Raw genomic sequence first — 57,671 nt, 5'->3', positions numbered from 1 at the left:
ACGCTCTTCTCCACGGCCGGAGCAAGATCGTCGCTGGTCAGTTCCTGTACGCCGCTCTCCTCCACCAGCACCTCTTCGGCGAGAAGATCCACCACTTCCTCTTCCGGCGTCCCGCGCGCTGTGTCCGCCGCAGGGACGGCCACGGCGTTCTCTTCCGGCTCCGCGCCGTCCGCAGCGTCTTTTGCGCGCTCCTGCGTCTCCGCAGGGCGGGTATGGGAATGGAACAGCGAGGAAAGCCACGTTCCGCCCTTTCTTTCCCGGGACCCCTCTCCCTGCAGCGAAAGCGCGCCCTGCTCCGCCGCGGCAGCAGCGGCGGCTTCCTCCGGCTTTGCTGCGGCGTTCTGCGGCTCCGCCGCCATTTCGGGAGAGGAAGCGGGCTTCGGCGCAGGTTCCGCCTTGCGCACGGCTTTGCGCTGCATACGCGCATTGCCGGAATGGGCTCCGGCCAGAACGGCTGCCAGAGTAATGCGGTCCGCGCTCAGTACGGGTCTCTCCGGCGTCGGGGAAATGAGCCATCTCGCCATGGCGCGCAGATCCCTGCGCACCACGGGCAGAATAAGGGCCTCGTCGCAGCCGGCCTTGGCGATGCGTTCCGCCTGCATGTCATCGCGGGCAAGAAGCAGGAAGGGCGCGGCGGAGAGGGCCTGCTCTCCCTCGAACATGCGTATGGCCGCAAGAGCCTGCACCATGTCCTCTTCGCCGAGATTGCCGTCGAACACCACCAGCGCGGCGGGAGCCGAGGCGTACAGCGACGCCGCCTCCTCCGCATCGCGCGCTTCCCACAGGCAGAAGCCCATGTCCTCCAGATAATGGGCATACATCTGACGGCTCAGCCCGTCGGGAGAAGCAAGAATGACGAGCGGAGCCTCCGGCCGGGGCGCTTCCGCGCCTTCCGCGGAAGGTACGGATTTTTCCGTCACTCCGTCGGCCTCCATGGCCGCGCATTCCATGCTGAAGGTAAGCTCCATGCCCTGCGGAGTGCTGTCGATGAACAGATCTCCCCCGTGGGCGGCGGCAAGTTCCCATGCGCGGGAAATAAGCATACTCTGCCTGCCCCGCGGAGGAAGTCCCTCTCCGTTGTCGGACACCGTGAACTGCAGATGCCCCGGATGGGTACTCGCGCCGGAGCGGCGCACATGCAGACTCACCGCTCCCCTGAAGGCGGCACGCACGGAATCGGCGAGCAGCAGGGAAAGCAGCGCGGTGAGGCGGGCGGCATCGCCCCGGAACTTCTGCCCCAGCTGGGGAGCCACATACCAGGCAAGGCCGAGCCCCTTCTTTTCCGCCTCGTCCGCCACCGAAGCAAAGGCCTTCCGTATGACCTGACGCAGCTCGAACACCTGCATGGAGGCTTCGGGCAGCATGGCTGCGGCGGGCAGGTCGAGCGCACTTTCGGAAAGTCTGCGCGCGGCGGCCACCATGCCGTCGGCATGGGTCATGATGTCCACCTTCTCTCTGTCCACTCCGGCCCTGGTAAGCGCCTGATCCAGACGGCAGGCCTCGTCGAAGAGCTCCTCCACCGTTCCGCGGAAGGCACGACGCAGCGCCGCAAGGCTGTTGTCCCTATAGGTATTGGCCCTGACTTCCGGCAGTCGACGTTCCGCAATGTCGAGTTCCGAAGACGACGCGCCGGCAAGGGCTTCCTTATGCGGCGCGGCGGACGAAAGAAAGAGCAGTCCGATGACCTGCCCGGCCAGCACGCTCACGCCCCACCACGGACTTTCCAGCCCGTGCGCCACGCCCCACAGGGAAACGGCGGCTCCGCCGCCCATGAAGAGGCAGGAGAAAAGGAAGGGCACGCCTCCCTGCACGCCGCGCAGAGCAAGCAGCAGCGCAGGCACGAAGTAAAGAAGCGCGGCCAGCGGCCACAGGGAAAGCAGCCTTGCCGTCCATGCCATGCCGGGCAGAAGCGGCACGATGGCGGCGCAGGCTCCGGGCAGGGCGAAGACAAGATACAGTACATCCACGAAAGGCGAGGCAAGGCGCGTGCGCATGAGCACTCTGCCCGCATGGGGCATCATGAAGAGCGCCACTCCCGCTGCGAACATGCCCGCAAAGGAAGTTGCGCCCATGGTTCCCGCAGAAGCGGAAGGAATGCCCCAGAGGCCCTGTACCAGAGCCGCAAAGGCGAGAACCGCCGTCCAGAATCTGCCTTCTCCGCGCTCGGTGAGGCTGAGCAGCAGGCAGAGCGCGCCGAGAAGTCCCAGCGATGCCAGGGAAACGACATGCGCCAGCCTTTCGGGAGAGTGCATGACCACCGGCAGCGAACAGAGCGCGGGGCGGAACCACAGGCCCGGCAGACCGTCCATGCGTATGAGCACCTGCCCCCGCCTTCCGGCAGAAGTCAGTTCATACACACCCGTCGTTTCTGCCCGGGCGCCGTTCCAGTTTCTGCCGTCGGAGGAAAGCCATACCGATACGCCGGAAGGCGCCTGCGTACCGAGATCCAGCCACAGCGTATGCGGCGCTTCGTCCCGCACGTCGGCAAGATCGAGATGCAGCCAGAGCGTACCCGTTTCGCGCGACAGAGGACCGACATGATAAGGCGTGAATTCCTGGATTCTGTCGGAAGCCTCCTCCACGCTCAGAGCACCCTTTCCGTCCGGCAGCATGGAAAGGAGGGAAAGCACGGGCAGACGCGAGGCCGTGGAGCGCTTCTCCTGCGGGGGAGGCGGCGCAGGCTGTACATCCGCCCGGATGAGCACTTCTTCGGGAAGGGCCACGGCGGGAGCGGGCTCGGCCACAAGCACCGCCGCCTCTTCCGGCCCGGCATGAAGGGGCGCAGGCATCCAGAGAAGCGCCAGAAGCACCGCCGTCATGCGAAACAGGGAAAAAGAAAACGGAAACATGACAATCCCGTATGATTACTTCTTGATGCGGTCGCGGACAGGCCTGCCCGCAGGGTCGGTGGCGTCGGGATGAAGCTCCAGTACGCGCTTCCACAGAGGCAGGGCCTCGGAAGCGCGGCCCATGTTCTCCAGCAGCCACGCGCGGTGTACGAGCGCGGGAGCGAAGGAGGCGTCGAGTTTCAGAGCCTCGGCATAGGCGCGCAGCGCCGTTTCCTTCCGGTCATGCGCTTCAAGCTGAAGCCCGGCATCCACCGCAAGCGCGGGCATGACCTTTTTCAGAGGTTCGCCGCTGGACAGGGTGAAGTCGGGATTTTCCGCAAGTACGGCATTCCAGAAGGCCACGGCCTCTTCCGGCTTTTCCAGGTCGAGCAGCAGCGTCACGCCCTTGTTGAACACGGCGTTCTTATGCCCGGGCATGTCGCGCAGAGCCTGTTCGTAGCTTTCCACGGCGCGCAGAGGTTCGCCCTTCAAGCGGTACATGGAACCCATATCCGTGCGCACGTCGGCATTGCCGGGTTCCAGCCGCAGGGAGGCCTGATAGGCTTCTATGGCGCCTTCGGCATCGCCCGCATCAAAGCAGGCGTTGCCGAGCTTCGTCCAGCGTCCGGCATCGCCGGGTTCCGCCATGGCCTCTTCCCGAAGGTGCCGTATATGTTCGTCCCCCGCCGCGTCGGCTGCCGGAGCGACTGCGGGAGAAGCGACGACGGGAACCTGCACGCCCCGCCCCGCATCCTTGTATTCCGCCGTCAGATTTCCGCATACGAAACCGGCGGCAAAGGCGGCAAGGCCCAGTATCACGGCGGAACTGGTCAGCATGACGCCGCGGGTCTTTTCATTCTTCATGACGTACTCCCGGCACCGGTCTACAGAATCCGCGTTTTCGTCCAGCCCTCGGCGTCCGCCACGGCCTCGGCATCACTGCCGCCCAGCACGCAGGGCACGGCCTTTTCCAGCGCGGAAGCAAGATAGGGCGCGAAATCATGGAAATCGGCAAGACGCGTGGCGAGAATTTCCTCGCGGATGCGCTGACGTTCCTCTTCGGATTCTCCCGCCATCCAGCGGGAAAACGCCGCGGAACCCTTCGCGCCGGGAAGCATGTAGGAATCCACATCGCCTATGGCGCCCACCACCGCACGGGTGATGTCCGCCTCGGAAAGGGAAAGGTTGCCGAGGTAGTCCGCCGTTTCCCGGTACACCCTGAGGGTATTCGCCACATTGGGGTCACGGTAGGAAGCGAAGGTGAAGGCCCCGGTGGAGCGGCCGTACCGGGCAAAGCACCCGTAGGCCCCGCCCTGCACACGCACGCGGTCCCACAAATACCCCATGCGCAGATGACGCAGAATCACCGCCTGCGAACCGCTGTAACGGTACCCCGTCCCCTTCAGGGAAAGGCCGAGGCCCACATAGTTCACCTGCGCCGGGATGCTCAGAAGTTCGGCTCCGGGAAGTTCCGCAAGCTCCACCGCGCAGCGCTCCGCGGGGCGGGAAGGCAGATTCCGCGCCAGCTTCTCCAGCACGCCGCGCGCACCGGCAAGCAGCGCCCCGTCCGCCGTCATGTCGAGCTTCACGCCCTCACGGCGCACGATGCGCCCGTGCAGCTCCGCAAGATCGGCACGCACGCTCTCCCAGTCTTCTTCCAGCCTGCGGATGAGGTCGCGCACATAAAAGAACGCGTTCACGCCGTTCATTTCCTCGGAAATGCGGCCCACGGTCGAAAGGCGGCCGTTCAGACGGGTGTTCACCAGAACATGCCCGGAGGGCACGGCGGCCTGCTCCATGCGGGCCTTTTCCTCAAGGGCCATCTGCGTGAAGCGTTCGCGGTTGTCGAAATCAGGCTCGGAAAGAATTTCCTCCATGAGAGCGGCCATGCGCTCCACCTTGTCCGCCGTGCATTTGCCGGATACGGAAAGGAAGGAGACCACGGAGGCGTCGGCGGCGCGCGGAAGCACCACGGCTCCGGCCCCCAGACTGCCGGTATGGGCGGAAATTTCAAAGCCGAGATCCACATAGTCGCGGCGCTTCGTGCCGAGTTCCGTCAGCGCGCGGGCGTACAGCGGCACCAGAGGCAGAAGGCGCGAGGGCACGGCGGCAAGATCGAAGGCGAGCCGCGCATAAAGAATGCCCGTGGTGTGGAGCGCATGGGTCACCACGTCAAGCGTGCCGCAGCTCTCCACCTCGCAGGGAATGACGGCGTTGTTCTTCGGCAGATCCTCCTTGCCGAGGCTCGGCACCGTGTTCAGCGCCTCCTCGGAATCGGGCGTCTGCTGCGCGGCGCGAAGCGCCTGCGCAATATCCGCCACCTTCGCACGTTCCTCTTCGCTCATGCCCCTGCGCAGCTCTTCCAGCTTCGCGTCTTCCGCAGCCTGACGGGCTGCGGCAAGGGAAACGTCCGGGGTGAGCAGCACGGTGACGCGGTGCGTATTGTCGAGGAACCAGCGGCGTATGGCGTTCTCAAACACGGGCTCGCTCCCGGCAAGACGCTTCTTGATGGAGGCAAGAGGCTTTTCCCAGGCAAGGGGCGCAAAGGCGTCGCCGTCGTACAGCCAGTCGGACAGACTGCGGAACATGGCCGCAAGTCCGCGGGGGAAGGAACCGGTATTGTTTTCACGCAGCATGAATTCCAGAGAATTGAGGGCCGCTTCCACAGCCGGAGCGGGGACGCCGTTCTCCGCAAGGTCCGCCAGAGTTTCCATCATGATGCGTTCCACCTCGGGGGCGTCCTTCGCATCAATGGAGCGCAGCCCCATGGAGAAGTAGGCCTGACGCAGGTCGCCCTCAAGGCCGCAGCCGGAAATGTCCTCGCCGAGGCCGGAATCCATGAGCGCCTTGCGCAGGGGGGAACCGGGAAGCGCGGAAATGATGTGCTCCAGCATGTTCAGCACGAACATTTCCTCGGTGTCCTTCGATTCGCACAGCAGCCAGTTCACGGCCACATGAGCCCTGTCGGCCTCCTCTCCTTCCGAAGCGGCATAGGGAATCTCCAGCAGGCGCGGCGTGGAAAGACGCGCCTGCAGCGGCACTTCGGAAGACACCTCGCGCCGTTCATAGGGAGCGAGCACACCGGCGATGCGGGCAAGGCGTTCCTCTTCCGCATCGTCCCCCCAGAAGAAGAAGCGCGCGTTGGAAGGATGGTAGTAGGCGGCGTGAAATTCCCGGAAGGCCTCGAAGGTGAGGGTGGGAATCACGGCAGGATCGCCGCCGGAATCCAGACTGTAGAGCATGTCGGGGAAAACGGCGTGCTGGCATTCTTCCATGAGCACGGAATCGGGCGAGGAATACACGCCCTTCATTTCATTGAACACCACGCCCTTGAACTGCCAGACACCGTCGGGAGAATCGGTCTCGATGTGCCAGCCTTCCTGGCGGAGCACGTTTTCATCGATGCGGGGATGAAAGACGGCGTCGAGATACACGTCGATCAGGTTGTAGAAATCCTGAAGGTTGCAGCTCGCCACGGGGTAGCAGGTCTTGTCGGGGAAGGTAAGCGCGTTCAGGAAGGTCTGAAGGGAGCTTTTCAGCAGTTCCACAAAGGGTTCCTTCACCGGATACCTGTCGGAGCCGCAGAGCACGGAATGCTCAAGGATGTGGGCTACGCCCGTGGAATCCCTGGGGGGCGTGCGGAAGCTTACGCCGAAGGACTTGTTTTCGTCGTCGTTGCAGACGGAAAGCAGCTCGGCCCCGGTGACCTCGTGCTTCCAGAGGCGGACGACGCCGCCCACTTCGTGCATCTTCTCTTCTCTGACAAGGAGGAATCCATGGCTGTTCATGTTGTTTCCTTATATATCTTTTCTCAAGTTCAAAATGAAAACGGCGGCCCGTCGCAAGGTCGCCGCAAGGCCCCTGCGGGCAGACGCAGACATCCGTCAGCAGTTGGCGGCGCGAAGAATTTCTTCCGCCTGTTCCAGAGCCGGGCCGTCTTCCGTTCCGCAGAGCGTACGCACGGCAAGAAGCAGAAGATCGAGAGGCAGTTCCATGGAGTAGCGCCCGTTATAGATCACGCAGCGCTCGCCATGCACCGCCATGCGGTAGGCCCTGCAGAGATTCCGGTCCCCGCCGCCCTTCTGGATGACGTAGACCTGTTCGTTCTGATCCGTGACGTAAAGCTTCTGATGGGTCAGCTCGCCGCTGTATTCATCGTACCACACGGCCTCGGAAAACAGACGGCCATGAAACATGAGGCTGGCCCCATTCTCCAGATGCAGGGTGACTTTTTCCAGTTCATTCATTGCGGCGACCATGACATCTCCATTTCCGACAACATAAAACGGGCAGAGGCCCTTTTTGTCCTCCATAGCATTGCCTGCCGGAAAGTGTCAATGTTGATATTGGTAACTTATGGAAATATATTATGTTTAATTTTATGTACGCGCATATTGCCCCCAAAGGCGCCTTTTTTCGCCGTCAGAGAAAAAAGCGTTCCCAGGCTGCGCCTTCTTGCCTTAGTCCGGGCGCAACCGTATATAAAAACCACGTTCCCTCACCTCAAGGCAAGGATTTCCCATGCAATACTGGCTTTTTAAAACAGAACCCGGCTGTTTTTCCCTGGATGATCTCATCTTCTCGCAGGATGCCGTCACCTCGTGGGACGGCGTGCGCAACTATCAGGCCCGCAATCTCATGCGTTCCATGAAAAAGGGCGATCTCGGCTTCTTCTATCACAGCGGCAAGAAGCCGGAAATCGTGGCCGTGGTGGAAGTGGTGCGTGAAGCCTACCCCGACCATACCGCGCAGGACCCGAAGAACCGTCACTTTGATGAAAAGGCCACGCCCGAAGACCCCCGCTGGTACATGGTGGACGTCAAGCTGGTCCGCCGCCTGAAAAAACCGCTTCCCCTTGAAGAGCTGCGGCGCGAGGATGCGCTGGAAGGCATGGAACTTCTGCGGCGCGGCAGCCGTCTCTCGGTGCAGCCCGTGGAAGAGAGGCACTTCAGGCATATTCTCGACATGGCGGGAGAAAGCCTCAACTGACCCCTCCTTCCGCCCTCCCCTGCCTGCATGAGGCAGGCCCGGCATCATCCCGGAAACCGTATGACAAAGCCCGCCGCCCCGGCCTGCCCGGCAGACGGCCGGGCTTTTTCCGTACGCCGTATCCCCTTTTCCGGGCGGCTCACGACAGAACACCATGAAGCCGGAGCATGTTCCCTTGCCTGCGGACGGGACGGGCGGGGCCCCCTGCCGGAAGAAGCAGGATTATTCCCGCGGCGTGCCTGCCGGGCAGGCCGGAGAGAAAAGCATGACTCCCCGCCCGGGACATGACGAAAAACGCGGCGCTTCCCCTGCCGGGAAACGCCGCGTTTCATCTTCAGACGGTCTGGAGCCTATTCGTTGCCCTTGGCGGCCTGATGAGCAGCCACGACCTTGTCGACCACGGGCTGGGGAGCTTCCTCATAGTGGTCGAATTCCATGGTGAACACGCCCTGGCCGCCGGTCATGCTGCGCAGATCGGGGGCGTAGCGGAGCACTTCGCTCATGGGCACGTTGACCTTGAGTTCCGTAATGCCGCCCTGGGAGTCGGAACCGAGCACCTTGCCGCGGCGGGAAGACAGATCGCCGATGACGTCGCCCATGTATTCATCGGGAATGGTCACGGTCATCTGCACGATGGGTTCGAGCAGCACCACCTTGAGCTGGGCCATGGCGGCCTTGAAGGCGATGGAACCGGCCATCTTGAAGGCCATTTCGGAGGAGTCCACGGTATGGTAGGAACCGTCGTACACGCGCACGCGGAAGTCCACCACCGGGCAGCCGGCGAGGTAGCCGCGGGCCGCGCTTTCCTGAATGCCCTTGTCGATGGCGGGAATGTACTGGCGGGGAATCACGCCGCCCACGATGCCGTCTTCAAAGCTGTAGCCGGAACCCCGGGGCGCGCCTTCCATTTCAATCCAGCAGTCGCCGAACTGGCCGCGGCCGCCGGACTGCTTCTTGTGACGGCCCTGCACCTGCACCTTGCCGCGCACGGTTTCGCGATAAGGCACGCGGGGCGTCTTGAGTTCGATGTCGACCTTGGAACGGCGGCGGGCCTTTTCCACGGAAATTTCGATATGCAGCTGGCCCATACCGGCGAGCAGGATGTCGGAGCTTTCCTCGTCGCGGCTGAGCTTCAGGGTCACATCTTCGTCGAGGAGCTTCTGCACGGCGGCGAAGACCTTGTCTTCATCACCCTTCTGCTTGGGAGCGAGGGCGAAGGTGATGAGCTGGGGCGGCAGCTTGGGAAGTTCCACTTCAAAGGGAGCCTTTTCGTCGCACAGGGTGTCGCCGGTGCGGGTGCCCTTGAGCTTGGTCACGCCCACGATGGAGCCGGGGCCGAGGGTGTCCTTGCAGGCGGTCTGCGTCTTGCCGTTGACGTAGAACAGGGAACCCAGGCGTTCCATTTCGCCGGTGCGCATGTTCTTCAGCGTGGAATCGGAAGAAATGGTGCCGGAAAGGACGCGGATCATGTTCACCTGGCCGGAGAAGGCGTCGTTCAGAGAGCGGAAGACCAGGCAGGTCGCCGGGCCTTCGGGATCGGCGGCGCGCTCGGAGGCGTCGGTACCGAGCACGGCGGGACGGTCCAGCGGAGAAGCCAGCAGGTTGTTGATCTGGTTGAGCAGACGGCGGCCGCCTCTGTTCTGCATGGCGGAAGAGGGAAGCACGGCCACGATTTCGCCGGAAAGCACACCCTTGCGCAGGCCGAGGGTGATGTCTTCGTCGGAAAGGGAGCCTTCTTCCAGATAGCGGTTCATGAGGTCTTCATCGGAAGAGGCGATATTCTCCACGGAGGTGTCGCGCAGCAGAATGGCTTCGTCTTCCAGTTCCGCAGGAATGGCGATTTCTTCCGTTTCGCCGTTTTCAAGGAAGCGGTACGCCTTGCTGGCGAACACGTCCACGAGCCCCACGAATTCGCCCTTTTCCAGAATCGGAATATAGAACACCACGGGACGCACGCCCAGATGCGTGGTCAGGCTGTTCAGGGCAGCGTCGAAATCGGCGCGTTCGCGGTCCATCTTGGTGACCACGGCGATGGTGGGAAGACCGGCGGCCTTCACGCTCTTCCACATACGGCGCATCTGCGGGCGCACGCCGTCCACGGCGTCCACCACGATGACGGCGCTGTCCACGGCGGAAAGCAGCCATTCCATGTCGGCGGAGAAGTTGGAATCGCCGGGAATATCCACAAGGTTATGACGGAATCCCTTCCAGTCGAAGGTGGCGAAACCGGGCTGAATGGAGCCGCGGCGCTTGATTTCTTCCGGTTCGTAGTCCAGAGCCGTGGTACCCTCTTCTATGGCGCCAAGACGATTGATGATACCGGCCTGAAAAAGAAGCATTTCTGCAAGCGAAGTCTTACCGCTGCCGCCCGTGCCGACAAGAGCATAGGTGCGTTGGTTCTCCAAAGCTATGGACATACGAATCTCCACTGGGGTTTGAATTTCTCATGGATACGGAAGCATACTCCCGCATCGGCTCAATGTTTCAATCCACAGAGGCCCCGTCCCGGATTTTTCCGCCGGCGGACGGGTGCCGCACTCCCTCCCCGGAGAGAGGGAATTACAAAAAAAGATCCATCGCGTCCGCTCAACGGCAGGCCTTTTCCTACCGGGAGGGTGTTTCGATGAATTCTTTCTATAAGGTCATAAAAAGTGCCGCTATGCCCTGTCAAGCGCATACCGCTATTTTTCTGGTAAAAAGCGGACTTTTCCGGCGTACGCATAAAAGAGTGACTTCCCGCGCGTCTTCCAGTAAGGTTGTGCCGCGCCGAAGCGCACCATTCAACGGCGATATCGCCCTTGCCTTCACGGAGTCACCATGGATATGTCAACGCCCGCTTTCGTCATCATAGGCGGCGGCCTCGCGGGGTGCGAATGCGCCTTCGCTCTTGCCCGCGCCCATCTCCCCTGCACGCTCTATGAACAGAAGCCGGAAGCCTTCTCCCCCGCCCACACCAGCCCGCTGCTCGGAGAACTCGTCTGTTCCAATTCCTTCCGCTCCAACGACGCTCAGGGGTCCGGCGTGGGCCTGCTCAAGGAGGAAATGCGCGATCTGTCCAGCGTGACCATGGATATCGCGAAAACCTGTTCCGTTCCTGCGGGCAAGGCTCTTGCCGTGGACAGGGAGCTGTTCAGCCGGGAACTCACCCGCCGCGTGGAGGAAGAACCCCTCATCACCCTCGTGCGGCGGCAGATACCGGACCTCGACGCGCCGGAACTGGAAGGGAAAACCGTCATCGTGGCCGCAGGGCCGCTCATTTCGGAAAATCTCGCCGCTTCGCTCTCTGCCGTCATCTCTCCCGAAGACGGCCCGGGCCGTCTGTACTTCTACGACGCCATCGCCCCCATCGTACGGGCCGACTCCGTGGATATGAGCATAGCGTTCCGCGGCTCCCGCTACGGCAACGACGCCCCGCCCCCCTACTCCGACGACGCGCCCTTTCTGGAAAAGCCCATGGAAACCATGGTCGATCCCCAGGCCGAGGAAAACGGCGACTACCTGAACTGCCCCATGACGCGCAGCGAATATACGGCCTTCTACGAAGCCCTGCGCGAGGCCGAGCGCGTGCCCGCCCACGACTTTGAAAAGGAAATACACTTCGAAGGCTGCATGCCCATCGAGGCGCTGGCCGACCGCGGCGACCGCACCCTTACCTTCGGGCCGCTCAAGCCCGTGGGCTTCACGGACCCGCGCACGGGCCGCCGCCCCTATGCCCTGCTCCAGCTCAGGGCCGAAAACGCCGAACGTACGTCCTTCAACCTTGTGGGCTGTCAGACGAAAATGACCTACGGCGCGCAGGACAGGGTGTTCCGCCTCGTCCCCGGCCTTGCTCATGCGGAATTTCTGCGTTTCGGCAGCGTGCACCGCAACACCTACGTCAACGCCCCCGAATGCCTGAACGACGACCTTTCGCTGAAGGCGCGTCCCCATGTGCACCTTGCCGGGCAGATAACCGGGGTGGAAGGCTATGTGGAATCCGCAGCCTGCGGCCTGTGGCTGGGCATGCTGCTTGCCGCCCGGGCCACGGGCAGGGAACTCGCCCTTCCCCCGCAGACCACGGCCCTCGGCGCGCTCATGAATCACCTTCGTACGCCCTCCCGGCAGTTCACCCCTTCCAACATTCATTTCGGCCTCATGCCGGAGCTGGCCGAACGCACGAAGAAGAAGGCCCGCAAGGCGGAAATGGCCGACCGTGCCCGTATCGACTTTGCGGCATGGCGTGAACGCGAAGGCATCTGAGGCTTCCCGCTCCGCCCCTTCGAAGCGCCGTCGGCACGGCGGCAGGCCCCGTGCCGACAGCTAAAGCAATCCTGGCCGGGCAGAAGCCATTTCTGCCCGGCGACTTTCCCTGCACGTCCCTTGCCTTCCGGCAAAAGCCCTGTCTGAAAACAGGCCCCCGTCATGGAACTTCAGGACAGTCCGGCCATGAACATCAAACGCAACATCCTGCAGTTCATTCTGGACAACGGAAAAGTCATGTCACTCCTTAATCGTCGACTTTCGGATTTTCTCCATATCCACAGCATCGTCTGCCGTGAGGATATGAGCCTCATGGTCAATTTTTCCATCAACGGCATGAAGCAGGACATTACGGTGACCGTGCGCGATGACTCCATCACCGACGACGGAAGCCGGATATGCCTGAGGAAGGCGGGCTCTTCCGTGCCCGGTATCGACAACGCCCTTGCCGAATTCGTACAGGGAAGGCGCATTCCCATACCGGAAAAATATGCCTCAACCCTCGTCAGGATAAAAAGGTTTCTGTTGTAGATCCGACGCGCTTCCGCCTTCGGCGGAGCGGGAAGGCAAGGCCCGAAAAAGCCTGCTCCGCTCCTTTCTCACCCTCAGCTTCTTTTCCCTGTGCGACTTTCGTGCTAGCCTTGCCCCATGGACATACGACACTCCTATCTGAACATATCCGACGGCGTATGGCTTGACCACAAAACGGAGGAGACGGCCGTTGCCTGGCATGATATCCGCCTGAAGGAGGAATCGGAACAGGAACGCGAGGCCCTCGCCGACGTCCTTCGCGGCATGGGAGTGGAGGAGGAAGCCGTTACCGCCTGCACCATTCCCGTCCGCTTTCCTTCCGTGGATGTCAGCCGCAGCTGCCTTTTTCTCCGCTTTCCCCAACGTTCCCGCTGGAACGGCGAAGAGGCCTTCTACGTCATGCTTCTGTGCGTGAAGAACGCCGTGTTCAGCATCGGGCCCGATCAGTCCCCGCTGTTCGACAGGGCGCGCCAGAGGCTGGAAAACGGCAACCAGCCTGCGGAGTTTTCCAGTCAGGCTCTTCTGCTGTTCATTCTGGACGTCTGCACGGACATCAGCACCCTCCAGTACATGGCCGCCCGTTCGGCAGTGGAAAATCTGGCCGACCGTATCGACGACGAGCCGGACAACATACGACAGGAGGAACTCATCGCCCTCCGCCGCCGTGTGGCGCGCCTGTATTCGCAGTTCGAAGATCAGCATTACTGCATGGCTGCCCTGCAGAGCATACAGGCGCAGAATCTTCCCCTCCAGCACCTGAAGACGGAACTGCGCGACATCATGGAAAGCCAGAATCATGTGGTACGCAGCCAGGATCAGCTGGAAATACGGCTGCGCGATCTGCACAACGACTGCCTGCTCCACGCTCAGAGAAAAACGGATTACAGGCTGCGCGTACTCACGGTGCTCACCTCGCTCTGCATGCCGCTCAGCGTCATTGCGGGCATTTACGGCATGAATTTTCACTTCATGCCGGAACTGGACTGGGAATACGGCTACTTTGCAGTGCTCGGAATCATGTTTTTCATCACCGTGTCGCTGCTGCTGTTCTTCTTCAAAAAAGGCTGGTTCAAGTAGCCGGTAAAAAGCAGGCTTTCCGCCTCAGCCGGAAAAGCGGGGCTGAAAGATTCCCGCCCCGGTTCCGGCCGAACGCACGGCACGGCCCTTTCCCTTTGCTGCATAACGGAAAATCATTGCCTTCCGCCATGGTTCCGCCGCATCATGGCTTTTTTTCGCGTGCTTGACAGAGGGACGCTTCCGAAGCATCCTGAAAAAAATTCCCCTGACGGGGCTTTTTTTCGCCGCCGCCCTGCCCCTCTTTCTCAGACGTTCCGTTTTCTGCGGCACGCAAAGGAGCCCTCATGTTCCCACGTTCCCGCACTTTCTCTCTCTTTCTCTGCGCCGGAGCGGCGTCTCTTTGTCTGTGCGCCTGCCAGCCCAAAAAGGGCGGAGAAATTCTTCCCGCTCCTCAGACACAGCCCGCATCCTCCGCTTCCACGGAAGGAATACTGCCCGGCCCCCATTCCCCGGTCGTGTACCGTACCAATCTCTGCCCTACCGTCATGAGTCTCGGGGAAGACGTGGCCGACATTGCCCGGCAACATATCGGCATTCGCTACCGGTCCGGCGGAGCCTCCCCCAAGTCCGGTTTCGACTGTTCCGGCTTCGTGTACTGGGTGTTCTCCAAATACGGTGTTACTGTGCCGCGCGATTCGGTGCGGCAGTCCCGTGCCGGGCATGCGGTAGACAGAGAGGACCTTCTGCCCGGCGACATCATCATCTTCCGCATCGCCAATACGCCCAACGGCAGGCATTCCGCCATCTACCTCGGCGACGGGCGCTTCATCCACAGTCCTTCCGCCGGTTCCTCCGTCCGCATCGAAAAGCTGAACGCCTCCTACTGGAACCGTCACTATCTTACGGCCCGCCGCGTGCTTGAAGCCCCGCCCTGCGACCTCGACCTTTCCCTCATTCCCGATGTCGCCGACGCCGTCATCGCGGACATGCCCTCCTGACGGAGGGCGGAACCGCCTTCCTTCAAGCCACGGTTCTGCCGTGGCTTTTTTCTTCTCTACCGCCGCTTTTGCGACCGCCGCCCCGCGCGGAAGAACGCTCTGCGAGTCCTTCCCGTTCTCGAGAACGCCGCCTCTTGTTTCAAAAATCCGCCCTTCCGGGAAAACGCCCCGGTCCTGAAAAAACATGAGCTCCGCCTTCCGGCACTTCATGGAAGGCGGACATGCGGCATAACGCGCCCCGAGCCTATCCCCCCAACGGGGCGTCACCGGTCGCGCCGCGTTTCTCCGTTCCGTCCGTTCATGTTCCGCTCTTCCCGGAGCTTCCGCGTTTCCCGCAGGCAATATGCCGGACCGGAGTCTTTCCTCTTCCGGTCTCCCCGCTTTTGCCGGAACATGGCGGGCGGAGCCGGCCCCCGGCCGGAGGAAAGGCGTTCCCCGGCCGAAGACGCGAAAAGGCCCCTTCCTGGGAAGGGGCCTTTTTTCAAAAGGATGTCAGACTACATTTCCGGGGGCAGCTCGTTGAGCTGAGCCTGCGAGAACACGGGACCGTCCAGGCAGACGAACTTGCCGCCCAGATTGCAGCGCCCGCAGATGCCGATACCGCACTTCATGCGGCGCTCAAGGGTGGTGATGATGTTCTCATCCTTGAAGCCCAGTTCGCGGAACGCCGCCAGCGTGAACTTGATCATGATGGGCGGGCCGCAGAGCACGGCGATGGTGTTGTCCGGGCTGGGGGCGAGTTCCTTGAGCACGTTGGGAATCATGCCCACGCGGTGAGGCCAGTTGGGCGCTTCGCGGTCGATGGTGAGCGTGGTGTGCAGAACGTCGCTCTCCAGCCAACCGGGCAGGTCGCCCTTGAAGGCCATGTCTTCGGGAGAACGCGCGCCGTACAGCAGGCTGAGCTTGCCGTACTCGGAAGCGTGCTCCATGACGTGCAGCATGATGGTGCGGATGGGCGCCATGCCGATGCCGCCGCCCACGAACACGATGTTCTTGCCCTTCCACTGCTCATAGGGGAAATAGTTCCCCAGAGGAGCACGCACGCCCACCTTGTCGCCGGGCTGCAGCTTGTGGATGGCGGTGGTCACCTCGCCTGCGCGCATGACGGAAAACTGAAGGTAATCCCTGCATGAAGGCGGAGTGTTGATGACGAACGTGGATTCGCCCACGCCGAACACGGAAAGCTGCCCCACCTGACCGGGCTGGTAGGTGAAGCTGTTCCAGGCTTCCTCATTGTCGAAGCGCACGCGGAACGACTTGATGGTGGGCGATTCCGTGATGACTTCCAGAACCGTGGCGACTTCAGGCAGGTAAGGATTCTTGCTGCAGCCGCAGTTATGTTCGCTCATAGTCTCTCCTTACCTCTTCTTGGCCTTGCTTTTGGAAGAACGGGAAGTCTTCGGCGCGGCTTTCGGCGCGGATGCCTTGACCTGAGCCTTGGGGGCTTCGACGACTTCCGCAGCCGGAGCTTCGGCAGGCGCTTCCGCCACGGCGACTTCTTCCGCCGCAGCTTCGGGAGCGGCTTCCGCAGGGGCGGGAGCTTCCACCGGGGTGGGCGCAGCGGCCTTTTCCGCAGCCGCAGCTTCCACGGGGACTTCCACCGCGGCAGCTTCGGGCGCAGGGGCTTCCGCAGGAGCGGGAGCCGCTTCTTCCTTGATTTCGATGGTCGCGCCTTCCACGGCGGCCTTCACCATGTGCCGGATATCCAGCGACACGGGGCAGCTCACCACGCAGCGGCCGCAGCCCACGCAGGAGAAGAAGCCGTCGTAGCGTTCAGGGTAGAAGCTGAACTTGTGGCTGACGCGGTTGCGCATACGGTCGGCCTTGCTCGGACGGGGATTGTGCCCGCTCGTCTCCAGCGTAAAGAGCGGAGACATGCAGGAATCCCAGCTGCGCAGGCGGCGGCCGTCCAGCTGCGAGCCTTCATCGGTAATGGTGAAGCACTGGCAGGTGGGGCACAGGTAGGTGCACGCGCCGCAGGAAAGGCACTTGACCGTTTCCTTTTCCCAGAAGGCCGTATCGGTGAAGCGGGAAGCCACCTTTTCGGCCACATGGGTCAGCGTGGAGGGCGCAGGCAGGGAGGCTGCTGCGGCGACATGAGCAGCTTCCACATCGGCGACCCTGTCGGCAGCGTCGGCAAAGCCCGCGCCTTCCAGCAGGGAGGCGCCCTTTTCCGTCACCGCTTCCAGCACGAAGCCGCCTTCCACGGCGGTGAAGAAGACGTCGGAACCTTCCTTATCGGAAGGATGGCTCCCCACCCAGTTGCAGAAACAGGAAGAGAAGGCCGTGGGACAGGCCTGCGTCACGATGACGGTGGCCTTGCGGCGGGCGCCGTAGTACGGGTCCTTGAACTTTCCTTCCAGGTAGGGGCGGTCGAGCACCACGAAGCCGCGCGCGTCGCAGGGGCGGCAGCCGAAAAGTACCGTGGGTTCGGCCTGACAGGGATTTTCCAGCGTGGTGGTCAGCTTCGAGGGGTCTTCCTCGTTCTTCACGGACTTGAAGGTCACCAGCGTTTCACACTGGGGCAGCATGGCCTGCTTGGGAGAAGCCGTGGCGCGGCGAAGCAGCGCATCCACATCGGCGGAGGCGAGTTCTTCCGCCGTATGCGGGCGATAGACCACGCTGGGGCCTTCCTTGCGGGGAGCCAGCACGCGATAGCCTGAGGCCAGGTGGGAAAGCCAGCCCGTCAGCTCTTTCGGTGTTGCGAAAAGGAGACTGCTCATGCCAGATCACGCTCCTTGATAGTCGGTTCTTCCACCTGATAGGTGAGCAGCGGAGGCGTGGCGTTCACATCAAGGCCCGCGCCGTAGCTGAAGATCTTCTTAATCATGCGGCCAAACTGCTGCTTGAGCGCGAACACGGGAATGTCCATGGGGCAGGCGCGTTCGCATTCGGTGCAGCCCGTGCAGCGCCCGGCGAGATGCTGGGCGTGGATGAGCTGGAAGAACAGCTTCTGCTGCACGGTGTCTTCCTGCGTGACCCACGCGGGATCGCGCGAATCGGACACGCAGTGGTCGCGGCATACGCACATGGGGCAGGCGCCGCGGCAGGCATGGCAGGCGATGCAGCGTTCCATCTGGCCCTTCCAGTAGCCCATGCGTTCCTCAAGGCTCAGGGAGTCGAGGAAGCGCAGCGCGGGGCTGCGGCCGTCGGCAGGTTCCTCGGGCTCGATGGTGGGTCTGCCCACAAACACGTCGGAAAGCACGGCGTTGGGCCTGGTGCAGGTGCGGCACTTGTCCTGCGCCACTTCAGCCATGGTCATTTCGTATTCCTGACCATCGGCGGTGACGATGAGCCTGTTGCCCTTGCCCGTGAAGGATTCCACCTTCGCTCCTTCGGGGAGCTTCGCCAGCACGCGGGACACGTTCACCGTGCCGTTGCAGCCCATGCCGAAGATCTTCACATCCTCGCGGGAAATGAGCTCTTCGGCCAGAAGTTCCACAACGCCCTTGCTGTCGCAGCCCTTGACCACCACGCCTATCTTGCGGCCCTTGTACTGGGGCAGATATACGGCGAGGTTGTGCACGTTGAAGGGGCCCCAGATGAGGGAATCCACTTCTTCGGGCGTGGTCATGAACACAGGTTCCGCATGTACGGCGTCGAAGCCCTGCTTCCAGCCGAGCACGCCTTCCAGGCCGCCCGCCAGGGCGTCCTTGATGGCCTGTTTGAGTTCGGGCAGGGAGGGATGTTCGCCGCAGCCCAGAGGACGGATGGACTCCACGAGTTCCTCGGGTCTGTCGTACCGGGCGGGCACGTCTTCCCAGCGGGGGGCCGGGCCGAGGGCATGGATGCGGTTCGTGAAGTTGGTCACCACGTCCTTCCAGCGCTGACCTTCGGAGGCGGAAACCCAGGTGTACTCGAAGCGGTCGGGGTTGATGCCGATGACGGGCAGAAACTGCTTGAGCATTTCCAGACGGCGACGGGCGTAGTAGTTGCCCGCGGAGTAATGGCAGTCGCGCGGATGGCAGCCCGACACCAGAACGCCGTCGGCCCCGTTGATGAGGGCCTTGAGCACGAAGAGAGGATTCACGCGGCCCGAGCAGGGAACGCGGATGATGCGAAGGTCGGTAGGCTGAACGGCACGGGCGGTACCGGCCGTGTCGGCGCCGCCGTAAGAGCACCAGTTACACAGAAAACCTACGATACGGAGCTCCTTGCCGGCTAAGACAGACATAGGGCGTTCACCTCCGCGAGAAGCTGATTGTCAGTGAAATGGGCGACCTGAATGGCGCCCTGCGGGCAGGTGGCCGTGCAGACGCCGCAGCCCTGGCAGACCGTTTCGATCACATGGGCCTTCTTCTGACCGCGGATCTCCACTTCCTCGATGGCCTGATAGGGGCAGACCTTGATGCACTTGCCGCAGGCCACGCAGCGCTTGATGTCCACCACGGAGACCTGGGGGTCGTTCTCAAGCTTGGGCTTGGAGAACAGAGCCATGACCTTGGCGGCCGCGGCGCTGCCCTGTGCGACGGAGGCGGGAATATCCTTGGGGCCCTGGCACACGCCGGCGAGGTACACGCCTGCGGTATTGGTTTCCACGGGGCGCAGCTTCACATGGCTTTCCATGAAGAAGCCGAAATGGTCGTAGGAAATGCGGAGCTTTTCCGCAAGATTGCCCGCGCCCCTGGAGCCTTCCACGCCCACGGCGAGAACCACCATGTCCGCATCGACCTCCACGGATTCGCCGAGCAGCGTATCCGCGCCGCGCACGATGTAGCCGACCTTGCCGTCGGGACGCACCGTGGGCTGTATGGCCGAAACACGGCCGCGGATGTACTGCACGCCGTACTCTTCCTGAGCGCGGCGGGTGAATTCGTCATACATCTTGCCCGGGGCGCGGATGTCCATATAGAACACGAAGGCTTCCGCATCCGGCAGATGGTCCTTGGTCATGATGGCCTGCTTGGCCGTGTACATGCAGCAGAAGCCCGAGCAGTAGGGGCGGCCGATGGAGCAGTCGCGGGACCCCACGCACTGGATGAACACGATGTTCTTCGGTTCCATACCGTCGGAGGGACGGTGGATATGGCCGCCGGTGGGGCCGGAAGCGGACATCATGCGTTCGTACTGGAGGCTGGTGATGACGTCGGGATAGGCGCCAGCACCGTATTCCTTGTACACGGTCCAGTCCACCAGGTCGTAACCGGTGGCCGCGATGATGGCGCCCACCTTTTCTTCCACGATCTCATCCACCATATCGTACACGATGGCTCCGGTGGGGCACACCTTGGAACACACGCCGCACTTGCCTTCCTTGATCTTGCGGCAGTAGTCGGGGTTGATGGTGGCCTTCTTGGGAATGGCCTGGGGGAAGGGAATGTTGATGGCGCGGCAGTTGCTGATGCCTTCGTTGAAGGCGTCGGGCACGTTCTTGCTGGGGCACTTCTCGGTGCAGGTTCCGCAGCCGGTGCACTTGTCCCAGTCCACATAGGTGGCGCGCTTTCTGATCTTCACGGTAAAGTTGCCGACGAAGCCGGAAATGCTCTCCACCTCGGAATGGGCGTACAGCGTGATGTTGGGGTTCTGGGCCACGTCCACCATCTTGGGGGCGAGCACGCAGCTCGAGCAGTCGATGGTGGGGAAGGTCTTGTCGAGTTTGGCCATCTTGCCGCCGATGGTGCTTTCGCGTTCCACCATGACCACGCCTATGCCGGATTCGGCAGCGTCGAGAGCGGCCTGGATGCCCGCCACGCCGCCGCCGATGACGAGAACGCGCTTGGTCACGTCGAACTGCTTGGCGTAAAGGGGCGTGTTGCGGCGCAGCTTTTCCACGGCAAGACGCACCAGCTCGGCGGCCTTGTTGGTATTGGCTTCGCGGTCGCGGCCGATCCACGAAACGTGTTCGCGGATGTTGGCCATTTCAAACATGTAGCGGTTGAGACCAGCGCGTTCCACGGTGCGGCGGAACGTGGGTTCGTGCATACGCGGAGAGCAGGAAGCCACCACCACGCCGTCGAGGCCGTGCTTCTTGATGGCCTGGACGATGTTTTCCTGCCCGGGTTCGGAACAGGTGTACATGGTGTCTTCGGAGAACACGACATCGGGGTAGGTCAGCGCGATCTTGGCAACCGTGGCGGTATCCACCGTCGCTTCGATGTTGCTGCCGCAGTGACAGACGAATACGCCGATTTTCATGATGCGGCTCCTGCGGCCTTCATGGCTTCAAGCTCGGCGGAAACGCGCGCCTTGCGGCGCTCGGCGATCTTGTCCAGAAGGGGATAGGGATTGACGGCCAGCTTGTCCAGACGCATGGCGTTTCTGGGCAGGCCGAAGGCGAGCGCGATCAGCTGGGTGTAGTAGAACACCGGCAGACCGAAAAAGCTCTTCTTCGAAATCCTGGCGGCCTGACGCTGGCGCAGGTCGAGATTCATGTGGCACAGGGGGCAGGCGGTAACCACGGCTTCCGCGCCCACGGCCTTGGCCGTGTCGAGAATGCGGCCGCTCAGGGATCCGGGAACATTCACGTCCGGGATGCCCATGGCCGCGCCGCAGCACTCCGTCTTCAGCGCGAAGGGCAGAACTTCCGCGCCGAGAGCCTTCATGATGTTGTCGAGGGAAACGGGGTTCTCCGGGTCGTCGAACTTCGCCACATGGGCGGGACGGCTCAGGAGACAGCCGTAATAGGTGACGACCTTCACGCCTTCCAGAGGATAGGTCACGCGGGAAGCCACGTTCTCAACCCCCACATGCTCCACGATGGCCTGAAGCACGGAGTAGGTTTCCATGAGGTCGGCCCCGCCTTCGGCATTGGCAGGGGTGGGGGCGTCGAGCAGTTCGTCCACACCGGCCTTGAAGGCGGGATTCTGCATACGGTAGCGGGCCATCTTCAGGTTGGAAGAGCAGCTCGGGCACGGAGAAATCACGCAGTCGGCGCCGGTTTTCGCGGCCTGCATCAGGTTGCGCGCCGCAAGGGCGCCGGAAAGCTCGTGACTTACGGAGTGGGCGGGCGTGGAGCCGCAGCAGTTCCAGTCTTCGATTTCCACAAGATCCATGTTCAGCGCGTTGCACACCGCGCGGGTGGAGGCTTCGTACTCCACCGAGGTGCCGTGGCCCGAACAGCCGGGATAGTAGGCGTATTTCATGGCTCAGCTCCTCTTTTCCGCGTAGCGCTTGAATATGCGCGCCACTTCCTCGCGGCCGTGGATGACGGAGGGAATGAAGGGCATCTTGTTCTTCAGAAGCGCCGTGGGGGCTATTTCCAGGTTGCCCCAGCCGCGCAGCGTGCGCCCCATGTAGTCGGCCATGACGCCGAGTTCATAGGAGCGGCCCGTAGCGTGCACGGTATCCAGAAACGCCTTCCAGAAGGATTCGATGGGCCGATCCTGCACCCACCCCTCGCGACGGGCCATCATGCGGAGCGTTTCCATCACCGCGGCGACGTCGATATTATTGGGGCAGCGGGCGCTGCAGGTCGAACACGACAGACACAGCCACAGCGAACGGTTCTTCAGGGCCTCTTCCTTGAGGCCCATCTGCACGGCGCGCATGATCTGGCTGACCTGACGGTCATAGAACTGGGCGCCGGGGCAGCCCGCCGTGCACTTGCCGCATTGGTAGCAGGCCGACAGGTTCTGACCGCTCTCTTCTTCGACCTGACGCTTGAACTTCAGGTCCCTGGCTTTATCAAGCCTAGTGATGTTCATAGAGACTCCCCTTGAAGACTTCTCAAACCGGTCGAAACTCACGATGCTTTCTGCCCGGCACAGAAAAAGCCTTTCAGTGTCTGACAAAAAAAGGACAGCAGTATCCCTTTTAACAACATGCAGTAGAACACACTTCCGACGTCAAGTCCAGAGCCGCCGTGGAATGCGTTTTGAAAGAATGTCCCGTTTTTCCGCCCCTTCCGGCCGTACTCCTTGCCTTGCGGCAACGGGAAAAACGCTCCCTCCGCGGGGGCGGAGACGGCTTCGCCTTTTCTCCCTTCACGACCGCGCGGAAGCTGAGACGAGCGGAGGCAGACCGGCCCTGTACATGAGGAGCGCGCACTCCTCTTCCGCTTCCTTCAGCGTTCTTCCCTCATCCAGCGTGAGAAAGACGCCGTCGCGGTAGAGAAAGGTTCCGTCCACCATGGTGTGCACCACGTTTTCGTGCGTGGCCTGATAGGCTATGCGCTGCACGATGTCGCGGCCGAAGGAAGGAAGCGAATGGGGCTTGTCCATGTTAAGCACCACGAGGTCGGCCTTTTTGCCCGGTTCCAGGCTGCCGAGATCCTTCTCCCGGCCCATGGCCGCAGCGCCGCCCAGCGTGGCCATTTCCAGCGCCTGCATGGCGGGAAGAGCCTTCGGATCATGGGTAAGCGCCTTCTGAAGGATCGAGGCCCGGCGCAGTTCCTCCAGTCCGTCCATATGATTGTGCGCGCCGTCGAGCCCTATGCCCACGCTCACACCGAGAGCGGCAAGCTCCGCCACGGGCGCGATGCCGGAGGCAAGCTTGAGGTTGGAGGAGGGGCAGTGGGCCACATGGGTTCCCGTTTCGGCAAGAAGGCGCTTTTCATCGTCATCAAGCCAGATGCAGTGGGCAAGTACCACGTCTTCGCCGGTATAGCCCATGCGGTGCAGGAAAAGCACGTTGCGCTCATGGCACACAGATTCCACCAGCGCAATTTCTCCGAGATTCTCCGAAGCATGGGTATGCAGACGAAGGCCGTTCTGCCGCGCCATGTCCCGTGCGGAGGCAAGAAGGCGCTGTGAACAGGAAGGCACGAAACGCGGAGCCACGGCATAGCGCAGGCGGCCGTTTTCCGCCATGTGCCAGCGGCGTATGAGCCGCTCCGTCTCCTTCAGGCAGGCCCCGGCATCCTCCTTCATCCCTGAAGGCACGCCCTCCCCTTCATCCATCATGCATTTGCCGAAAAGCCCGCGCAGGCCCGTTTCGGCCATGACCTCGAAAATGGCGTCCTGGTGCAGGGTGGTGCCCATGTCGATGAGCGAGGTCGTTCCGCTCCGGATAAGCTCCATGGCGGCAAAGCGTGCAGAGGCGGCGTTGCTCCTTGCCGTATGCGCCGCCTCCAGCGGCCAGGTGCGCTCGCGCAGCCAGTCCATGAGGGCGAGATCGTCGCAAAGGCCACGGAAAAACGCCTGCGTCACATGCATGTGCGCCTGCACAAGGCCCGGAATCACCGCCATGCCGCCAAGTTCCACAACCTCCACCCCTTCTTCCGGCCGGAAACTTTCCTCATGGGGTGCAACGGATGCGATGCGGTCGTCCTCCACCAGAATATCGGCGCGCAGCACACGGCGTTCCGCATCCATGGTGACGGCAAGACCGTCTCGAAAAAGCGTTCTCATGCGGCCTTATTCCTCCCGGGAGCACGGAACAGGAGCCACAGCCCCGCCGCAAGGAGCGGCAGGCAGAGTATCTGCCCCATGGTCACCCAGCCGCCGAAAAGATAGCCGAGCTGCGCGTCGGGCACGCGGAAGAATTCCACGGTGATGCGGCTTACGGCATAGAGCACGGCGAAAAGCCCCGCCACCGCGCCGTGCGGCCGGGGCTTCGAGGAATAGGCCCACAGAATGATGAAGGTCAGAATGCCTTCAAGACCGGCCTCATACAGCTGGGAAGGATGCCTCGGCAGAGGCCCGGCGCCGGGGAACACCATGCCGAGGGGGCTTTGCGTCACCTTGCCCCACAGCTCGGCGTTGATGAAGTTGCCGATACGCCCGAAAAACAGCCCCGTGGGCACAAGGGGCGCCACGAAATCGAGAATCTCCACCAGATTCTTCCCGTTTCTACGGCCCCACAGCCAGCTTGCCGTAACCACGCCGAGCAGCCCTCCGTGGAAGGACATGCCGCCGTTCCATACGCGCACGATTTCCATGGGGTCCGCCATGTATGCGGAAAAATCGTAGAACACCACATAGCCGAGTCTCGCACCGAGAATGACGCCGAGCATGGCCCAGGTGATGAAGTCGTCCACCTGCGTCGCCGTCCAGGAACTCCAGGAACGTGACGCCCGGAAGCGCCCAAGAAGCCATCCGGCAAGAAAGGCGAAAACATACATGAGCCCGTACCAGTGAAGCTGCAGCGGCCCGAGAGAGAGGGCCACAGGATCTATGGAAGGATATTGCATCGAGTTCTCCTTGTTCCCGCGCTCCTTACCATAAAAGGAAAGGACAGGCCAGAGAGCCCCCTGCCGCATCCGCGCCGCCCGTTCTGCCGAAGTTCCGCAAAAGCCCGTCGCGCCCTGCCCTGCCCGGAAAATACACGGCAGTTCCCGTGTTCCCACGGAAAGAAAACACGTTCCGACAGGGAATGAAAATCATGTTCCGCCGCCCGGGCACAAACAAAAAACGCTTTACGCGGCAGGGCGACTACGCTACTTCCGAAGAAACGATCATTACGGAGCCGCCATGCTCAAAAGCACTCGTCCCTTCCCTCTCGTTGCGGCCGCAGTCTCTCTTGCGGGCCTTCTCTTCTGCCTCTGGGTCTTCTTCACCGGAGGCGAAGCCCTCTGCCTTACCGACGGATGCACGCTCTTTCAGGATTTCCGGCTGGCAGGCATATCCCTCTGGCAGGCAGGGGCCTTTCTTTTTGCGGTTCTGCTCATCCTTTCCCTGCTGCGCCGTACAAGGGAGGCCTTTCTCTGCGCCTCTCTGGCCCTTGCCGTCGATACCGTTCTGCTCTGCGTCATGATCTTCACCGCGCCGTGCGTGAACTGCCTCATCGTCGGTTCCGCCATCGCCCTTTCCTTCCTTGCTTTCCGAAACGAGGCTCTGCCCCCCAAAAGAGAACGCTCTGCGCTGATCGCCGCCTGGCTTATTCTGCTCATCGTGAACGCGGGCGGCGTCCTGCGCGACCTCGCCGGGCCCTGGTCACCCATGCCTGCACGGGAGGACACTTCCGTTCATATCTACTTCTCCCCGAGCTGCAGCGCATGCCGTACGCTCCTTTCCCAGGCGGAAGAAATGAAGGATACGGCCTGGTATCCCGTACCCGAAGATACGCGCGACATCTGGGTCATTTCCGCCATGCAGGAACAGCTGGAAAAAGGCCTGCCCCTCATGAAGGCCGTGGAAGAAGCGCAGAAGGCCGTACCCGCAGAGCCTGCCTTCGAAGAGGACAAGTCCCTCCGCTTCGGCCTGCTCCGGCCGGACATGCTGCTTCTGCAGCTGCGGCTGTGGCGCAACCACGCCCATGTGCTCGGCGCGGGAAGCAACCGCCTGCCCTTTCTGGAATTTCAGGGTCTGCCCTCCTTCCTGACAGAACCCCGCGCTTCCTCAAGCAGCCCCGCCGCTCCGGAGCCTGAACGCTCCTCCCCCGCTTTTCTTCCTGAAATCGGCGTGGCCGGATTCTGCGACGGCACGGCCGATTCCCCCTGCGAAAACGACGCATCCGAAGGTTCTCCGGGCGGCCTCATCGACACAAGCGGCATGCTGCCCTGACCTTCACAATCTTCCAAATTTTTTCAATCATGCGACATAGCAGGAGAAAACGCGGCAATCGGCAATAATGCCGACTTGTCTACGCGCAAAAGTTAAGCTAACCTCGGCCAAATTATCGGCCATCTTTGGGCCGGTCCTTTTCACCATTACTCACGCAAGGCATACATGGACATCACAGAACTGTGCAGCAGCCGGAGAGATGTGCTGGTAGACCGCTGGGTAAACCGGTTCTTTGCCAGCTATCCTCTCGACAGCAAGGGTTTCATGCGAACCAGCCGCGACCGCTTCGCCAACCCCGTGGGGGAAACGACGCGCATCGCTGCGGGCGTGCTTTTCGACGCCGTCATCGGCATGGACGCCGACCCTGAAACCGTGAAGGGAGCCCTTCACGATCTTATCTGGATACGCGCCGTGCAGGACATGCCCCCATCCAAAGCCGTGGGGACGCTGTACCTGCTCAAAGAACTGCTGCGCGCCGAAGTGCTGCCCGAATGCCTGAAGACGGAACATGCCGACGCCGGGGCACTCACGGAGTACCTCGCCATGGAGTCCAGAATAGACACCCTGGGGCTCATGGCGCTCGACATGTATTCGGATGCGCGGGAGCGCGTGTTCAGGATCAGAGTGGAGGAAGTAAAGCGAAGCCAGTCGCAGGTGATACGGCTGGCCAAGCTTCGGAGGGAGCAGGCGGAACCTGCTTCTGAAACTGAAAATCGAGGGGTAGAGGAATGACCATCGCATTTGCGGCAACTCTGCTTATCCTGTTCATAGGATGGGCGGGGTCAGCACTTGGCCTGCAGTATCTGCTCGGCGTGATCTTACCGCTGACAGCGGGTGCTGTGTTCATCATCGGCTTCATCTGGAAAATCATCCGCTGGGCCAAATCGCCTGTCCCGTTCGCCATTCCCACGGTGGCGGGCCAGCAGCGCTCCCTGGACTGGATCAAGCCCAACCGCCTGGAGTGCCCCTGGACCACGCCCGCCGTCGTCGGCCGCATGATCCTTGAGGTGTTCGCCTTCCGGTCCCTGTTCCGCAACACGAGAGCGGAACGCACCACCATCGACGGCGCGCCTCGCGTCACCTATTTTTCCAACAAGTGGCTGTGGGTGTTCGCCCTGCTGTTCCATTACAGCATGCTGGTGATCATCATCCGCCACGCCCGCTTCTTCCTTGATCCGGTGCCGGTGTGCATCGCCGTCATCGAATTCGTGGACGGCGTGTTCCAGGTGGGCGCTCCCCGCTTCTACCTGACCGACGCCTTCATTCTCGCCGGCCTCGCCTTCCTGCTGCTGCGCCGCGTGTGCACGGAGAAGCTCCGCTACATCTCCCTGCCCGCCGACTACTTCGCGCTGTTTCTGCTCATCGCCATCGCCGGTTCCGGCATCTGCATGCGCTACATCTCCAAGGTGGACATCAACCAGGCCAAGGAAGTGATCATGGGCCTCGCCACGCTGCAGCCCGTCGATCCCTCCGGTCTCGGTTCCATCTTCTTCATCCATGTCACGCTGGTGAGCGCGCTTCTCATCTACTTCCCCTTCTCCAAGCTGATGCACATGGGCGGCGTCTTCATGAGCCCCACCCGCAACATGAAGTGCAACACCCGCGAAGAACGGCATGTGAACCCCTGGAATCCGCCCAAGCATTACCACACTTACGAAGAATATGAAGATGATTTCCGTGAAGCCATGGTTGAGGCCGGCATCCCTGTAGAAAAGCAGCCTGAACCCAAGACGGAAGCCTAAGGAGTTACTGGTCATGGCAAAAATGCCCACACCCGAAGAATTGCTGGCGGCAACGCCTGCTTCCTTCCCCAAAGAGGGATGGATGGACACCAAGCCGGATTTCCATCCCGGCAGCTTCTGCTATCCCGCCAAGACGGAAATACTGAAGGGGCTCGGCTTCGAGAACGCCCATGACTGGGCTCCCGACAGCGAAGACTGGGAACTGCCCGAGAACTGGGAGGAAATCCTCCACAATTCCCTGCAGGACGCCCTGAACAAGCACCGTTCCCTCAAGGTGTTCATGGACTGCTGCGTGCGCTGCGGCGCCTGCGCGGACAAGTGCCACTTCTTCATCGGCACCAACGATCCCAAGAACATGCCCGTGCTGCGCGCCGAACTTCTGCGTTCCGTGTACCGCAAGGACTTCACCACCGCCGGCCGTCTGCTCGGCAAATACGCCGGTGCGCGCAAGCTCGACAAGGACGTCATCAAGGAGTGGTTCATCTACTTCTACCAGTGCACGGAATGCCGCCGATGCTCCCTGTTCTGCCCCTACGGCATCGACACTGCGGAAATCACGGTCATCGTGCGCCAGATGCTGCTCGACCTCGGTCTCGGCATCCACTGGATCATGAACTCGGTCAACGACTGCAACCGTACCGGCAACCACCTCGGCGTCCAGCCCCATTCCATGCGTGAAATCGTGGAATTCCTCTGCGACGACATCGAGACCATCACCGGCATCCGCGTCGATCCGCCGTGGAACGAAAAGGGTCATGAAGTCATCTTCATCACTCCTTCCGGCGACTATTTCGCCGATCCGGGCATCTACACCTTCATGGGCTACCTCATGCTGTTCCATGAAATCGGCCTGGACTACACCCTGTCCACCTACGCTTCCGAAGGCGGCAACTTCGGTTCCTTCGTGTCCTTCGACGTGGCCAAGCGCCTCAACGCGAAGATGTACGCCGAAGCCGAACGCCTGGGCAGCAAGTGGATTCTCGGCGGCGAATGCGGCCACATGTGGCGCGTGGTGAACCAGTACATGGCCACCTACAACGGCCCCACTCCGCCCAAGATGGAAACGCCCGTTTCCCCCATCACCGGCACGGTGTTCAAGAATGCCGCCGCCACCAAGATGGTGCACATCGCCGAATTCACGGCCGACCTCATCAAGCACAACAAGCTCAACCTGCGCCCCGAGCGCAACAACCACATCATCACCACCTGGCACGACTCCTGCAACCCTGCCCGCGCCATGGGTCTTCTGGAAGAACCCCGCTACATTCTCCGGCATGTCTGCAACAACTTCGTGGAAATGCCCGAGCACACCATCCGCGAGGAAACCTTCTGCTGCGGTTCCGGTTCCGGCCTGAACGCCGAGGAAATCATGGATCAGCGCCTGCGCGGCGGCTTCCCCCGCGCCAACGCCCTGCGCTATGTGCACGACACCAAGGGCGTGAACTGGATGGGCTGCGTGTGCGCCCTCGACCGCGCCGCCCTGCCTCCGCTCGTCGATTACTGGGTTCCCGGCGTCACGGTCAGCGGCCTGCATGAACTCGTGGCCAACGCTCTGGTGATGAAGGGCGAAATTCCCCGCACCATGGATCTGCGTCAGGAAGATCTGCCCTTCCCCGATGAAGATCCCGCCGCCTCGGAGGAAGCATAAATGTATAACGCAAAATTCGTCATCCCCGGCATCATTGTCTTTGCCGGGCTGTTCACCGCGCCCTTCTGGATCAATATGCTTTCTTCCAGCCATGAAGAGGTCAAAGTGGTGCTCCCCACGGAACCCGTCACCTTCTTCGGCGAAGAGCGCACCGAGTGCATCGAGCCCAGGGAATGGATGGCCGCCAACCACATGGAACTTCTCATTGAATGGCGCGATCAGGCCCTGCGTGAAGGAAAGCGCATCTACGTCGCTTCCGACGGCAAGAAATGGGAAACCAGTCTGCAGAACACCTGCATGGCCTGCCACAGCAACAAGGCCGACTTCTGCGACAAGTGCCACAACGCCAACAGCGTGAACCCGTACTGCTGGGACTGCCACGTCATCCCCCAGGGGAACAATCATGAATTCGAGTAGACGTTATTTTCTCAAGGTCGCAGGCCTGTCCACCTTCGCCCTGGCCGCAGGAGCGGCCCGCGCGGAAGCGGCCGAGGCCTCCTATGAAGCCTATCCCGAAGGCCTGAAGGCCCATCGCTGGGCCATGGTCATCGATACCCGCCGCATCCAGACGCCCGAAGACATGCGCCCCATCGTGGAAGCCTGCCACAAGGTGCACAACGTGCCCGACATCCCCGCTCCCCGCGAAATCAAGTGGCTCTGGGACGACACGTTCGAACACGCCTTCGCCAACGACCCCGACCCGATGCTTCCTGAAAACATCGAAAACCGCCGCTTCTTCCTGCTGTGCAACCACTGCACCAATCCTTCCTGCGTGCGCGTCTGCCCCGCCGGCGCCACCTACAAGACGGAAGGCGGCCTGGTCGCCATCGACTATCACCGCTGCGTGGGCTGCCGTTTCTGCATGGCCGCCTGCCCCTACGGCTCCAGAAGCTTCAACTTCCAGGATCCGCGCCCCTTCATCAAGGACCTGAACCCCGCCTACCCCACCCGTATGCGCGGCGTGGTGGAAAAGTGCACCTTCTGTGCCGAACGCCTGGAAAAGGGCCTCATGCCCGCCTGCGTGGAGGCCTCCAACGGGGCCATCATGTTCGGCGATCTCAACGACCCGAACTCCATCGTCCGCCGTGTCCTTTCCAAGAACTTCAGCATTCGCCGCAGGCCCGAACTGGGCACCGATCCCGGCGTCTACTACATCATCTAGGAGGGAACCATGGTTGAAAAAGTTCTCAAGGGTTCTCCCAAGTACTACATCTGGCTGCTCTTTCTGCTGGCCATCATAGGCTATGCCTTCATCGTCTATGTGTTCCAGCTCATCTACGGTCTCCAGATGACCGGTCTTACCCGCAACACGTCCTGGGGCTTCTACATCGCCCAGTTCACCTATCTGGTGGGCGTTGCCGCCGCGGCCGTGATGCTGGTGCTGCCCGCCACCTTCCACCACTATCATCCGTATCACCGCGTCATCGTCTTTGCGGAATTTCTCGCCATCGGCGCGGTCATCATGTGCATGCTCTTCATCGTGGTGGATATGGGCCAGCCTCAGCGCGTGCTGAACATCATCCTGCACCCCACGCCGAACTCCGTCATGTTCTGGGACGCCACCGTGCTCTGCGGCTACCTCCTGCTGAACGCGGTCATCGGCTGGACGTCGCTGGAACATGAAAGCCGCCATGTGCCCGTACCCCGCTGGGTGAAGGTGCTCGTGGTCGTGTCCATCTTCTGGGCCTTCTCCATCCACACCGTCACGGCCTTCCTGTACGCCGGTCTGCCCGGCCGCCATTACTGGCTCTCCGCCATCATGGCCGCCCGCTTCCTGGCTTCCGCCTTCTGTGCCGGTCCTTCCATCCTGCTGCTGGCCCTGCTTCTGCTGAAGCGCCTCAGCGGTTTCGATCCCGGCAAGTCCGTGGTGAAGTCCCTCTCCATCACCATCGCCTACGCCATGGGCCTGAACATGTTCTTCTACGTGCTGGAACTGTTCACCGCCTTCTACAGCGGCGTTCCCGGCCATGCCCACCCCATCGTGTTCATCTTCAACGGACATGAAGGCCTCAATGTGTGGCTGAACGGCTGGATGTGGTTCGCCGTGGTGCTGGCCTTCGCCAGCATCTTCCTCCTGGCCATTCCCAAGTTCCGCAACAACATGAAGATCCTGCCCTGGGCGCTGGTCATGCTCATCATCGCCTCCTGGATCGACAAGGGCCTCGGCCTTCTCATCGGCGGTTTCTCTCCCACTCCCTACGAAACCTATGAAGTCTATACTCCCACCTTCTGGGAAATCTCCATCGGTCTCGGCATCTTCGCCGTGGGTGCGCTGGTCGTCACCCTGCTGTGGAAGATCGCGCTTGAAATGAAGCGTGAAGGCGGGGAACCCTTCGAACTCGCCGAATAAGCCTTACGCCGGAATATCCGGCATGAGCTGATCAAAAAGTCCGGGCTGCAAATGCACCCGGACTTTTTCTTTTCCCCCGGCAAAAGCATGGGGTCTTCGCGCGTCGCCCGGCAGACGACGCCGTTCCGCAAGGCGGAACATCTCCCCTCCTCAAGACGGCTTCTTCCGCATCGGCCCGAAACTCCAGCCCCTGCCGTAAAAAAGAGCAGCGCTCCTGCCGGGCAACGCGCCTGTACCGCACGGCAGTACGGACATCAGGTGTTTGATTGGCTGCCTCTTTTTTCCGTGCGCCCGCACCGCACGGAAAAAAGGAAAGAGCGTACCGCGCAAAGCCCCCCTCTTCCGCCGCGGCAACGGAAAAAACGTCCGTCTCCCGCCGGGAAATCCCCTCTCCCTTCTGAAACCATCCGTCAGACACGGCGGATACGCCCCCCGTTTTCTGCCGGGCCATCCCTCCGTCGGAGCTCCCTTCAGGAAGCATGAAAAAACTCACGAAACGGGGTCGCACCCGCCCCCTCTGCTCCTCCCTCCGGTGAAAAATCCCGCTTTTCCGGCATCATGACGGCATACCTGCAGAATTCCGCGCCTTGACGCAACAGGAAGCCACGGATATAACGGCAGCATAGTCTGTGTACTCTGCGCATCCCGCGTTTCTCTCAAACAAGGATTTTCGCCATGGCTCTTCATATCGTCGACCATCCCCTCATCCGGCACAAGCTCGGTCTGCTCCGCAAGGAAAGCACCTCCACCAGCGAATTCCGTATGCTGGCCAAGGAAGTGGCCCGTCTGCTCACCTACGAAGCCACGAAGAATCTTCCTACGGAAAAAAAGGTGGTCAAAGGCTGGGCCGGTCAGGTGGAAGTGGACTATCTCGCCGGAAAAATGATCACCATCGTGCCCATTCTCCGCGCAGGCCTGGGGCTGATGGAAGGCGTGCTCGACATGGTGCCCGGCGCGAAGATCAGCGTGCTCGGCCTGTACCGCAATGAAGAAACGCTGGAACCTGTGGAATACTACAAGAAGCTGGCCCGCCGCATCGATCAGCGCGTGGCCTTCATTCTTGACCCCATGCTCGCCACGGGCGGTTCCCTCATCGCCGCCATCGACGTGCTCAAGGCCAGCGGCTGCACGCAGATAAGCTCCCTGAACCTCGTGGCCGCCCCCGAAGGGGTGAAGGCCGTGCTCGACAAACACCCCGATGTGGAAATCTACGCCGCAGCCCTCGACACCTGTCTCAATGAAAAGGGCTATATTCTCCCCGGTCTCGGCGATGCCGGCGACCGCATCTTCGGCACGAAGTAGGCCCTCCCTCCGGCAGAACTTTTCCGAACAGGCCCGGACGCCGATGCGCCCGGGCCTGCCTTTTCTTCACATCCGAACCGGAACCGGCAAAAAACGTTCCCCGCTCCCCGGCAACCTGTCCCGGAAGGGATGCTCCGTCCAGAGCGCATCCCCGCGTCGCTCCTCAAGAAAAGACTGGAGTCCCTTCCCTCGGGCATGGAGGAAAGGGATGCCCCTCCGGCGACAAAAACCATGCTCTCCGGCACAGAAAAATGCCTCGGGCGGTGCAGCACCACGGAAAAAGGCTCCAGCTTTCTGCACCGGTTCTCCTCATGACGACACCGGGCCTGCTTTATTCCCGTGAACCGGGCCGCCGAGCATGACCCTGAGAAGTCCCGGAGAAAAAACGGTCTGCGAGAAGGAAAACACAGACTCGTGCCTTCTCTGACGGGTCCCGAAAAAGACGGGAGCCTCGGCCGAAATCCGGCAACCGATGCCGCGCAGCCGCCCCGCGCCGGCAGCCTTTCCCCTTTCCGACAGGCACGGCCATGCCGCAGAGGCTGCGCAGCCCCCCGGCACGTCGACAGGCCCGCAAGAAGCGGTTGACGCGCCCTTGCGGGGAACATACAAAAAAACATGCCCGGTCCTCTCCGAATCCCTGCAACAATACGGCAGGCCCGGACATTCCCGCGATACGCAAGGCACTTTTTCCACAGGCAGGTATCATGGCACGCTACTCTTCCCGGATCAGCAACAGGCACATGGTGGCGGTACGGTTCAGCTCCATGGGCGACGTGGTGCTCACCACGGGTGTTCTTCTCGACTGGTACAAAAAGCACGGCACGAAGTTCACGGTCATTACCAAAGAAGCGTTCGAGCCCCTTTTCGACCATCACCCGGCGGTGCACAACGTCATCGGCTTCGATGAAGACGATCTGCACGGTCAGGCGCAGGCCATGACCTTCCGGGGCATCATGGAAAAATACCGCGACAGCCCCCTGCTCGATCTGCACCGCAATCTTCGTTCCGCCATGCTGGCGCGCATCTGGCGCGACGCCATCATCTGCTACAACAAGATGTCGCTGGCAAGGCGCATCTTCTTATGGAGCAAGGGAAAATTTTTCGGAGAAGAGCTGCGCCGCTACAATGTTCCCCAGCGTTACGCCATCGGCCTGTACGACAAGAAGGACGTTCCCCCGGCCGAAGAGCTGAGGCCGTGCATCTTTCTCTCGGAAGAGGAACAGGCCCGGGCCGAAGATCGGCTTGCGCCTCTTCGGCGGGACGGCGCTCCGCTGGTGGCGCTGCACCCCTTTGCCACCCATGCCGCCAAAAGCTGGCCCATGGGGACATGGCTGGCGTTCGCCCGACTGCTGGAGGAAGCGAATATCGCCTTTTTCTGGGTGGGCATCGGCGACGGACTGCCCGAGGAGGAGCAAAAGCGCAGCTTCATCGGAAAGACGAACCTGCGGGAACTGTGCGCGCTTACGGGAGCCGCCGACGCCCTCGTCACCGGTGATTCCGGTCCCATGCACATCGCCACGGCCGTGGGAACGCCCGTACTTGCCATGTTCGGCCCCACCTGCCGGGAATGGGGCTTCTTCCCCTCGGGAGAAAAGGATCGCGTGGTGCAGCTCGACATGCCCTGCCGCCCCTGTTCCCTACACGGCGCAGGATCCTGCCCGAAGGCGAACGCCTGCATCACGGGCATTGCGCCGCAGCGTATGCTGGATGAGCTGAAAAACATGCTCGCAGGCAAGGCCGCCGCGCAAGACTGACCTCTTCCGAAGAGCACCTCCGGTTCTCTTCGGAAAAAAGCACGGCGCCCCGGGAGGCGCTGCCCCGGAGACGCTCCGCCTCTCGCCGTGCGCTGCGCTTTTTCGCAGGCGCCTTCCGGCAGAGGGAGGGCATCCGCGTACTTTTGTTCCCGCCCAAGAGAATCCGTGCAAAAAAATCTTCGCCGCAAAGAAGTTCTTCCCTTCCCCCCTGCTTCGGAGAGAAGGAAAAAGGCTGTCATCTCCCACACTTGCACGCACCTTGCATGATGTATGGAACCATGTGATTTTTCTATCATTTCTTGAGAAAAAAAGTTCTCTTCGGTTGACCTGCCCCAACTGTGATGGTAGACTTTCATAAACTGATACCAGAAGAAGCTCATGCGCCCGCGCATGACTTTCTGTGTTATGATGTCGGCAAAAGCCGCGACCTTCCCGCCGCCATGGAAGCTTTCGCGGACAAATCCTGTATGTCAGCGCCAGGAGGGCCTTATGCAAATCTCCATCGGTCTGGGGAAAGAAGGCGCGGAAGAACGCCTTGAAAAACGGGGCGTATCGCGCCGCGACTTTCTGAAATTCTGTTCCACTGTGGCTGTCGCCATGGGCATGGGGCCCGCGTTTGCGCCCCGCCTGGCCAAGGCTCTCACGTCCGCCGCACGCCCCGCCGTCATCTACCTGCACGACGCGGAATGCACGGGCTGCACGGAAGCGCTCCTGCGCTCCAGCAAGCCCTATATCGACGAGCTCATTCTCGACACCATTTCCCTCGACTACCAGGAAACCATCATGGCCGCCGCCGGTGAAGCTGCGGAAGATGCCCTGCATCAGGCCATGAAGAATCCCAACGGTTATGTCTGCATCGTGGAAGGCGCCATCCCCACCGCCATGGACGGGCTCTACGGCACCATCGGCGGCAAGACCATGTACGCCATCAACAAGGAAGTGCTGCCCGGGGCCAAGGCCGTCATCTCCTACGGCACCTGCGCCTGCTTCGGCGGCATTCCCTCGGCCGCGCCCAACCCTTCCGGCTGCAAGGGCGTGAACGACTGCTTCGCCGATCTCGGCATCAAGGCCATCAATGTTCCCGGCTGCCCGCCCAACCCCCTCAACCTCGTGGGTACCATTGCCGCCGTGCTTGCCGGCATGAAGCTGGAACTTGACGCTCTGAACCGCCCGAAGATCTTCTTCGGCCACACCGTGCACGAACTGTGCGAACGCCTGCCTCACTTCGAAGCCGGGGAATTCGCCCCCTCCTTCGATTCCGAGGAAGCCAGCAAGGGCTGGTGCCTCTACAAGCTCGGCTGCAAGGGCCCGGTGACGTACAACAACTGCCCCAAGGCCCTGTTCAACGACGTGAACTGGCCCGTGGCCGCCGGACACCCCTGCATCGGCTGTTCCGAACCGAACTTCTGGGACAAGATGACCCCCTTCTTTGAAAACTAGCGAGTAATGCCACCATGAGCGAAGCAAAAACCACTCCTCAGAGTTCCTATACCGGTCCCATCGTGGTGGACCCGCTGACCCGTATCGAGGGCCATCTCCGCATTGAAGTGGAAGTGGAAAACGGACGCGTCAAAGACGCGAGAAGCTGCTCCACCCTGTTCCGCGGGCTGGAAACCATCCTCAAGGGCCGCGATCCGCGCGACGCCCAGTTCTTCACCGCCCGTACCTGCGGCGTATGCACCTACACCCACGCCCTGGCGTCCACCCGCGCGCTGGAAGACGCCATGCAGATCGAAATTCCCCGCAACGCCTCGCTGATCCGCAACCTGGTGCTGGGCATGCAGAATCTGCACGACCATGTGGTGCACTTCTATCACCTGCACGCGCTGGACTTCGTGGACGTGGCTTCCGCCCTTCAGGCCGATCCGGCCAAGGCCGCCAAGCTGAACGCCTCCATTTCCCCGCGTCCCACCAGTGAGGAAGAACTGCGCGCCGTGCAGGCCAAGGTGAAGGCTCTGGTGGAAAGCGGCCAGCTCGGCCCCTTCACCAACGCCTACTTCCTGGGCGGACACCCCTCCTACTATCTGGAACCCGAAGCCAACCTCGTGGCCACGGCCCATTACCTGGAAGCGCTGCGCGTTCAGGTGGAAATCGCCCGTGCCACGGCCGTATTCGGAGCGAAAAACCCGCATCCGCAGTTCCTCATCGCCGGCGGCGTCACCTGCTACAATGCCCTGAGGCCCGACACCATCGCGCTGTTCAAGAGCCTGTACCAGAAGGCCCGCACCTTTGTGGAACAGGTCTACATTCCCGATCTTCTGCTGGTGGCCGGAGCCTACAAGGACTGGGCTTCCATCGGCGGAGGCGTTTCCGACTACATGGACTTCGGCGAATTCCCGGGCAAGGAACGCGACCTCACCACGCGCATGCTCAAGCCCGGTGTCATCTACAACCGCGATCTCTCCAACGTGCTGCCCCTCGATCCCTCGAAGATTTCCGAGCACGTCCGCCACAGCTGGTATGAAGGCGAAGAGGCCCGCACCCCCTACAAGGGCGTGACCGACCCCAAGTTCACCAAGCTCGGCGATACGGACCGCTATTCCTGGATGAAGGCTCCGCGCTACGACGGCCATGCCGTGGAAACCGGCCCTCTGGCCCAGATGCTCATTTCCTACGCCCAGGGCGACAAGCTCGTCACCTCCACCGTGGATACCGTGCTCAAGGCCCTGAACGTCGGCCCTGAAGCGCTCTTCTCCACCCTGGGCCGCACCGCCGCACGCGGTGTGGAAGCCGTGGTGGTGGCCAACGGCATCGGCAACTGGCTCCAAGAACTCGAAGACAACATCGCCAAGGGCGACGAAAAGATCTGCATCAACACGCAGATTCCTCAGAATGCCGAAGGCGTGGGCTTCGTCCATGCGCCGCGCGGCGGTCTGTCGCACTGGCTGGTCATCGAAAAGGGCAAGATCGCCAACTTCCAGCTTGTGGTGCCCTCTACCTGGAACCTCGGCCCACGCTGCGCCGAAGGCAAGCTCTCCGCCGTGGAAGCCGCTCTCGTGGGCACTCCTGTGGCCGATCCCAAGCGCCCGGTGGAAATCCTGCGTACCGTGCACTCCTTCGACCCGTGCATCGCCTGCGGCGTGCACGTCATCGACGGCCGCACCAATCAGGGCTACGACTTCAGGGTTCTGTAACCATGTTCCGGGGAGCTGCGGCTCCCCGGCTTCCCCTTTATGCGACCGAAGAAACGGCTCTTCCGCTTCTTCGGTCTTTTTTTGAAAGGCGGCCCCTTACGAACTACCGGCCTCCTCCCAAGGAAGAAGACGAAAGGCTGTCCCGGCGCTTCCCGGAAGTTTTTCTCTCCGGCATGAAAAAGCCGCGATGCCCTCTCGCTCATAAAGCGCGACATTCCGCCCCGTGCGGCCTTCTTCCGCCCTTTCCACACCCGATACCGTCCTTCTCAGGAAGCGCTATGGAACGCATTCTCATTCTCGGCGTAGGCAATATTTTATTCACCGATGAAGGCATTGGCGTGCGTGCTCTGGAATGGCTGCGCGAGCGCTTCGACTTTCCCGGGCATGTCACGCTTCTCGACGGCGGCACGCTGGGCATAGGACTCATGGATGCGCTTCTGCAGTGCGACCGCGTCTATGTGCTCGACGCTGTGCTCGGAGGCGACAGGCCCGGCACCGTGTACCGCCTCACGGACAACGACCTGCGCAAAAGCATGAGCTTCCGCGATTCCCTGCATCAGACCGACCTCGTGGATACGCTCATTTACTGCGACATGCTGGGCCACAGACCGGAAGGCGTCGTCTACGGCATGGAACCTTATGACTACCATGCCATGGCCGTGGGGCTTTCCCCCGTATGCGAGCAGGCAGTCTCCACGCTGGCGGAACGCCTGCTGGAAGAGCTGCGCGGTCTCGGTGTGGAGATCCGTAAAAAGCAGTAACGCCGTTTTCCCAAAAAGGCGGAAAAGTCTTTTTCCGTGCGGAGTGCATCGGGTATCCGCACGGAAAACCTGCCCGGGCCCGCAGCTTCCAAGCACCGCCTTACCTTCTGTAAAAGCCGTACAGCCCCGTTTTTCACGACGGCAAGCCCCGGAGGGCGACTGTATCCGCAACATGCCCGAAATCGCCTTCCTGCGGTTCCGTATCGCCAGCTTTTCCGAGGGCGTATCCTCCCCCCCCCGCTTCATCCCTGCTTCTGCCCTGCCCCAGAACTTCCGGCACAAAAGCAGCGCCTAAAACAGTTTTCTCTCACGCCACGTCAGGCTGAATGCGCCGAGTTCCGACGTACTGTACAGGGGGATATTCCGCAGCGCCATCTCTTCCCGTACCTTGCATCCGGGAAAGGCGAAACGGTGAAAGGCCGCTGCCGAAGCCAGCGCCATATCCGGACTTACGGCATCGTAAAAATCCGTCTGCAGGCTGGAAGCCGCGCCGTGATGGGGAAGCACCAGCACCTGAGCCTGAAGATTCTGCCCCGTTTCCACCAGGCGGCTCAGGGCGTCGGAGGGCATGTCGCCGCAAAGCATGGCCAGCCCCTCCCCGCCTCTTGCAAGGCGCAGCGCAAGAGATGCCTCGTTGTTGTCCGGATCCTTCGTCCGGTGCAGCGTATACAGGGCCTCCTCATCCGGCCAGACCACTTCAAGGCGGACATCGCCGTAAAGCGTCAGCGCATCTCCCCGGAAAAGCACCCGTTCGGGAATACCTCTTCTGCGTATGATTTCCCGCAGCGCCGCCCCTTCCTCATCGTCGGCTGCGGCGGAAAAAAACGACCAGTAAAGGCAGCCCACCTGAAAATGCTCCAGTATCCAGCGCAGCCCCCGGGCATGATCCGCGTCCGTATGGCTGACGAACACGGCATCGAGTCTCGGCATTCTTCCTGCCGTAAGCACGGGAGCAACAATGCTGCGCCCCACATCGAAAAACGGAGAGCCGCCCCCACCTCCATCCACCAGCACCCGGCCGCCCGGATAAGACAGCAGCACGGCCTGCCCCTGCCCCACATCAAGAACCGTAAGGGTGACCCGCTCTTCATACCGGGCGAGCATATCATCCGCCCATACGGGAATCTGCCCGGCGGGCAGAAGCAGAAGTCCTGCTGCGAGGAGCTTCTTTCCCACGCTTTCCACTTTCCTGCCGCAAAGCGCGGCCTGCGCCGCCAGGGCCAGCCCCACCAGCACGGCTCCATAACCGAGCCCGCTTACAGATGACGGCCTCAGGCACTGGATAAAGGAAAGCTGCCCGGCATGTTCCAGAAATGCCAGAAGATGGAGCATCGCATCCGCCGGAAGGGCTGCTGCGGAGAAAAGCAGAGAGGAAACGGGCTGCGGGCCGAAAACGACAAGCAGCGTCAATCCCAGCGCCGCACACGGCAACGTGATGAAGGTCAGCAGCGGCAGCCAGAGAAGATTCGCCCAAAGGTTGAGGCTGATCACCCCGAAAACGGAAACGACGACGGGCAATACGGCAAGCTGCGCCGCAACGGAAACCAGCAGCATGCTCCCCGACCAGCGGATGGAAGCGTGCACCGCACGGCGCATCAGAGAAAAAGGAGCTTTTCCTCTGCCCCGAGGCTTTGCAGGAAAGCGCCTGAGCAGGGCGGAAACAAGCGGCATGACAAGCAGTATGCCCGCCACGGCCAGTACGGAAAGCTGTGCGGAGAGATCAAACGCCACCAGCGGATGGCAGAGAAAAAGCAGAAACGCGGCGGCGAAAAGCACATCCATGGGAGCGACGGAGCGTCGCAGACATAAAAAGAAGGCGGCAGCCAGCATCATGAACGCGGCACGGATGAGAGAAAACGGCGCTCCGCCGAGAAAAAGATACGCCAGGGCAAAGGGAATCCCGGCAGAAACCACCAGAATACGCCTCGGCCTGACCAGAAAAAGCTCCGGCCACGCCCGGGAAAGCAGAAACATGAAGGCCGCGCCCGCCATGGCCGCCAGAGCAAGATGCTGACCGGACAGCGCCAGGGAATGTACCAGTCCGGCACGGGTGAACAAATCCACGGTTTCCGGGTCAAGATAAGAACGATCCCCGAAAAGCAGCGCCGTCAGCATGGCCTGCCCCTGCGTCATTTCCGGTATCCGCTCTTCCGCAGGAGCGTCCTGATGTAAAGCCCCCTCCTGCGTACCGGCAAGCGCGCGTATCATCATCGTCCGCCAGCGTTCCCGCAAAAGGACGGCCCGGTATGCCCATCCCTCTCCTTCCACAAATTCCAGAAAAACAGGAAAATCCCCGCTCCTGTTCAGGCGGGCTCCGTGCCATATTCCCCTGTCCGCCCAGTATGCGGCAATATCGCTTGTGCCGGGATTGATGCTGCCGCTTACAGGGTACAGGCGCATGAGCGCACGCAGCGTCTGGCCCTGAACCGGACGGCCCGCACAGGCAAGCGCGCCCTTGTCCAGCGTCATGCTTACAAGATCACGCAGGGGAGAAGCGGCATCTTCCACCACCGGGCCGGGGTAATTCCTGCGCCCGGCATAAGGCGCATCTTCCCTCTTCGCCAGAGCAATATTCACAGCTTCGGCCGTTTTCTCCGTCATGAAAGGAAAAACATCTAAAGGGCGAAGCCCTTCCAGAAGCACGCGTACTCTTTCTCCGGGAAGTCCCGTGACGGAAACGACACGACCTTCCGCCAGAATGCTTCTCCCGGGAAAGGAAGCCCAGGACGGGCAGGGGGGTGCCGCGGGACCGGCCAGAAAGGTCGTGCCGAGCCCCATAAGAAAAGCCGCCGCGAGCAGCACGAAACGCGACGGCCTTTCTCCTTTCTTCATCACGAAAAGAAGCAGCAGGAAGAACGTGCCGCCCAGGGCCGCATCACGCAGAAAAACCGATCCGGCCAGAACGGCGAGAAGAAGCTTCTGGCGGAAAAGCAGCGGCGGCAGAACTGGCGGTGTTCTCATACGGCGAAGAAGGCCTTTCCGATACGCGGGCGCACCGGAAAGGCCGGATATCAGTCGGGGTCCTTCACTCGGCGGATATGTGCGCCCACGGCGGAAAGCTTTTCCGCGAGATGCTCATAGCCCCTGTCCACATGATAGATACGCTGTACCCGGGTTTCCCCGTCGGCGGCAAGCGCGGCCAGCACAAGAGCGGCCCCGGCTCGAAGATCCGAAGACATCACGGGCGCACCGGTCAGCCTGCGGCCGCCGCGCACCATGGCCGAGGAGCCGCGCACATGAATATCGGCCCCCATGCGTACCAGTTCCTGCACATGCATGAAGCGGTTTTCGAAAATATTTTCCTCCACAAGGCCGGAACCCTGCGCGCAGCACATGAGCACCATGAACTGCGCCTGCATGTCGGTGGGAAAACCGGGGTGAGGCCGCGTGCTGATATCCACGCCGCGCAACCCTTCCGTTCCCACACGGGCCAGAACGCCTTCCGGCGTTTCTTCTATGATCATGCCGGCCTCGCGCAGCTTGTCCACCACGGCATCCATATCCTCAAGCGGGCAGTTCTTCAGCAGAAGCTCCCCGCCCGTGACACCTGCGGCAATGAGGAAGGTTCCGGCTTCGATGCGGTCGGGCATGATGGCATAGGTGCAGCCGTGCAGCTTCTCCACCCCCTGTACACGAATGACGTTGGTACCCTGCCCTTCGATCTGCGCGCCGCAACGGATGAGGAAACGGGCCAGATCCACGATTTCCGGCTCCCTCGCCACGTTCTCCAGCACGGTTTCTCCCCGGGCAAGGCAGGCCGCCATGAGCACGTTTTCCGTGCCGCCCACGGTGGGAAAATCAAAACGAATATGCGCGCCCTTCAGCCCTTCGGGGCAGCGGCCGTGTATGTAGCCGCCTTCCAGATCGAACACCGCTCCCATCTTCTCCAGCGCGGAAAGGTGCTGATCCACGGGGCGTGCGCCTATGGCGCAACCGCCGGGCAGAGAAACCTTGGCCTCTCCCCTTCGTGCCAGAAGCGGCCCCAGACAAAGCACGGAAGCGCGCATGGTCTTCACAAGCTCATACGGCGCTTCCAGGCCCAGCTCGCCGTTTTTCACCACCACGACGCCGTTTTTCAGTCTGACCCTGCCGTCTTCCAGCGTCGCCACGCCGTTTTCCAGAGCGGCACTGCGCCCCAGCATGTTGAGAAGCTTGATGGTGGTATGAATATCCCGCAGATCGGGCACGTTGGTGTAGGTCACCTCGTCATCCACGGCAATGGAAGCCATGATGATGGGCAATGCGGCGTTTTTCGAGCCGCTGACTTCAATGACGCCTTTGAGCGGCACTCCGCCCTGTATGAGAAAACTGTCCAAATTTCATCCTCCGAAAAGATTGCAAAAAAAACGCTTGACTATTTTCCGGCAATCGAATAATTACTCTTTCTGCACGGCGAATATAGCTCAGTTGGCAGAGCACCTGGTTGTGGCCCAGGGGGTCGCAGGTTCAAACCCTGTTATTCGCCCCATATTTCGCCCCGATTCCATCGGGGCTTTTTTTATACCCTGCGTTCTGCGCTCAGCGTTCATATTCCTTCCTCAACGTCGCCCTTCTCTGAAGGGCGTTTTTCTTACCTGCGGCAACGTACACCGGAGTATTCTTTCCTCTCCGGCGTATCTTTCGGAAAAAGCCGTCCATCAGCGGGAACATTTCCCGCATCCGTACGCAGGCTTTCCGCATGGTCTGCGGAAAACGCGCATCCCCCGCGCCTTCGCGTAAAAAAGGCGGGGGATGCCCGCCGCTCTTTTCCCTGCAGGGCGGCATTGCCGCCCCGGCATCACAGTTCCAGCGCCAGCCCCACGGGGCAGTGATCGGAACCGTACACATCGTTTTCTATCCATGCATCGCGGATATGATTCCGCAATTCGGACGAAACAAAAAAGTAGTCCAGCCGCCACCCTATATTGCGCTCGCGCGCCCGCGTCTTGTACGACCACCAGCTGTAGGCCCCCTCCTCGTCGCCATGCACATGGCGGAAGGTGTCCACATAACCGGCTTCCACAAAACGGTCCATCCAGGCGCGCTCTTCCGGCAGAAAGCCGGTGTTGAACACGTTTTCCTTCGGACGGGCCAGGTCTATTTCCCGGTGGGAGATATTGAAGTCGCCGCATACCACGATGGGCTTGTCCTCACGCAGTTCCTCCGCATAGTCCAGAAAGGCGTTGAAAAAGCCCATCTTGTACGGCACGCGCCTGAACACGCCCTTTTCCAGCTCCTCCCCGCCGTTGGGAAAGTAGATATTGAAAAAGTGCAGTTCGGGAAACTCCAGATGCAGCACTCGCCCTTCCCCGTGATAATCCGGGTCGGGCAGCTCATGTTCCACACGCATGGGCTCCCTGCGGCTGAACACGGCCACGCCGGAATATCCCTTCTTCACCGTGGAGGCCGACCACCACGAGCTCCAGCCCTCCGGCTCGCGCTGAGATGCGGGAATCTGTTCCGGGGAGGCCTTGGTTTCCTGCAGGGAGACCACATCGGCCTTCGTGCGGGAAAACCATTCCCAGTCGGGCTTTTTGCTGACGGCGCGGAACCCGTTGACGTTCCACGACACAAAACGCATGAGTGACATAATTCCTTCCTTTTTTCCGTTCGGCTGAACTTACGCGACAATGCCCGCAAGCTCAAGAAAAAAGCTCCTCTGGCAGAATCCATGAAAAAAAGGCAGGTTGCAAAACCTGCCTTTTTTCGCGCATCACGCGCGGGGAAATATCCCGCCATGCCTCCGCGCAGGCGACAAACGCCCTTCACGCGTTTTTTCCGGCCCTTGAAGCCGCACGCGCCTGCTGCGAAAACGAGCCGCCCAGACTCTCCAAGCGGCCCCGAGGCCGACGAAACGCCTAGTCGTTATTGAGGTATTCCTTGAGTTCCTTACCGGCACGGAAGAAGGGAAGACGCTTGGGGCTCACTTCCACACGGTCGCCCGTACGGGGGTTGCGCCCAGCATAGGAACCGTATTCTTTAACCTTGAAGCTGCCGAAACCGCGGATCTCCACGCGATCGCCGGCCAGGAGAGCCTCCTTCATGCAGTCAACAAAGGTATTGACCACAAGGGTAGCTTCATCCAGCGACACATTGGACTGTTCGGCGAGATTCTTGATCAGTTCGCTTTTATTCATGACATCTCCGTCATACGGTATTAACCTGCCGAGGCGTGCCGGCAGGGAGAAGGATTATGATGCTGGGGATGCCCCCGGTGAACTCCATTATGGCAAGCCAGTTTTCTATAACCCTAAATCCGTTGCCTTGCAAGGAAAAACGCCTATTGACGGCTGTGTTCGTGCTGGTAGAGAAGGTAATCGCGCAGGAATGTATCGATGCGTCCGTTCAGCACGGCATCCACATCGCCGCATTCGCAGCCCGTACGGTGATCCTTCACCAGCCTGTAGGGCTGAAGGGTATAGGTGCGTATCTGGCTGCCGAAGGCTATGGCGTCCTTGCCTGCATAGTCGGCCTGACGCGCGGCGTCGCGCTTGCTCTGTTCATAGGCGTAGAGTCGCGCCTTGAGCACGCGCATGGCGCTTTCGCGGTTGCTCTGCTGGGAACGCTCGTTCTGGCACTGCGCCACGATGCCCGTGGGAATATGCGTGATGCGCACGGCCGATTCCGTTTTGTTCACATGCTGGCCGCCCGCGCCGGAAGCACGGTACACGTCGATGCGCAGATCGCATTCCCTGATTTCGATGTTGGAAATCTCCCCGGCATCGGGAATGAGGTCCACGGAAGCAAAGGACGTATGCCGCCTGCCGGAAGCATCGTAGGGGGAAATGCGGATGAGCCGGTGAATGCCCTTCTCTCCCTTGAGCAGGCCGTAGGCGTTCTCGCCCTGCATCCGTATGGTAACCGCCTTGATGCCCGCTTCTTCCCCGGGCAGAAAATCCACGATTTCGGCCTTGATCTGATGGCTTTCGGCCCAGCGCAGATACATGCGTTCCAGCATTTCCGCCCAGTCCTGAGCCTCGGTACCGCCCGCTCCGGGATGAATATCCAAAAGAGCGTCCATGTGATCGGCCTCGCCGCTGAGCAGCACGGTCATTTCCGTTTCCGTCAGCAGCTTTTCCAGAATGTCGGCCTGTTCGTTCAAGGTTTCCAGGGCTTCTTCCTCGCCCTCGGAAACAAAGCCGAGCCACTCCTCCATTTCCTCATAGCTGGAGCGAAGTTCACGGAAACGGGCGACTTCCGCTTCCACACGGCTCTTTTCCCTGAGTATGGGGGTCATTTTTTCCTGATCGGCCCAGGCATCGGGCCGGGAAATGATCTGTTCTATTTCCTGAAGGCGCGCCTCCCGCGTGGGCAGGTCAAAGACGCCCCCAGAGGGAATTGAACTGTTCGGCAAGGGCATGACAGCGGGAACGCAGTTCGGCCAACTGAAGCATAACGGTATCCTTTTGTATGGTATGTTTTAATCGATGAGCTCTCATCAACGTCCGCGGCTCTTTTTCCCTCTTCCTGCGCAAAGCACGGGCAGAGAAAGGCCGGCAAGAAGCGCGAGAGCAAGAGCGGGCAGCCACGGATGAAGATAAAAATACGGCGTATGTCCCTGCAAGGCAAGCGCCGTGCCCGTAAGGCTCCCGGAAAGAAAAAGCGCGTAGCCGTCCGATGCCGAGCCCATGGCATGCACTCCTCCCAGAGGATCGAGCACGGCCGTGATGCCGCTGTTGGTGGCTCGCAGCACATAACGTCCCTGCTCCACAGCCCTCATGAGGGAAAGCTGGAGGTGCTGCATGGGCGCGGAGGTATAGTCGTACCAGGCGTCGTTGCTGATGTTCAGCAGAAGCTGCGCGCCGCCGGCCACGCGCTTGCGGGAAAGTTCGGGAAAGATCGCCTCATAGCAGATGAGCATCCCCATGTCCACCCTGCCCCGCCCCTTCAGCTCCAGAGGAAAGAGCCTGTCTCCCCCGCCCGCCGTGAAGCCCCCGAGCCCCTGCAGCAGGGACTCGAATATCTTCCAGTCGAGAACGGGAGGCAGATATTCCCCGAAGGGAACAAGATGCTCCTTGTCGTAATGCACGGCATTGCCCTCCGGCGAAAGCATGAACGCACGGTTGAACAGCGCCGTTGCGCCTCCGATGCGCCGTTCCACGCCCGGCGCGCCGAACAAAAGGGGAATGCCGAGCCCGTCGGCAAAGGCGTTCAGTTCCCGGGAAAGAGGAGAGGCGGGATAGGCGAAGGGCATGGCCGTTTCCGGCCAGAGAATGAAATCGGGCAGTGCGGGCGCAAGCGCCGCGTCGGGCCTGCTCCCCAGCGGCTGGCCCAGGGATGAGGCAATCTCCTCCCGGCCCGGGCCTCTGCCCGTTCCGGCAAGTCCGTTCATCGCGGCGCGCACGCCATCCACGCTGAGACGGATGTAATGCTCCAGGGTCTGCCGCTGATATTCGGGCGACCACTTCACATCCTGCCGCACGCTTCCCTGTACCATGGTGCAGGCAACGGGCACGCCTTCCGCGGCCAGCTTCTCCGGCAGAACCTGCATCCGCCACGCTCCGAAAACGGCCACGGCTGCGGCAATGCACGCGCCTGAAGCCAGAAGCCGCACGCCGTCACGCCTGTTTTCCCTGCGGCAAAGCACCCCTTCGCACAAAAGGAATGTCACCGCCGCCAGCAGACCGGAATACCCGTATTCGCCAAGAACGCTCAAAGGCTGCATAAGCACGGGCCAGGCCGCAAGGCCCGAAGAGAGCGTCAGCCAGGAAAATCCGGTGCAGAACCAGCCGCGCGTCCATTCCAGCAGAAACCACAAAAGCCCCAGCGCCAGGCTCCGCTTCCACGCAGGCAGGCCGAGGAGCCTTGACGCACAGAAGCAGAACAGTCCTCCCCACAAGGCCACATACATGCCGAGAAGTATGGAACAGGGGGCAGCCAGAAGCCACGGAAAGCCGCCGTACATATGCGCGGCCACGGCTATCCAGTACAGGGCCCCCGCCGCTCCGGGAATGCCGACGCACCAGCCCAGCCGGAAGGGATGCCGCCCCCGCGAGGCCAGAAGAAGGCACGCAGGGTACACGAGTACGGCGCCGGGCACATGGAAAAAGGGATTGGCCGTGCCCAGAAAAAGCCCGAGAGAACCGCAGACCACCAGGGCTGCGCAGAAAAACCGGGAAAAAATCATATCTGCCCTCTGTCCAGCACCCGGCAGCTGATGGCCTCGGCAAGGTGCGCAAGCGCGATGTCCTTCGCGCCGTCAAGATCGGCGATGGTTCTTGCCACCCGCAGGATACGGGTATAGGCCCGGGCCGAAAGCGCCAGAGTCTCCACGGCCCGGCCGAGAAATTCCTGCTCCGCATTGCCGAGGCGGCAATGCTCCTCAAGCATACCGCCCGACAGATCGGCGTTGGTACGGCAGTTCGTGCCCCTGTAGCGGGCCGTCTGCACCTCTCTTGCGCGTATGACCCGTTCCCGCACTTCTGCCGAGGAAGGCCCGGATCGCTCCGCGCGGATTTCCGCATAGGATACGGCAGGAACCTCCACATGCAGATCAATGCGGTCCAGAAGCGGGCCGGAAAGTTTCGCCCGGTAGCGGGCTATGGCCTGCGCCGTACAGGTACATTCATGGCGCGGATCGGTACTGTAGCCGCAGGGACAGGGATTCATGGCCGCAAGCAGCATGAAGTCGGCGGGATAGGATACGGCGTAGGCGGCACGGGAAATGAATACCGTTCCCTGTTCCAGAGGCTGCCGGAGCACCTCCAGCGCCTGGCGCTGGAATTCGGGCAGTTCGTCCAGAAAAAGCACGCCCCTGTGGGCAAGGCTCACCTCACCGGGATGGGGAGGCATGCCTCCGCCGATGATGGACACGCTGGAATCGCTGTGATGCGGCGTACGGAACGGGCGGGTGGTGACAAGACCGCGCCCCTCCAGCATACGGGCCACGCTGTAGATCTTGGTCACTTCCAGAGCTTCTTCCAGCGAAAGCGGGGGCAATATGCCGCTCATGCGCCGGGCAAGCATGGTCTTCCCGCTGCCCGGAGGCCCGATGAACAGAAGATTGTGCGCGCCGGCGGCGGCCACTTCCATGGCACGCTTGGCCCTTTCCTGCCCCTTCACCTCGGCCAGATCGAAAAATCGTTCCGTTCCCTCCGCCATGGGCGCAGGTTCCACGGGAGAAAGGGAAAGCCTGCCCGTCAGAAAATCGACGGCCTCCCCCAGCGTGCGCGGTGCGAAAACGTCGATCCCCTCGGCTATGGCCGCCTCCGCGCCGTTGTCGGGAGAAACCATGACGCCGCGCGCCTTTTCCTCCCTTGCCCGTATGGCAAGGGGAAGCACCCCGGGAACGGGCTTGAGTCTTCCGTCCAGGGAAAGTTCCGCGGCAAAAAACCAGCCCCGCAGCATCTCGGCCGGGAGTATGCCCGCCGCAGCCAGAAGCCCGAGCGCCAGAGGCAGATCGTAGGCAGACCCTTCCTTTCGCCTGTCCGCCGGGGCGAGATTCACCGTGATGCGGCCGGGAGGCAGGCGGAAGTTGGAATTCTGCAACGCCTTCATCACACGCTCGCGCGATTCCCGCACCGCGCCTTCGGCAAGCCCCACCATCACGAAGGAGGGCATGCCCTGACGGCTGAAGTCCACCTCCAGATCAACGCGGAACGCGTCCACTCCCTGAATCGCGCCGCAGGCGAGCTGTACCACCATGGCGACCTCAGAAGTTCAGACCGGGAAGCTCAAGGATGAGGCGGTAGGAATTATCCCTGGCCTTGCTCTGTATGGAACCGAGAATATGGAAGCACTGATGGTAATAGCCGATGACGAAGCGGCGTTCGTAGTTTCTGCCGGTTTCAATGTTGTCTTCCGTGCGGTAATAGAGGGTGATATTGCTCCAGGGACGGAAGGTGATGGTATTCACCAGCAGGCGCTGCGGAGAAGTGAAACGGATGTCGCTCAGATTGTCGCGCTTCATTTCATCAAGATAATTATAGTTCTCGTCGCGCGTGCTGTACGAGACGCTCCACGACCCCCAGCGGCTGTTGGACAGCGTCGCGCCGGTATCGCTGCGGGTCACGCCTTCGCCGTACATGGAAACGTACAGACGGTTCCACAGGCTCAGCCAGTTCAGGGGATTGAACTCAAGGTAGGAATAGGTATCCATCCAGGGACGACGGCCGTACAAGTCGCGGTATCTGGTACGACCGGCCTCGTCGATATCGTAGCCGGTGGCGATTTCCCAGCGGACGGGGTCGAAATAGGATTCGGAAACCTTGTAGCTGCCCTGAGCTCCCGACACCGTTTCCTTTCTGGCGGTGAAGAGGTTGGTGAAGGAAAGCCGCAGCCGCTGCGAAGGCTTGATGCGGTCCATCTCTTCAAAAACGGGATTCTCGGACTGATCCTTGTCCGGCGTCCAGGCATAGGTCAGGCGGGGCTGCACCTTATGCCGGAGCCCCGTCCAGCTGCTTTTGCCCACGTTGTCGGCCGTGGCTTCCAGGCTGTTTTCCGGCATGTCCCACACGCGGGAAACCTGGGTGAAGAGTTCCGCGCTCACATCGGGAATGAAGCGGTCCTTCGTTCCCCCGCCGCGCGTCCACTGCTGGCTGTCCACCAGGTCGGTATGGTTGCTGTTGTAGTATGTCTGGCGTATGCCGCCCGTCAGCAGCATGGAGGCGCCGGGGAGATTGACGGGAAGGCTGAGCTCGGGGTGAATTTCCGTGCGGAGCCCGCGTATGCCTTTGGCCCGGTATTCATAGGTGCTCGACACTTCGCCCTGAAGTTCCAGGGGGAGGTCTTCCAGCATGCGGCCCTTGAAGAGATAAAGGTTCACGGGAATGCGCTGTACCAGCGTATCCTCACTGTGGGAAAGATTGCCGTGCCCCAGCGAGGGATCCTGCTCGTAGCGGAAGCCCGCAGACACCATGAAACGATCCCAGTCGCGGTAGATGAAGCCTTCGCTTACGCGGTTCTGGTCCACTTCCTGAATATCGCGGCCGAACATGTCGTACAGCGAATCGCGGGTACGGTTGAAGCCGGTGCGCATGTCGCGGAACTGACGCAGGAAGTTCTGGTCGGACACATAATCCAGATTGTAACGGTAACGCCAGCCCGAATCGCCGACGAATCCGTCGCCCATGCCGCGCAGCCAGAACCTTTCCTCGTTGGTGTTGATCTTGCCGTCGGTATCGTTGATGCGGTCGCCCGCTTCGGTGCTGAAGGTATGCCTGTCGTAAAGAAGGTCGAGCGCAAGCCAGGTCTTGTCCTGATCGCGCGTATGGGAACGATATTCCAGACCGGGCATGAACCCGGCCCTGCTCATGTAGGTGGAATAGAAGGTCATGTCACGACTTTCGTCGATGACCTGAAAGTACGGAACGGAGGCAAAGGCGCCGTTCAGACTGCTGTAGCCGAAATCGGGCATGAGCAGGCCCGACTGCCGGGTGGTTTTGGCCGGAAGCACCAGAAAGGGAGCTTCCATCACGGGCATGTCGAGAATGTTCAGCGTGGTGTGGGTAAGCCTGGCATAGCCGTCGATCTCGATTTCCGCGAGACTCGTATCCAGAGACCATGCCGGCACATCGCCGTCGCAGGCCGTGACCCGCGCGTCCTTGAAGCGGTAACGGTCGCCGAAAAGCTTGTCCACCTTTTCGCCCGTCACATACATGTGGGGGCCTGCGATGAAGATGGAACCTTCCTTGAGCCAGCCGGTACGGGAGGTGAGGTCGAACTCCGCTTCGGCGGCATTCAGCATGTCCCGGCCCATGCGGGCTTCCACATTCCCCTGAACGAAAATCCAGTTGGTGGTGGTGTAGTATCTGGCGAAGTCGGCCTTCATGTAGTCTTCGCCCCGCTGAAGCAGCACGCCGCCCGAAGCTTCCACGATCACGCCGTCGTCCAGACTGACGAGCTTGTCGGCGTTGAGCGTCCAGGGAGTATCGCCGCGCGTGGTCAGAGACTTCTGCCCTTCCGCCGCAAAAGCGGGGGAGGAAAGGCACCATAACGCCGCCAGAACGGCCAGAAAAAGGCGTACCGGGGAAAAGAAGAAGGAAAAAGGAAGGAACACGGCATTTTCCGGGTTGCAAGACAGAAGAAGAGGCGGTAGAGGCAAAAGGGCGCAATAAAAGACGCCAGCCACACAAAAAGGCCGGAGACACCGGCCGGAACCTGATGTTCCATAACATACAAATCGTGCGAAAAAAAGCCCCCGGACAGGGCTTAACGCCGAGCGCATCCATAAGGAACGGGAGCTTCACCATGACAGAGCCTTCATGCCGCGTATACGTCAACTGGGAGCATTTTCGCCATAATATCGGGGTATTGATGAAAAAGGGCCATGAACTCATGCCCGTCATCAAGGCCGATGCCTACGGCCACGGCGTAGAGCGGGCCGCCCGGGAACTCGAAGGGCTGGGCATAGGCTGGGCCGCCGCAGGCACGCTCCGGGAAGCCGCGCTTGTACGGGACTGCGGCTTTTCCGGGCACATCGTCTCCCTGCTCTGCCGCGTTCCCGACGAGGAGGACGTGCGCCTCGCCAGAGAAAAACGCCTCGTGCCGCTCATCCATAACCGGGAGGGCCTGCTTGCGGTGAAAAAGGCCCTTGCGGACACCGATACGCTCGATATCGCCGTCAAGGTCGATACCGGCATGGGCCGCCTTGGCTTCCCCCTGAGCGAAATGGAAAACGTCGCCGCCTTTCTTGCCGAAAACCCCGGCATCCGCCCCATTGTTCAGGTATCCCACTTCTCCGTGGCCGACGAACCGGACGAGGCCGCCTATACCGCCATGCAGTGCGACATCTTCTACCGGGCGGCGGAGATCATGCACAGGAGATTTCCCTCCATGCGCTGCTCTCTCGGCAACACCGCCGGGCTGGCTTCACAAATCACGCAGAAAGACGACATCTGCCGCCCCGGTCTGGCCCTCTACGGCTACAATCCTCTGTACGGCACCACGAAACAAAGCGATTGCGAAGGGCTTCTGCCCGTGATGGAAGTATCCGCCCCGCTCATCAGCGTACACCCTCTGCACAAGGGAGAAAGCCTGGGATACGGCCGTACCTACAGGGCGGAATCGGAACGGATCGTGGGCTGGGTGGCCATAGGCTACGCCGACGGCTATCGACGCAATCCCGCCCCCGGAACGTGCATGTGCATAGGCGGCGCGCGCGTACCCGTCATCGGCCGGGTGGCCATGCAGATGACCTGTGTGGATCTTACCGATCTGCCCCGCATTCCCGCCCCCGGCGATACCGTCTATATTCTGGGAGGCCCGGGAAACGCCGTTTCCGCGCAGGATATCGCCGGATGGTGGGGTACCATTCCCTATGAAGTGACCTGCCTGTTCGGCAGGAATAGAACGGAATAGGCCGGGCAGCTCCGTTCTGGAGATCGGCGCAAAAACTCCCGGAACAACTCCGTTTCTGGAAAAAGAGCCTTCCGCGCCCGTCTTCCGGCCTGAAGCTCAGACAGCGCTTCACGCTGCGGCAACGATTCCGGCCCGCTTCAGCCTGCCGCTGAGCCTCAGGGCGTTCTTTCCCGCCGCCCTGCCGCACGTCGCCGCCCGCGCCGGAGAAACCGTTTCGGAAGTTTCCGATGTCCCGGCGGGCTTAAAACAAAAGCCCTCTTTTTCCGCCGCATGACGGAAAGAGAGGGCTTTTGGACAAGAAAAAACTAGGCTTCAAGCGAACCGCGGAACGAGGCAAGATCGTCGATGCCCAGTTCCTCGCACAGTACGGGAAGATCGCGGATGATGCGAAAGATGGTTCCCGGATCGCTGAAGTTGGCCGTGCCCACGGCCACGGCATGGGCGCCCACAAGGAGAAATTCCAGCACGTCGCGCGCAGAACGCACCCCGCCTACGCCGATGATGGGAACCTGAACCACCTTGGCAATCTGCCATACGCAGCGCAGAGCCATGGGCTTCACCGCAGGCCCGGAGAGCCCGCCGATGACGCTGCCGAGCATGGGGCGGCGCGTCGCAATGTCCACGGCCATGCCCTGAATGGTGCCGATGCAGGAAATGATGTCGGCCCCGGCGGCCTCCACGGCTCGTGCCACCTCCACGATATCCATGATCTGGGGAGAAAGCTTGGCGATGACGGGCTTGTTGCCCGCCGCACGCTTCACGGCGTTCACGGCGCGGGCGGCCGTCACCGGATTCTGGCAGAAGCGCTGCCCGCCGCGATGATCGTTGCGGCAGGAAAGATTCACTTCCAAGGCGGCCACGCCCCTTTCCCCGGCCAGAACGGAAGCCAGCGCAGAAAATTCATCCACGTTGGAGGCGTTCAGGTTGGGAATGATCGGCACATCCTGCCAGGGCAGTTCCGGCAGTACGGCGCTTACGAAGTGAGCCGCGCCGTCGTTCTGCGTGCCTACGGCGTTCAACATGCCCGAAGGGGTTTCCGCCACGCGGGGCATGGGCGCGCCCGCGCAGGGGTTGAGCGTAAGCCCGTTGGTAATGATGCCCCCAAGCTGCGTGATGTCGCCGTAGGGGCGGTATTCCAGCCCGCTTCCGAAGGTGCCGGAAGCACTCAGCACGGGATTTTTCAGCTCAAGACGGCCGTCGGCAAGAGATACGCGAAAGTCCATCATACGCTCCTTTCTCCAGGCATGACGGCATGAAGATCAATATCGGAAGCCCAGAAAACCGGGCCGCTGGTGCAGGTCTGTACGGGAAGTCCGGCCCTGACGGGGTCGGGCCAGTGCTTCGAGGTGATGGTGGTGCAGCCGAGGCAGGCCCCGGTGCCGCAGGCCATGCGTTCTTCCAGAGAAAGCTGCGTGGGCAGGTCCAGTTCTAGGGCGCGTTCCCATACGCGCTTCAGAAAGGGCATGGGGCCGCAGGCCAGGCATATACCGCCATGTTCCTTGTATTCCACCATCTTTTCACGCACCACCTTATGGAACTGCTCCAGCTCCCCGGGGGTGCGGTCGCGCATGTTTTCCATTTCCATGCGGGCGGCCATGGCGTCGGTGGGATAGTTGTTGCTGGGCAGGCCGTGCCCGAAAAGCATGAACAGGCTCGCCGGAGCGGGATGCACGTCGGCGTATCCCGCAAAGGGAGCGATGCCCACGCCCCGGGCCAGAAGCAGCGTGGGAGTGTCGGGCCGCATTTCGAAACTGGTGCCGAGGGGCCCCCACACCACCACCTTGTCGCCGCTCTTCAGGCGGGAAAGTCGGTCGGTGCCGGGCCCGAGCACGCGGAAAAACAGCACGAGACTCTGCGAAGTCACTCTGCAGATGGAAAGCGGACGCGCCCAGGTGGAACCCTCGCCGTCCTGCATGGGGCGCAGCATGATGAACTGGCCGGGACGCCAGCTCTTCCAGGCAGGACGCTCCAGCGTGAGCGCATAGAAACGGTAGACGCCCGCAGGGCCGGCCACGGGCTGGCCGAAGGGGACATTGTCCGTTACCGTCAGTTCCGAGCGAACAGGGGAAATCATGAGGGCCTCCGCAAAGTGTTTTCCTTTTATATGTATCCGATCCCACTCCCGGTCAAGGGCGTTGTGACGACCTTGTCTTTTTTTCTGTCGCTCACAACACACCGTGTTCATGCAGGATTTTCACGCCGATGCCTATGAGCACCAGCCCCCCGAGGATGGAAGCCTTGTTGCCCATAAGGCTGGAGGAACCGAGAATGCGGCCGAGCTTCACGCCGACGGCGGTAAGGACGGCGCACACCACGCCAATGACCGCGGCGGGCCACCATACCGAAAGATTGATCATGGCAAAGGAAAGCCCCACGGCCAGAGCGTCCACACTGGTGGCCACAGCCAGCATGACGAGCTGAAAACCGCGGGAAGGATCGCCGCCCGTGCTCTCCTCCTCTTCGCCGGACCACGCCTCGCGAAGCATGTTGACGCCCACAAGGGAAAGCAGACCGAAGGCTATCCAGTGATCCCACGCCTCAATATAGGTATGGACGGATACCCCCAGAAACCAGCCTATCACGGGCATGAGAAACTGAAACAGGCCGAAATGGAAGGAAAGGCGGAAATAGTGCCTCCAGGTGACGGCAGGCAGCGTCGCCGAGGCGGAAACGGACACGGCGAACGCGTCCACGGCCAGAGCGAGAGCAATGGCAAGAATGGCGAAAAAAGACATATCTGCTCCGAATGCGGGGTTTTGGCGCATTATACCGATATGCCCCCCCGCCACAAGAGCTTGTGCAGAAAAGCGGACTGGGATACGATGACCTGTACCTTAAAGAATCAAAGGATTTTCCGAACATGTCTGAACCTTACCTGACCATAACCCCGCTGGGAGGACACGGCGAAATCGGCATGAACTGCCAGAAGTGGCAAACCGACCAGGGGGTGGTGCTGGTGGACTGCGGCCTGATGTTTCCCGACGACGCGCTGCTCGGCGTGGACGTCGTCATTCCCAGGCTGGAATCCGTCTTCACCGAAGGGGAAAAGGTGCTCGGCATCGTACTCACCCACGGCCACGAAGACCACATAGGCGCTCTGCCCTGGCTGCTGCTCCAGTACAAGAGCCTGCGCGGCATACGTATTTACGGTTCCCCCTTCACCCTTGCCCTTGTGGAGCACAAGCTGGAAGAACAGGCGCTGCTCGACAGGGTGGAACTTGTGCCCATGCCCGCCTACGGCACGGTGACGCTGGGCAATCTCACCTTCCATTTTCTTCCCGTGCATCATTCCATACCCCAGTGCTACGCCCTGGGGGTGGAAACTCCCGTGGGCAAGGTGCTCCATACCGGCGACATCAAGCTCGATCCCGCACCGCTGGACAACGAGGCCTGCGACCCTCTTTCCGATTTTTCCCGCTTTGCCGAAGAAGGAGAAAGCAAGGGCATACGCCTGCTGCTGGCCGATTCCACCAACGTGGAAAACCCGGGCCGTTCCCTGCCGGAAAGGCAGGTAAGGGACGACCTGGACGCCATTTTCTCCGAAGTGAAGGGGCGCATCATCATCGCCCTCTTCTCCAGCCATATCCGCCGCATCCGCACCGTGCTGGAACTTGCAAAAAAATACCGCCGCTCCGTGCTGGTGAGCGGACGCAGCCTTTCCACCAACATCGACAAGGCCGTGGAACTGGGCCTTCTGGAACGGCCGGAAAACGTCTACAGCGAAGCCGCGGGCTTCCCGGAACTCGACCCTGGGCAGACCGTGGTGCTTGCCACGGGCACGCAGGGAGAACCTCTTTCCGCCCTCGCCCGCATCGCCCGCGGAGAACACCGGCAGATTTCCCTGCATGAGGGCGACACCATCATCATGTCCTCCCGCGTGATTCCCGGCAACGCCCGGGCCGTATCGCGGGTGCTCAATCAGATCTACCGTCTGGGAGCGGAAGTCTACCACAACCCCGAAAGAACCGTGCATGCCACAGGTCACGCCTGCCGGGGCGAGCTCAGGGACATCATCGAACATACCCGGCCCGAATATTTCATTCCCGTTCACGGGGAATACCGGCACTTGGCCCTTCATGCCCGCCTTGCCGAAGAATGCGGCGTGGCCCACGACCACATCAAGATCATTGAAGACGGGCAGCCCGTCACCTTCACGAGCGACGCCATACGCATGGAGGAACCCGTTTCCGTGGAATCCGTCATGGTGGACGGCAAGGGCGTGGGCGACGTGGGCCGCATGGTGCTCAAGGAACGCCGCATTCTGGGCGGCGAAGGTCTGGTGGCCGTGGTGCTCGTCATCGCCGCCGAAACGGGCGAAGTGCTGCACGGGCCGGAAATGATCTCCCGCGGATTCGTGTTCGAACAGCAGTACAGCCACCTTCTGGAAGACGCCAAATGTCTGGTGCTCGATCAGCTCGAATCCACCAACCCCAACGACATTTCCCGCCTTTCCGACCGCATCCGTTCCAGCCTGCGCCGCTTCTTCCGCGACGTTCTGGGCAGAGACCCCATCGTGGTCCCCATCGTCTCACAGGTCTGACCGCCGCTTCCCTTGCTTTTCATGGCCCGAAACGCTCCGTGCTTTCGGGCCATTTCCGTAGGGCCCGGGACGATATCCGGCCGGTCTTCTCCTTTCCGGCGGAACACGAAAAGGATGCTTCTCCGTCCGCAGCACTTCCCGTACATCGCATTCACCGCGCTGCCGCCGCTTATCCGCCGC

General features: G+C 61.4%; 43 protein-coding genes and 1 tRNA gene (1 of these 44 cut by a window edge). 20 read left to right on the top strand and 24 right to left on the bottom strand.

Features of this window, described 5'->3' with window-relative positions; all coding sequences use genetic code 11:
• The 4 genes from CZ345_RS03170 to CZ345_RS03155 form a co-directional block, all read right to left on the bottom strand.
• Positions 1–2,849 carry the 5' portion of a hypothetical protein gene (locus tag CZ345_RS03170; RefSeq protein WP_077071748.1) on the bottom strand. Its footprint begins 385 nt before the window's first position, so only the first 2,849 of its 3,234 coding nucleotides appear in the window; the start codon lies at positions 2,847–2,849; the stop codon falls past the left edge of the window.
• A 15-nt stretch (positions 2,850–2,864) separates the two neighbouring features.
• Positions 2,865–3,692 (bottom strand): tetratricopeptide repeat protein, encoded by an 828-nt coding sequence (locus CZ345_RS03165; RefSeq protein ID WP_077071747.1) that lies wholly within the window; start codon positions 3,690–3,692, stop codon positions 2,865–2,867.
• Positions 3,693–3,712: 20 nt separating this feature from the next.
• Positions 3,713–6,616 carry an insulinase family protein gene (locus tag CZ345_RS03160; RefSeq protein ID WP_077071746.1) on the bottom strand — a complete coding sequence of 968 codons (2,904 nt, stop codon included), beginning with the start codon at positions 6,614–6,616 and terminating at the stop codon, positions 3,713–3,715.
• Between the two features lie 96 nt (positions 6,617–6,712).
• The gene (locus tag CZ345_RS03155) at positions 6,713–7,087 is read right to left on the bottom strand and encodes a hypothetical protein (RefSeq protein ID WP_077071834.1); all 375 of its coding nucleotides are present in this window, start codon (positions 7,085–7,087) and stop codon (positions 6,713–6,715) included.
• Positions 7,088–7,349: 262 nt separating this feature from the next.
• Here CZ345_RS03155 and CZ345_RS03150 point away from each other — a divergent pair, with 262 nt between their 5' ends.
• Positions 7,350–7,817 (top strand): EVE domain-containing protein, encoded by a 468-nt coding sequence (locus tag CZ345_RS03150; RefSeq protein ID WP_077071745.1) that lies wholly within the window; start codon positions 7,350–7,352, stop codon positions 7,815–7,817.
• A gap of 350 nt (positions 7,818–8,167) precedes the next feature.
• Here the strand turns inward: CZ345_RS03150 and CZ345_RS03145 are convergent, their stop codons facing one another.
• Positions 8,168–10,234 carry an elongation factor G gene (locus CZ345_RS03145; protein ID WP_077071744.1) on the bottom strand — a complete coding sequence of 689 codons (2,067 nt, stop codon included), beginning with the start codon at positions 10,232–10,234 and terminating at the stop codon, positions 8,168–8,170.
• Positions 10,235–10,640: 406 nt separating this feature from the next.
• On the opposite strand from CZ345_RS03145, the gene trmFO reads away from it, so the two are divergent.
• The 4 genes from trmFO (at position 10,641) to CZ345_RS03125 (ending at position 14,602) form a co-directional block, all read left to right on the top strand.
• Positions 10,641–12,056 (top strand): methylenetetrahydrofolate--tRNA-(uracil(54)-C(5))-methyltransferase (FADH(2)-oxidizing) TrmFO, encoded by a 1,416-nt coding sequence (gene trmFO / locus CZ345_RS03140; protein WP_144277234.1) that lies wholly within the window; start codon positions 10,641–10,643, stop codon positions 12,054–12,056.
• 162 nt (positions 12,057–12,218) lie between these two features.
• Entirely contained in the window at positions 12,219–12,587 is a 369-nt protein-coding gene (locus CZ345_RS03135) for a hypothetical protein (RefSeq protein WP_077071742.1), read from the top strand.
• 117 nt (positions 12,588–12,704) lie between these two features.
• Positions 12,705–13,664 (top strand): magnesium transporter CorA family protein, encoded by a 960-nt coding sequence (locus CZ345_RS03130; protein ID WP_077071741.1) that lies wholly within the window; start codon positions 12,705–12,707, stop codon positions 13,662–13,664.
• A 284-nt stretch (positions 13,665–13,948) separates the two neighbouring features.
• Entirely contained in the window at positions 13,949–14,602 is a 654-nt protein-coding gene (locus tag CZ345_RS03125) for a C40 family peptidase (RefSeq protein ID WP_077071740.1), read from the top strand.
• A 497-nt stretch (positions 14,603–15,099) separates the two neighbouring features.
• Here the strand turns inward: CZ345_RS03125 and CZ345_RS03120 are convergent, their stop codons facing one another.
• The 8 genes from CZ345_RS03120 to lgt all read right to left on the bottom strand — a co-directional run bounded on the left by CZ345_RS03120 (position 15,100) and on the right by lgt (position 24,671).
• Positions 15,100–15,951: an FAD/NAD(P)-binding protein gene (locus CZ345_RS03120; RefSeq protein WP_077071739.1), complete on the bottom strand. Its 852-nt coding sequence runs from the start codon at positions 15,949–15,951 to the stop codon at positions 15,100–15,102.
• Positions 15,952–15,960: 9 nt separating this feature from the next.
• Positions 15,961–17,325: a 4Fe-4S dicluster domain-containing protein gene (locus CZ345_RS03115; RefSeq protein WP_077071738.1), complete on the bottom strand. Its 1,365-nt coding sequence runs from the start codon at positions 17,323–17,325 to the stop codon at positions 15,961–15,963.
• Positions 17,322–18,776, bottom strand: a complete 1,455-nt coding sequence (locus tag CZ345_RS03110; protein ID WP_077071737.1) for a hydrogenase iron-sulfur subunit — start codon at positions 18,774–18,776, stop codon at positions 17,322–17,324. Before CZ345_RS03110 ends, CZ345_RS03115 begins: the two co-directional genes overlap by 4 nt.
• The gene (locus CZ345_RS03105; RefSeq protein ID WP_077071736.1) at positions 18,764–20,737 is read right to left on the bottom strand and encodes a CoB--CoM heterodisulfide reductase iron-sulfur subunit A family protein; all 1,974 of its coding nucleotides are present in this window, start codon (positions 20,735–20,737) and stop codon (positions 18,764–18,766) included. The genes CZ345_RS03110 and CZ345_RS03105 overlap by 13 nt, the downstream gene beginning before the upstream one ends.
• Positions 20,734–21,684 (bottom strand): CoB--CoM heterodisulfide reductase iron-sulfur subunit B family protein, encoded by a 951-nt coding sequence (locus CZ345_RS03100; RefSeq protein WP_077071735.1) that lies wholly within the window; start codon positions 21,682–21,684, stop codon positions 20,734–20,736. The genes CZ345_RS03105 and CZ345_RS03100 overlap by 4 nt, the downstream gene beginning before the upstream one ends.
• 3 nt (positions 21,685–21,687) lie before the next feature.
• A complete protein-coding gene (locus tag CZ345_RS03095) occupies positions 21,688–22,245 on the bottom strand; it encodes a 4Fe-4S dicluster domain-containing protein (RefSeq protein WP_077071734.1) in 558 nt (185 codons plus the stop codon).
• A gap of 279 nt (positions 22,246–22,524) precedes the next feature.
• Positions 22,525–23,889 (bottom strand): 5'-deoxyadenosine deaminase, encoded by a 1,365-nt coding sequence (locus CZ345_RS03090; protein ID WP_077071733.1) that lies wholly within the window; start codon positions 23,887–23,889, stop codon positions 22,525–22,527.
• Positions 23,886–24,671: a prolipoprotein diacylglyceryl transferase gene (gene lgt, locus CZ345_RS03085; protein ID WP_077071732.1), complete on the bottom strand. Its 786-nt coding sequence runs from the start codon at positions 24,669–24,671 to the stop codon at positions 23,886–23,888. The genes CZ345_RS03090 and lgt overlap by 4 nt, the downstream gene beginning before the upstream one ends.
• A 280-nt stretch (positions 24,672–24,951) precedes the next feature.
• On the opposite strand from lgt, the gene CZ345_RS03080 reads away from it, so the two are divergent.
• The 12 genes from CZ345_RS03080 to CZ345_RS03020 all read left to right on the top strand — a co-directional run bounded on the left by CZ345_RS03080 (position 24,952) and on the right by CZ345_RS03020 (position 38,674).
• Complete coding sequence (locus CZ345_RS03080) at positions 24,952–25,983, top strand: hypothetical protein (RefSeq protein ID WP_077071731.1); 1,032 nt, start codon at positions 24,952–24,954, stop codon at positions 25,981–25,983.
• Between the two features lie 165 nt (positions 25,984–26,148).
• Positions 26,149–26,715, top strand: a complete 567-nt coding sequence (locus CZ345_RS03075) for an RsbRD N-terminal domain-containing protein (protein WP_077071730.1) — start codon at positions 26,149–26,151, stop codon at positions 26,713–26,715.
• Positions 26,712–27,725, top strand: a complete 1,014-nt coding sequence (gene dsrM / locus CZ345_RS03070) for a sulfate reduction electron transfer complex DsrMKJOP subunit DsrM (RefSeq protein WP_077071729.1) — start codon at positions 26,712–26,714, stop codon at positions 27,723–27,725. The genes CZ345_RS03075 and dsrM overlap by 4 nt, the downstream gene beginning before the upstream one ends.
• 13 nt (positions 27,726–27,738) lie before the next feature.
• A complete protein-coding gene (dsrK, locus tag CZ345_RS03065; RefSeq protein ID WP_077071728.1) occupies positions 27,739–29,373 on the top strand; it encodes a sulfate reduction electron transfer complex DsrMKJOP subunit DsrK in 1,635 nt (544 codons plus the stop codon).
• On the top strand, positions 29,374–29,790 hold the full coding sequence (gene dsrJ, locus CZ345_RS03060; RefSeq protein ID WP_077071727.1) for a sulfate reduction electron transfer complex DsrMKJOP subunit DsrJ: 417 nt from the start codon (positions 29,374–29,376) through the stop codon (positions 29,788–29,790).
• Complete coding sequence (gene dsrO / locus CZ345_RS03055; RefSeq protein ID WP_077071726.1) at positions 29,777–30,535, top strand: sulfate reduction electron transfer complex DsrMKJOP subunit DsrO; 759 nt, start codon at positions 29,777–29,779, stop codon at positions 30,533–30,535. The genes dsrJ and dsrO overlap by 14 nt, the downstream gene beginning before the upstream one ends.
• 9 nt (positions 30,536–30,544) lie before the next feature.
• Positions 30,545–31,723: a sulfate reduction electron transfer complex DsrMKJOP subunit DsrP gene (dsrP, locus tag CZ345_RS03050; protein WP_077071725.1), complete on the top strand. Its 1,179-nt coding sequence runs from the start codon at positions 30,545–30,547 to the stop codon at positions 31,721–31,723.
• Positions 31,724–32,398: 675 nt separating this feature from the next.
• Positions 32,399–33,025 carry a uracil phosphoribosyltransferase gene (gene upp / locus CZ345_RS03045; protein ID WP_077071724.1) on the top strand — a complete coding sequence of 209 codons (627 nt, stop codon included), beginning with the start codon at positions 32,399–32,401 and terminating at the stop codon, positions 33,023–33,025.
• Between the two features lie 704 nt (positions 33,026–33,729).
• Entirely contained in the window at positions 33,730–34,779 is a 1,050-nt protein-coding gene (locus tag CZ345_RS03035) for a glycosyltransferase family 9 protein (protein ID WP_162274919.1), read from the top strand.
• A gap of 489 nt (positions 34,780–35,268) precedes the next feature.
• Positions 35,269–36,219: a hydrogenase small subunit gene (locus CZ345_RS03030; RefSeq protein ID WP_077071722.1), complete on the top strand. Its 951-nt coding sequence runs from the start codon at positions 35,269–35,271 to the stop codon at positions 36,217–36,219.
• A gap of 14 nt (positions 36,220–36,233) precedes the next feature.
• A complete protein-coding gene (locus tag CZ345_RS03025; protein ID WP_077071721.1) occupies positions 36,234–37,913 on the top strand; it encodes a nickel-dependent hydrogenase large subunit in 1,680 nt (559 codons plus the stop codon).
• A gap of 278 nt (positions 37,914–38,191) precedes the next feature.
• Positions 38,192–38,674, top strand: coding sequence for a HyaD/HybD family hydrogenase maturation endopeptidase (locus tag CZ345_RS03020; protein WP_077071720.1), 483 nt, complete (start codon positions 38,192–38,194; stop codon positions 38,672–38,674).
• Between the two features lie 291 nt (positions 38,675–38,965).
• Here the strand turns inward: CZ345_RS03020 and CZ345_RS03015 are convergent, their stop codons facing one another.
• Positions 38,966–41,635, bottom strand: a complete 2,670-nt coding sequence (locus tag CZ345_RS03015) for a DNA internalization-related competence protein ComEC/Rec2 (RefSeq protein ID WP_077071719.1) — start codon at positions 41,633–41,635, stop codon at positions 38,966–38,968.
• Positions 41,636–41,685: 50 nt separating this feature from the next.
• On the bottom strand, positions 41,686–42,990 hold the full coding sequence (murA, locus tag CZ345_RS03010) for a UDP-N-acetylglucosamine 1-carboxyvinyltransferase (protein ID WP_077071718.1): 1,305 nt from the start codon (positions 42,988–42,990) through the stop codon (positions 41,686–41,688).
• A 76-nt stretch (positions 42,991–43,066) separates the two neighbouring features.
• On the opposite strand from murA, the gene CZ345_RS03005 reads away from it, so the two are divergent.
• A tRNA-His gene (locus CZ345_RS03005) sits at positions 43,067–43,142 on the top strand.
• A gap of 309 nt (positions 43,143–43,451) precedes the next feature.
• Here the strand turns inward: CZ345_RS03005 and xth are convergent.
• The 6 genes from xth to CZ345_RS02970 form a co-directional block, all read right to left on the bottom strand.
• Entirely contained in the window at positions 43,452–44,243 is a 792-nt protein-coding gene (xth, locus tag CZ345_RS02995) for an exodeoxyribonuclease III (RefSeq protein WP_077071716.1), read from the bottom strand.
• 268 nt (positions 44,244–44,511) lie between these two features.
• Positions 44,512–44,790: an HU family DNA-binding protein gene (locus tag CZ345_RS02990; RefSeq protein WP_077071715.1), complete on the bottom strand. Its 279-nt coding sequence runs from the start codon at positions 44,788–44,790 to the stop codon at positions 44,512–44,514.
• A 143-nt stretch (positions 44,791–44,933) separates the two neighbouring features.
• Positions 44,934–46,047, bottom strand: a protein-coding gene (prfB, locus tag CZ345_RS02985) for a peptide chain release factor 2 (RefSeq protein WP_204224210.1) whose coding sequence is annotated in 2 segments (ribosomal slippage) — positions 44,934–45,971 and positions 45,973–46,047 — 1,113 coding nt in all. Because the reading frame shifts where the segments join, the coding sequence is not laid out codon by codon here.
• 44 nt (positions 46,048–46,091) lie between these two features.
• Positions 46,092–47,780, bottom strand: coding sequence for an apolipoprotein N-acyltransferase (lnt, locus tag CZ345_RS02980; protein ID WP_077071713.1), 1,689 nt, complete (start codon positions 47,778–47,780; stop codon positions 46,092–46,094).
• Entirely contained in the window at positions 47,777–49,297 is a 1,521-nt protein-coding gene (locus CZ345_RS02975; protein WP_077071712.1) for a YifB family Mg chelatase-like AAA ATPase, read from the bottom strand. Before CZ345_RS02975 ends, lnt begins: the two co-directional genes overlap by 4 nt.
• Positions 49,298–49,304: 7 nt before the next feature.
• Positions 49,305–51,650: an LPS-assembly protein LptD gene (locus CZ345_RS02970; protein ID WP_077071711.1), complete on the bottom strand. Its 2,346-nt coding sequence runs from the start codon at positions 51,648–51,650 to the stop codon at positions 49,305–49,307.
• A gap of 191 nt (positions 51,651–51,841) precedes the next feature.
• On the opposite strand from CZ345_RS02970, the gene alr reads away from it, so the two are divergent.
• Entirely contained in the window at positions 51,842–52,951 is a 1,110-nt protein-coding gene (alr, locus tag CZ345_RS02965) for an alanine racemase (protein ID WP_077071710.1), read from the top strand.
• A 305-nt stretch (positions 52,952–53,256) separates the two neighbouring features.
• On the opposite strand, the gene CZ345_RS02960 is transcribed toward alr, so the two are convergent.
• The 3 genes from CZ345_RS02960 to CZ345_RS02950 all read right to left on the bottom strand — a co-directional run bounded on the left by CZ345_RS02960 (position 53,257) and on the right by CZ345_RS02950 (position 55,686).
• A complete protein-coding gene (locus tag CZ345_RS02960) occupies positions 53,257–54,174 on the bottom strand; it encodes a dihydroorotate dehydrogenase (protein ID WP_144277233.1) in 918 nt (305 codons plus the stop codon).
• Positions 54,174–55,025 (bottom strand): iron-sulfur cluster-binding protein, encoded by an 852-nt coding sequence (locus CZ345_RS02955; RefSeq protein WP_077071708.1) that lies wholly within the window; start codon positions 55,023–55,025, stop codon positions 54,174–54,176. The genes CZ345_RS02960 and CZ345_RS02955 overlap by 1 nt, the downstream gene beginning before the upstream one ends.
• Positions 55,026–55,116: 91 nt before the next feature.
• Complete coding sequence (locus CZ345_RS02950; RefSeq protein WP_077071707.1) at positions 55,117–55,686, bottom strand: manganese efflux pump MntP; 570 nt, start codon at positions 55,684–55,686, stop codon at positions 55,117–55,119.
• A gap of 125 nt (positions 55,687–55,811) precedes the next feature.
• On the opposite strand from CZ345_RS02950, the gene CZ345_RS02945 reads away from it, so the two are divergent.
• Positions 55,812–57,491, top strand: coding sequence for a ribonuclease J (locus CZ345_RS02945; RefSeq protein ID WP_077071706.1), 1,680 nt, complete (start codon positions 55,812–55,814; stop codon positions 57,489–57,491).
• Positions 57,492–57,671: the final 180 nt, after the last annotated feature.

Source organism: Mailhella massiliensis, from assembly GCF_900155525.1.
GTDB lineage: Bacteria > Desulfobacterota > Desulfovibrionia > Desulfovibrionales > Desulfovibrionaceae > Mailhella > Mailhella massiliensis.
Note: the sequence above shows the minus strand (reverse complement) of the source record. Positions and strands in the feature narration are given on the sequence as shown.

Bases quoted from the DNA above. Each gene is read 5' to 3' on its own strand.
- xth (WP_077071716.1), bottom strand. From the start codon at position 44,243: ATGTCACTCATGCGTTTTGTGTCGTGGAACGTCAACGGGTTCCGCGCC.
- CZ345_RS03120 (WP_077071739.1), bottom strand. From the start codon at position 15,951: ATGAGCGAACATAACTGCGGCTGCAGCAAGAATCCTTACCTGCCTGAA.
- dsrJ (WP_077071727.1), top strand. From the start codon at position 29,374: ATGTATAACGCAAAATTCGTCATCCCCGGCATCATTGTCTTTGCCGGG.
- lgt (WP_077071732.1), bottom strand. From the start codon at position 24,671: ATGCAATATCCTTCCATAGATCCTGTGGCCCTCTCTCTCGGGCCGCTG.
- CZ345_RS03100 (WP_077071735.1), bottom strand. From the start codon at position 21,684: ATGAAATACGCCTACTATCCCGGCTGTTCGGGCCACGGCACCTCGGTG.
- CZ345_RS03125 (WP_077071740.1), top strand. From the start codon at position 13,949: ATGTTCCCACGTTCCCGCACTTTCTCTCTCTTTCTCTGCGCCGGAGCG.
- CZ345_RS03155 (WP_077071834.1), bottom strand. From the start codon at position 7,087: ATGGTCGCCGCAATGAATGAACTGGAAAAAGTCACCCTGCATCTGGAG.
- CZ345_RS03165 (WP_077071747.1), bottom strand. From the start codon at position 3,692: ATGAAGAATGAAAAGACCCGCGGCGTCATGCTGACCAGTTCCGCCGTG.
- CZ345_RS03030 (WP_077071722.1), top strand. From the start codon at position 35,269: ATGCAAATCTCCATCGGTCTGGGGAAAGAAGGCGCGGAAGAACGCCTT.
- CZ345_RS03020 (WP_077071720.1), top strand. From the start codon at position 38,192: ATGGAACGCATTCTCATTCTCGGCGTAGGCAATATTTTATTCACCGAT.
- dsrO (WP_077071726.1), top strand. From the start codon at position 29,777: ATGAATTCGAGTAGACGTTATTTTCTCAAGGTCGCAGGCCTGTCCACC.
- CZ345_RS03150 (WP_077071745.1), top strand. From the start codon at position 7,350: ATGCAATACTGGCTTTTTAAAACAGAACCCGGCTGTTTTTCCCTGGAT.
- alr (WP_077071710.1), top strand. From the start codon at position 51,842: ATGACAGAGCCTTCATGCCGCGTATACGTCAACTGGGAGCATTTTCGC.
- dsrM (WP_077071729.1), top strand. From the start codon at position 26,712: ATGACCATCGCATTTGCGGCAACTCTGCTTATCCTGTTCATAGGATGG.
- CZ345_RS03025 (WP_077071721.1), top strand. From the start codon at position 36,234: ATGAGCGAAGCAAAAACCACTCCTCAGAGTTCCTATACCGGTCCCATC.
- CZ345_RS03075 (WP_077071730.1), top strand. From the start codon at position 26,149: ATGGACATCACAGAACTGTGCAGCAGCCGGAGAGATGTGCTGGTAGAC.
- CZ345_RS02975 (WP_077071712.1), bottom strand. From the start codon at position 49,297: ATGGTGGTACAGCTCGCCTGCGGCGCGATTCAGGGAGTGGACGCGTTC.
- CZ345_RS03135 (WP_077071742.1), top strand. From the start codon at position 12,219: ATGGAACTTCAGGACAGTCCGGCCATGAACATCAAACGCAACATCCTG.
- CZ345_RS02945 (WP_077071706.1), top strand. From the start codon at position 55,812: ATGTCTGAACCTTACCTGACCATAACCCCGCTGGGAGGACACGGCGAA.
- CZ345_RS03105 (WP_077071736.1), bottom strand. From the start codon at position 20,737: ATGAAAATCGGCGTATTCGTCTGTCACTGCGGCAGCAACATCGAAGCG.
- CZ345_RS03035 (WP_162274919.1), top strand. From the start codon at position 33,730: ATGGCACGCTACTCTTCCCGGATCAGCAACAGGCACATGGTGGCGGTA.
- dsrP (WP_077071725.1), top strand. From the start codon at position 30,545: ATGGTTGAAAAAGTTCTCAAGGGTTCTCCCAAGTACTACATCTGGCTG.
- CZ345_RS02950 (WP_077071707.1), bottom strand. From the start codon at position 55,686: ATGTCTTTTTTCGCCATTCTTGCCATTGCTCTCGCTCTGGCCGTGGAC.
- CZ345_RS03145 (WP_077071744.1), bottom strand. From the start codon at position 10,234: ATGTCCATAGCTTTGGAGAACCAACGCACCTATGCTCTTGTCGGCACG.
- CZ345_RS02990 (WP_077071715.1), bottom strand. From the start codon at position 44,790: ATGAATAAAAGCGAACTGATCAAGAATCTCGCCGAACAGTCCAATGTG.
- CZ345_RS03095 (WP_077071734.1), bottom strand. From the start codon at position 22,245: ATGAACATCACTAGGCTTGATAAAGCCAGGGACCTGAAGTTCAAGCGT.
- CZ345_RS02955 (WP_077071708.1), bottom strand. From the start codon at position 55,025: ATGATTTCCCCTGTTCGCTCGGAACTGACGGTAACGGACAATGTCCCC.
- CZ345_RS02960 (WP_144277233.1), bottom strand. From the start codon at position 54,174: ATGGACTTTCGCGTATCTCTTGCCGACGGCCGTCTTGAGCTGAAAAAT.
- CZ345_RS03160 (WP_077071746.1), bottom strand. From the start codon at position 6,616: ATGAACAGCCATGGATTCCTCCTTGTCAGAGAAGAGAAGATGCACGAA.
- CZ345_RS03110 (WP_077071737.1), bottom strand. From the start codon at position 18,776: ATGTCTGTCTTAGCCGGCAAGGAGCTCCGTATCGTAGGTTTTCTGTGT.
- lnt (WP_077071713.1), bottom strand. From the start codon at position 47,780: ATGATTTTTTCCCGGTTTTTCTGCGCAGCCCTGGTGGTCTGCGGTTCT.
- dsrK (WP_077071728.1), top strand. From the start codon at position 27,739: ATGGCAAAAATGCCCACACCCGAAGAATTGCTGGCGGCAACGCCTGCT.
- CZ345_RS03080 (WP_077071731.1), top strand. From the start codon at position 24,952: ATGCTCAAAAGCACTCGTCCCTTCCCTCTCGTTGCGGCCGCAGTCTCT.
- CZ345_RS03090 (WP_077071733.1), bottom strand. From the start codon at position 23,889: ATGAGAACGCTTTTTCGAGACGGTCTTGCCGTCACCATGGATGCGGAA.
- upp (WP_077071724.1), top strand. From the start codon at position 32,399: ATGGCTCTTCATATCGTCGACCATCCCCTCATCCGGCACAAGCTCGGT.
- CZ345_RS03130 (WP_077071741.1), top strand. From the start codon at position 12,705: ATGGACATACGACACTCCTATCTGAACATATCCGACGGCGTATGGCTT.
- CZ345_RS03015 (WP_077071719.1), bottom strand. From the start codon at position 41,635: ATGAGAACACCGCCAGTTCTGCCGCCGCTGCTTTTCCGCCAGAAGCTT.
- trmFO (WP_144277234.1), top strand. From the start codon at position 10,641: ATGTCAACGCCCGCTTTCGTCATCATAGGCGGCGGCCTCGCGGGGTGC.
- CZ345_RS03115 (WP_077071738.1), bottom strand. From the start codon at position 17,325: ATGAGCAGTCTCCTTTTCGCAACACCGAAAGAGCTGACGGGCTGGCTT.